The organism is Gellertiella hungarica (assembly GCF_014197145.1).
Classification (GTDB): domain Bacteria; phylum Pseudomonadota; class Alphaproteobacteria; order Rhizobiales; family Rhizobiaceae; genus Gellertiella; species Gellertiella hungarica.
Genome location: NZ_JACIEZ010000003.1, coordinates 54,948 through 112,618 on the forward strand (window position 1 = coordinate 54,948; position 57,671 = coordinate 112,618).

At 64.2% G+C, this 57,671-nt stretch carries 47 protein-coding genes and 1 riboswitch (2 of these 48 cut by a window edge); of the genes, 29 read left to right on the plus strand and 18 right to left on the minus strand.

Going from position 1 to position 57,671, the window contains the following annotated elements:
• Positions 1-375, minus strand: partial view of an LTA synthase family protein gene (locus GGR23_RS08795; protein WP_382340186.1) — the start only. It extends 1,506 nt beyond the left edge of the window; 375 of the gene's 1,881 nt are visible here — the first part of the coding sequence; it begins with the start codon at positions 373-375; its stop codon lies beyond the left edge, outside the window.
• Between the two features lie 214 nt (positions 376-589).
• Between GGR23_RS08795 and GGR23_RS08800 the strand changes: the two genes are divergently transcribed.
• The 4 genes from GGR23_RS08800 to GGR23_RS08815 all read left to right on the plus strand — a co-directional run bounded on the left by GGR23_RS08800 (position 590) and on the right by GGR23_RS08815 (position 7,111).
• A complete protein-coding gene (locus tag GGR23_RS08800) occupies positions 590-2,272 on the plus strand; it encodes an NAD+ synthase (RefSeq protein ID WP_183365848.1) in 1,683 nt (560 codons plus the stop codon).
• 226 nt (positions 2,273-2,498) lie between these two features.
• Complete coding sequence (locus tag GGR23_RS08805; protein WP_183365849.1) at positions 2,499-4,004, plus strand: diguanylate cyclase domain-containing protein; 1,506 nt, start codon at positions 2,499-2,501, stop codon at positions 4,002-4,004.
• A gap of 27 nt (positions 4,005-4,031) precedes the next feature.
• Positions 4,032-4,230, plus strand: a riboswitch (cobalamin riboswitch).
• A gap of 45 nt (positions 4,231-4,275) precedes the next feature.
• Positions 4,276-4,965 (plus strand): 5,6-dimethylbenzimidazole synthase, encoded by a 690-nt coding sequence (bluB, locus tag GGR23_RS08810; protein WP_183365850.1) that lies wholly within the window; start codon positions 4,276-4,278, stop codon positions 4,963-4,965.
• Positions 4,966-5,251: 286 nt separating this feature from the next.
• Positions 5,252-7,111 (plus strand): methyl-accepting chemotaxis protein, encoded by a 1,860-nt coding sequence (locus GGR23_RS08815; RefSeq protein ID WP_183365851.1) that lies wholly within the window; start codon positions 5,252-5,254, stop codon positions 7,109-7,111.
• 80 nt (positions 7,112-7,191) lie between these two features.
• Here the strand turns inward: GGR23_RS08815 and GGR23_RS08820 are convergent, their stop codons facing one another.
• Together GGR23_RS08820 and GGR23_RS08825 are read right to left on the minus strand one after the other, a co-directional pair.
• Entirely contained in the window at positions 7,192-8,079 is an 888-nt protein-coding gene (locus GGR23_RS08820) for a hypothetical protein (RefSeq protein WP_183365852.1), read from the minus strand.
• Positions 8,080-8,335: 256 nt separating this feature from the next.
• A complete protein-coding gene (locus GGR23_RS08825; protein WP_183365853.1) occupies positions 8,336-10,660 on the minus strand; it encodes an NADP-dependent malic enzyme in 2,325 nt (774 codons plus the stop codon).
• A gap of 224 nt (positions 10,661-10,884) precedes the next feature.
• Between GGR23_RS08825 and GGR23_RS08830 the strand changes: the two genes are divergently transcribed.
• The 6 genes from GGR23_RS08830 (at position 10,885) to GGR23_RS08855 (ending at position 17,172) form a co-directional block, all read left to right on the plus strand.
• On the plus strand, positions 10,885-11,697 hold the full coding sequence (locus GGR23_RS08830) for a UDP-2,3-diacylglucosamine diphosphatase (RefSeq protein ID WP_343066641.1): 813 nt from the start codon (positions 10,885-10,887) through the stop codon (positions 11,695-11,697).
• A gap of 148 nt (positions 11,698-11,845) precedes the next feature.
• Positions 11,846-13,042, plus strand: coding sequence for an MFS transporter (locus GGR23_RS08835; protein ID WP_183365855.1), 1,197 nt, complete (start codon positions 11,846-11,848; stop codon positions 13,040-13,042).
• A gap of 163 nt (positions 13,043-13,205) precedes the next feature.
• Positions 13,206-14,303 (plus strand): ABC transporter permease, encoded by a 1,098-nt coding sequence (locus GGR23_RS08840; protein ID WP_183366361.1) that lies wholly within the window; start codon positions 13,206-13,208, stop codon positions 14,301-14,303.
• A 3-nt stretch (positions 14,304-14,306) separates the two neighbouring features.
• Positions 14,307-15,110, plus strand: coding sequence for an ABC transporter ATP-binding protein (locus GGR23_RS08845; RefSeq protein ID WP_183365856.1), 804 nt, complete (start codon positions 14,307-14,309; stop codon positions 15,108-15,110).
• A 71-nt stretch (positions 15,111-15,181) separates the two neighbouring features.
• On the plus strand, positions 15,182-16,552 hold the full coding sequence (locus GGR23_RS08850) for an MlaD family protein (RefSeq protein ID WP_183365857.1): 1,371 nt from the start codon (positions 15,182-15,184) through the stop codon (positions 16,550-16,552).
• Positions 16,553-16,560: 8 nt separating this feature from the next.
• A complete protein-coding gene (locus GGR23_RS08855; protein WP_183366362.1) occupies positions 16,561-17,172 on the plus strand; it encodes an ABC-type transport auxiliary lipoprotein family protein in 612 nt (203 codons plus the stop codon).
• Between the two features lie 143 nt (positions 17,173-17,315).
• Here GGR23_RS08855 and GGR23_RS08860 read toward each other — a convergent pair whose 3' ends face one another.
• The gene (locus GGR23_RS08860; RefSeq protein WP_183365858.1) at positions 17,316-24,035 is read right to left on the minus strand and encodes an apolipoprotein A-IV repeat region-like domain-containing protein; all 6,720 of its coding nucleotides are present in this window, start codon (positions 24,033-24,035) and stop codon (positions 17,316-17,318) included.
• A gap of 441 nt (positions 24,036-24,476) precedes the next feature.
• On the opposite strand from GGR23_RS08860, the gene GGR23_RS08865 reads away from it, so the two are divergent.
• Both GGR23_RS08865 and GGR23_RS08870 read left to right on the plus strand, forming a co-directional pair.
• The gene (locus tag GGR23_RS08865) at positions 24,477-24,845 is read left to right on the plus strand and encodes an Hpt domain-containing protein (protein ID WP_183365859.1); all 369 of its coding nucleotides are present in this window, start codon (positions 24,477-24,479) and stop codon (positions 24,843-24,845) included.
• A gap of 188 nt (positions 24,846-25,033) precedes the next feature.
• Positions 25,034-25,354 (plus strand): 2Fe-2S iron-sulfur cluster-binding protein, encoded by a 321-nt coding sequence (locus tag GGR23_RS08870; protein ID WP_183365860.1) that lies wholly within the window; start codon positions 25,034-25,036, stop codon positions 25,352-25,354.
• A gap of 332 nt (positions 25,355-25,686) precedes the next feature.
• Here GGR23_RS08870 and GGR23_RS08875 read toward each other — a convergent pair whose 3' ends face one another.
• Positions 25,687-26,310 carry a DUF922 domain-containing Zn-dependent protease gene (locus GGR23_RS08875; RefSeq protein ID WP_183365861.1) on the minus strand — a complete coding sequence of 208 codons (624 nt, stop codon included), beginning with the start codon at positions 26,308-26,310 and terminating at the stop codon, positions 25,687-25,689.
• Between the two features lie 108 nt (positions 26,311-26,418).
• On the opposite strand from GGR23_RS08875, the gene folP reads away from it, so the two are divergent.
• From folP to folK, 3 genes are read left to right on the plus strand one after another with little or no spacing between them, the layout of a single operon-like run.
• The gene (gene folP / locus GGR23_RS08880) at positions 26,419-27,285 is read left to right on the plus strand and encodes a dihydropteroate synthase (protein WP_246365242.1); all 867 of its coding nucleotides are present in this window, start codon (positions 26,419-26,421) and stop codon (positions 27,283-27,285) included.
• Positions 27,282-27,650, plus strand: a complete 369-nt coding sequence (gene folB, locus GGR23_RS08885) for a dihydroneopterin aldolase (RefSeq protein WP_183365862.1) — start codon at positions 27,282-27,284, stop codon at positions 27,648-27,650. Before folP ends, folB begins: the two co-directional genes overlap by 4 nt.
• Complete coding sequence (folK, locus tag GGR23_RS08890) at positions 27,640-28,161, plus strand: 2-amino-4-hydroxy-6-hydroxymethyldihydropteridine diphosphokinase (RefSeq protein ID WP_183365863.1); 522 nt, start codon at positions 27,640-27,642, stop codon at positions 28,159-28,161. The genes folB and folK overlap by 11 nt, the downstream gene beginning before the upstream one ends.
• A 72-nt stretch (positions 28,162-28,233) precedes the next feature.
• Here folK and GGR23_RS08895 read toward each other — a convergent pair whose 3' ends face one another.
• The 5 genes from GGR23_RS08895 to GGR23_RS08915 all read right to left on the minus strand — a co-directional run bounded on the left by GGR23_RS08895 (position 28,234) and on the right by GGR23_RS08915 (position 32,433).
• Positions 28,234-28,785: a hypothetical protein gene (locus GGR23_RS08895; protein ID WP_183365864.1), complete on the minus strand. Its 552-nt coding sequence runs from the start codon at positions 28,783-28,785 to the stop codon at positions 28,234-28,236.
• Positions 28,786-28,900: 115 nt separating this feature from the next.
• Positions 28,901-29,971, minus strand: coding sequence for a YcjF family protein (locus tag GGR23_RS08900; RefSeq protein ID WP_183365865.1), 1,071 nt, complete (start codon positions 29,969-29,971; stop codon positions 28,901-28,903).
• Positions 29,968-31,434 (minus strand): YcjX family GTP-binding protein, encoded by a 1,467-nt coding sequence (locus GGR23_RS08905; protein WP_183366364.1) that lies wholly within the window; start codon positions 31,432-31,434, stop codon positions 29,968-29,970. The genes GGR23_RS08900 and GGR23_RS08905 overlap by 4 nt, the downstream gene beginning before the upstream one ends.
• A 1-nt stretch (position 31,435) precedes the next feature.
• The gene (locus tag GGR23_RS08910; RefSeq protein WP_183365866.1) at positions 31,436-31,849 is read right to left on the minus strand and encodes a VOC family protein; all 414 of its coding nucleotides are present in this window, start codon (positions 31,847-31,849) and stop codon (positions 31,436-31,438) included.
• Between the two features lie 89 nt (positions 31,850-31,938).
• Positions 31,939-32,433, minus strand: coding sequence for a SixA phosphatase family protein (locus GGR23_RS08915; RefSeq protein WP_246365163.1), 495 nt, complete (start codon positions 32,431-32,433; stop codon positions 31,939-31,941).
• Positions 32,434-32,708: 275 nt separating this feature from the next.
• Between GGR23_RS08915 and dksA the strand changes: the two genes are divergently transcribed.
• Positions 32,709-33,128 carry an RNA polymerase-binding protein DksA gene (dksA, locus tag GGR23_RS08920; protein WP_183365868.1) on the plus strand — a complete coding sequence of 140 codons (420 nt, stop codon included), beginning with the start codon at positions 32,709-32,711 and terminating at the stop codon, positions 33,126-33,128.
• A gap of 183 nt (positions 33,129-33,311) precedes the next feature.
• Here dksA and GGR23_RS08925 read toward each other — a convergent pair whose 3' ends face one another.
• Entirely contained in the window at positions 33,312-34,265 is a 954-nt protein-coding gene (locus GGR23_RS08925; RefSeq protein ID WP_183365869.1) for a flagellar biosynthetic protein FliO, read from the minus strand.
• A 419-nt stretch (positions 34,266-34,684) separates the two neighbouring features.
• Here GGR23_RS08925 and cckA point away from each other — a divergent pair, with 419 nt between their 5' ends.
• The gene (cckA, locus tag GGR23_RS08930) at positions 34,685-37,288 is read left to right on the plus strand and encodes a cell cycle histidine kinase CckA (protein WP_183365870.1); all 2,604 of its coding nucleotides are present in this window, start codon (positions 34,685-34,687) and stop codon (positions 37,286-37,288) included.
• A gap of 82 nt (positions 37,289-37,370) precedes the next feature.
• On the opposite strand, the gene GGR23_RS08935 is transcribed toward cckA, so the two are convergent.
• The gene (locus GGR23_RS08935) at positions 37,371-38,297 is read right to left on the minus strand and encodes a pseudouridine-5'-phosphate glycosidase (protein ID WP_183365871.1); all 927 of its coding nucleotides are present in this window, start codon (positions 38,295-38,297) and stop codon (positions 37,371-37,373) included.
• A 52-nt stretch (positions 38,298-38,349) separates the two neighbouring features.
• A complete protein-coding gene (locus tag GGR23_RS08940; RefSeq protein WP_183365872.1) occupies positions 38,350-39,294 on the minus strand; it encodes a carbohydrate kinase family protein in 945 nt (314 codons plus the stop codon).
• 244 nt (positions 39,295-39,538) lie between these two features.
• Between GGR23_RS08940 and recA the strand changes: the two genes are divergently transcribed.
• Positions 39,539-40,627, plus strand: coding sequence for a recombinase RecA (gene recA / locus GGR23_RS08945; protein ID WP_183365873.1), 1,089 nt, complete (start codon positions 39,539-39,541; stop codon positions 40,625-40,627).
• Positions 40,628-40,782: 155 nt separating this feature from the next.
• Positions 40,783-43,440: an alanine--tRNA ligase gene (gene alaS, locus GGR23_RS08950; protein WP_183365874.1), complete on the plus strand. Its 2,658-nt coding sequence runs from the start codon at positions 40,783-40,785 to the stop codon at positions 43,438-43,440.
• Between the two features lie 70 nt (positions 43,441-43,510).
• On the opposite strand, the gene GGR23_RS08955 is transcribed toward alaS, so the two are convergent.
• A complete protein-coding gene (locus GGR23_RS08955; RefSeq protein WP_183365875.1) occupies positions 43,511-45,187 on the minus strand; it encodes a SulP family inorganic anion transporter in 1,677 nt (558 codons plus the stop codon).
• Positions 45,188-45,364: 177 nt separating this feature from the next.
• On the opposite strand from GGR23_RS08955, the gene GGR23_RS08960 reads away from it, so the two are divergent.
• Together GGR23_RS08960 and GGR23_RS08965 are read left to right on the plus strand one after the other, a co-directional pair.
• The gene (locus tag GGR23_RS08960; RefSeq protein WP_183365876.1) at positions 45,365-46,219 is read left to right on the plus strand and encodes an AraC family transcriptional regulator; all 855 of its coding nucleotides are present in this window, start codon (positions 45,365-45,367) and stop codon (positions 46,217-46,219) included.
• Between the two features lies 1 nt (position 46,220).
• Positions 46,221-46,832 carry a GyrI-like domain-containing protein gene (locus tag GGR23_RS08965; RefSeq protein WP_183365877.1) on the plus strand — a complete coding sequence of 204 codons (612 nt, stop codon included), beginning with the start codon at positions 46,221-46,223 and terminating at the stop codon, positions 46,830-46,832.
• Here the strand turns inward: GGR23_RS08965 and GGR23_RS08970 are convergent, their stop codons facing one another.
• Both GGR23_RS08970 and GGR23_RS08975 read right to left on the minus strand, forming a co-directional pair.
• Entirely contained in the window at positions 46,833-47,462 is a 630-nt protein-coding gene (locus GGR23_RS08970) for a glutathione S-transferase family protein (protein WP_183365878.1), read from the minus strand.
• A gap of 106 nt (positions 47,463-47,568) precedes the next feature.
• On the minus strand, positions 47,569-48,783 hold the full coding sequence (locus GGR23_RS08975) for an NADP-dependent isocitrate dehydrogenase (protein WP_183365879.1): 1,215 nt from the start codon (positions 48,781-48,783) through the stop codon (positions 47,569-47,571).
• Between the two features lie 267 nt (positions 48,784-49,050).
• Between GGR23_RS08975 and GGR23_RS08980 the strand changes: the two genes are divergently transcribed.
• From GGR23_RS08980 to murI, 5 genes are all read left to right on the plus strand, one after another.
• Positions 49,051-49,581 carry a hypothetical protein gene (locus GGR23_RS08980; protein ID WP_343066644.1) on the plus strand — a complete coding sequence of 177 codons (531 nt, stop codon included), beginning with the start codon at positions 49,051-49,053 and terminating at the stop codon, positions 49,579-49,581.
• A 25-nt stretch (positions 49,582-49,606) separates the two neighbouring features.
• Positions 49,607-50,170, plus strand: a complete 564-nt coding sequence (locus tag GGR23_RS08985) for a hypothetical protein (protein ID WP_183365880.1) — start codon at positions 49,607-49,609, stop codon at positions 50,168-50,170.
• A gap of 87 nt (positions 50,171-50,257) precedes the next feature.
• A complete protein-coding gene (locus tag GGR23_RS08990) occupies positions 50,258-51,373 on the plus strand; it encodes a 2OG-Fe(II) oxygenase (protein WP_183365881.1) in 1,116 nt (371 codons plus the stop codon).
• A gap of 77 nt (positions 51,374-51,450) precedes the next feature.
• Entirely contained in the window at positions 51,451-52,281 is an 831-nt protein-coding gene (locus GGR23_RS08995) for an RNA methyltransferase (protein WP_183365882.1), read from the plus strand.
• Positions 52,271-53,068 carry a glutamate racemase gene (murI, locus tag GGR23_RS09000; protein WP_183365883.1) on the plus strand — a complete coding sequence of 266 codons (798 nt, stop codon included), beginning with the start codon at positions 52,271-52,273 and terminating at the stop codon, positions 53,066-53,068. The genes GGR23_RS08995 and murI overlap by 11 nt, the downstream gene beginning before the upstream one ends.
• 12 nt (positions 53,069-53,080) lie before the next feature.
• Here the strand turns inward: murI and GGR23_RS09005 are convergent, their stop codons facing one another.
• Positions 53,081-53,599 carry a hypothetical protein gene (locus tag GGR23_RS09005; protein ID WP_183365884.1) on the minus strand — a complete coding sequence of 173 codons (519 nt, stop codon included), beginning with the start codon at positions 53,597-53,599 and terminating at the stop codon, positions 53,081-53,083.
• Positions 53,600-53,793: 194 nt separating this feature from the next.
• On the opposite strand from GGR23_RS09005, the gene GGR23_RS09010 reads away from it, so the two are divergent.
• A complete protein-coding gene (locus tag GGR23_RS09010) occupies positions 53,794-55,305 on the plus strand; it encodes a helicase HerA domain-containing protein (protein ID WP_183365885.1) in 1,512 nt (503 codons plus the stop codon).
• A 193-nt stretch (positions 55,306-55,498) separates the two neighbouring features.
• Here the strand turns inward: GGR23_RS09010 and GGR23_RS09015 are convergent, their stop codons facing one another.
• Positions 55,499-56,488: a TerC family protein gene (locus tag GGR23_RS09015; RefSeq protein WP_183365886.1), complete on the minus strand. Its 990-nt coding sequence runs from the start codon at positions 56,486-56,488 to the stop codon at positions 55,499-55,501.
• 342 nt (positions 56,489-56,830) lie between these two features.
• Between GGR23_RS09015 and rpsD the strand changes: the two genes are divergently transcribed.
• Together rpsD and GGR23_RS09025 are read left to right on the plus strand one after the other, a co-directional pair.
• Entirely contained in the window at positions 56,831-57,448 is a 618-nt protein-coding gene (gene rpsD / locus GGR23_RS09020) for a 30S ribosomal protein S4 (RefSeq protein ID WP_183365887.1), read from the plus strand.
• A gap of 186 nt (positions 57,449-57,634) precedes the next feature.
• Positions 57,635-57,671: the start of a glycosyltransferase family 39 protein gene (locus GGR23_RS09025; protein WP_183365888.1), read on the plus strand. 1,451 nt of this gene lie beyond the right edge of the window; 37 of the gene's 1,488 nt are visible here — the first part of the coding sequence; it begins with the start codon at positions 57,635-57,637; the stop codon falls past the right edge of the window.

Below are 57,671 nucleotides of genomic sequence, written 5' to 3' on the forward strand. Positions count from 1 at the left end.
CATCGCCGGCATCAGTTCCATGATCTGGCGGCCGAAGGCAAGGTCGGTGGGGTAGAGCGGGTCAGAGAGATAGAGGCGCTTCTGCCCGGAAATGAAGGCCGGGATGATGAAGACCGGTGCCGCTACCAGCATGGACAGGAACCAGCGCCCGAAGAGCGCGTCGAGCATCAGCAGCACGAGCATGACCACGCCGACGGTGGTCCAGCCGGGTCGTGCGGTGGAGAGGAAGAAATCGGGAATATCGGTGTAGTCCGAGCGCGAAACCAGCTCGACCGTCAGCACGATGAGAAAGGCAAGCGCAAGATAGGAGACGCCGCGCAGCACGCGGGCATACAGGCGCGAGTAATCCTCGTCGCTGGCATGCAGCCACGGCAGGGTCTTGAGCGAAAGGGCCTTGGGCTCGGTATACAAAGACGGGATCTCCCGGACCTGTCAGAAAACGTTCATGTCACTGTCACATATCCGTTATGAATGACAGATGAACCGTCATTCATGGTGAACCTGTCCCCGGGAAACTCGTGATCCTTCCCCTTCCAAAAACCGCCTGCGGCGCATTGCAGGCACCGATCCCTCGCGCTACATCAAGCCCATGACCCAGGCACCCGACATCACCGATACCATCCGCATCGCCATCGGCCAGTTCAACCCGACCGTCGGCGACATCAAGGGCAACATTGCAAAGGCGCGGGATGCCCGCGCCGACGCGGCGCGGCAGGGCGCCGATCTCCTGCTGCTCACGGAACTCTTCGTCTCCGGCTATCCGCCGGAGGATCTGGTGCTGAAGCCCGCCTTCCTGCATGCCTGCCGCGCGGCCATCGACGCCTTTGCCGCGGAAACCGCCGATGGCGGTCCCGGCGTCGTCATCGGCTTTCCCCGGCAGGACGAGACCGGGCGCTACAATTCGGTGGCGGTGCTGGATGGCGGCCGGGTGATCGCCATCCGCGACAAGGTTGATCTGCCCAACTATGGCGAATTCGACGAGAAGCGTGTGTTTCATGCCGGCGCCATGCCGGGTCCCGTCAATTTCCGCGGCGTGCGGCTGGGAATTCCGGTCTGCGAGGATATCTGGGGCGAGCTCGGCGTCTGCGAAACGCTTGCGGAAAGCGGCGCGGAAATCTTCCTCGTGCCGAACGGGTCTCCCTATTACCGCAACAAGATGGATGTGCGCTACCAGGTGGCGCTGAAGCATGTGATCGAGCACGGGCTGCCGATTGTCTATGCCAACCAGCTCGGCGGCCAGGACGAGCTCGTCTTCGACGGTGCGAGCTTCGCCTTCAACCCCGACAAGAGCCAGGCTTTCCAGATGAGCCAGTTCGAGGAGGCGCTTTCCGTGACCACGTGGAAGCGCGAGGCGGGCAGCTGGTACTGCCGGGATGGCGGCGTGACGCATCTTCCCGACATTCAGGAGGCGGATTACCGCGCCTGCATGCTGGGCTTCCGCGACTACGTGAACAAGAACGGCTTCCGCAACGTGGTGCTCGGCCTTTCCGGCGGCATCGACTCCGCGCTTTGTGCGGCGCTTGCCGTCGATGCGCTGGGCGAGGAGCGGGTGCGCTGCGTGATGCTGCCCTATCGCTACACCTCGAGCGACTCGCTGAAGGACGCCGAGGCCTGTGCCCGGGCGCTTGGCTGCCGCTACGAGGTCGTGCCGATCGAAGAGCCGGTGGCGGGCTTTCTGTCCGCCCTCTCGGATGTCTTCGAGGGCACGGAGGAAGGCATTACCGAGGAGAACCTGCAGAGCCGCGCACGCGGCACCATCCTCATGGCGATCTCCAACAAGTTCGGCTCCATGGTGGTCACGACCGGCAACAAGTCGGAGATGTCCGTCGGCTATTGCACGCTCTATGGCGACATGAACGGGGGCTTCAACCCCATCAAGGATCTCTACAAGATGCAGGTCTACGGGCTTTCCGCCTGGCGGAACACGCACATGCCGCCGGGCGCGCTTGGCCCGGCAGGCGAGGTGATCCCGCAGAACATCCTCGACAAGGCGCCTTCGGCCGAGCTTCGTCCCAACCAGACGGACCAGGATTCGCTGCCGCCCTATCCCGTGCTCGACGACATCCTGGAATGCCTGGTCGAGAGCGAGATGTCGGTGGAGGAGATCGTCGCCAGGGGGCATGATACCGCCACCGTCCACCGCGTCGAACACCTGCTCTATCTTGCGGAATACAAGCGGCGGCAATCGGCTCCCGGCGTGAAGATCACCCGCAAGAACTTCGGGCGGGATCGCCGCTATCCCATTACGAACCGGTTCCGCGACCGCGGATGAGACCCCGTGTAGGGGAATCTTAAGGCGCTTATTCGTAGATTGTTATTAAGCACGGCAATTGCCGGCCGGCCGTATCCTTTCCGGGACGGTCTGCCGGCGAACGGGCGGACGGACAGGGACCGTCCGCAACCGCGCAGGCGACAATCGGCGGGGGCGATGACGGACGGCAGGGATGTCCGGCTTTTTACAAACCCGCTCGGCTTTCGGGGAGCCGGGAAAGACGGGGATGCTGACCACTCAGCCTTATCAGGGGACGCCGGGGACCGGCACGAAACGGGTGACGTGGAGCATCTACGCCGCCTGCGCCATCATCTTTCTGATCTTCGCCGCCAGCGTTCTGCTGATCCTCGGCTATTCCGTTCACCAGGCAAACCGCTTCGGCCTCGCAACCGAGCGCAAGCTGATCCAGCGCGAGTTGCAGCGCGAGATCGAGGAGGCGGCCCGCTACCAGTCGACCATCTCCTTCTGGGATGTCACGGTGGCGGAAACCCGCGCGGACCGCTTCGACGAGGCGTTCGTCACAAGGAACCTTCAGCAGGGCCTGTGGAACGATTACGGCTTCTCCTGGATCGTCTTTGCCCGGGCCGATCACCGGGTCCGGCTTTCCGTCAATGGCGGGCGGGTCAAGCCGCCGGAAAGCGCCTCCGGCCTCCTCGCCCGCATCGATGACCTGATCGACGAGGCCGAGCACAATTACGAGAAGGTCCTCGCACCCGTCGATGACGGCTATCGCGTGCTCATGCCGCCGAGCGACCGGGAAGTGCTGCGCGCACAGGTGCCGGAGATTCACGCCGCCGACATCCGCCTGATCGACGGACGGATGAGCATCGTGGTCGTCCAGGCCGTGGTGCCGCAGAGCCTCGACATCCCCGCGCGGTTCCGCGAGCCGACCTTCATGGTGACGGTCAAGCCGATCTCGGACCGGATGCTGGGCCTGATGAACGAGCGGCTGGCGATCTCGGGCCTGCGCTTCACACCCATCGATCACGTGGAGGAAATGGGTGCGGCATCGCTGCCAATCAGCAAGGCTTCGCCGGACGGTCTCTATGTGGTGACATGGCAACCGAACGCGCCGGGTCCCTACATTCTCGATGCCGCCCTGCCGCGGGCGCTGGTGCTGGCCCTGCTGGCGGCCTTCTCCATGGGCTTCGTCGCCTATCGCTTCAACCTGCTCGTGGGCGCGTTGCAGAAGAGCGAGCAGAAGAACCGCTTTCTTGCCAAGCATGACGGCCTCACCGGCCTTGCCAACCGCATGGCGGTGGACGAGCATCTCCAGCGGCTGGCGACCCGCAAGGGGCAGGGCTTCGCGGTGATGGCGCTCGACCTCGACAAGTTCAAGGCGGTCAACGATCGCTTCGGCCATGCCGCCGGCGATGCGGTGCTGCGGGAAATTGCGGGCCGTTTCCGTGCCCGCATCGGCGAAAGGGGCATGGTGGCGCGGCTGGGGGGCGACGAATTTCTCGTCCTCATCGATGCAGTACAGGGGGCGGAGGATAGCCTGGCGCTGGCCAATGCCCTCGTCATCGACGCGCAACTGCCCGTGGAATTCGAAGGCCTGCCCCTTGCCGTCGGCTGCAGTGCCGGCGTGGCACTCTTCCCCGACCATGGCGGCAATGCCCGCAGCATCCTGCAGGCGGCCGACATCGCCCTCTACGCCGCCAAGAACGGCGGGCGGAACCGGGCCGTTCTGGCAAGCCTGCGCGGCATCCTGCAGGGAGCGGCCGTTTCCTGAAACCTCTTGCCAAATCGGCTCCCGCGCGGGATAAGCAACCATTCAGGTGCCGCCGGTTCTCCGGCGGATAATCGGGAATCCGGTGCAAGTCCGGAACGTGCCCAACGCTGTGAGGCGGACGCCTGCCTGCATATGGTCGAACGACCACGCCACTGGGAAACCGGGAAGGCGCGCCGGCAAGCGGTTGATGCCCAGTCAGAAGACCGGCCTGATGCCATAGCCCCGGCTGCATGGACAGCAGCAGGGGAGCCGCATTGTTGGGGATCGAACGATGCTTGCCCAAAGACCGAGTCCGCTCGTCCATGCCGAACCGTTTCTGCCTTCCGACCGGGAGGCCGTCTACCGCGCCATCGAGACGCGCCGCGATGTGCGTGACCAGTTCCTGCCCGATCCGATACCCGAGCCGGTGATCGCGCGCCTGCTGAAGGCGGCGCATGCTGCCCCTTCGGTCGGGTTCATGCAGCCCTGGAACTTCCTCCTCGTCCGCAGCGAGGATAAGAGGCGCGCCGTCTGGGAAGCCTTCAACCGCGCAAACGAGGAAGCGGTGACGATGTTCGAGGGCGAGCGTCGGGAGCGTTACCGCTCGCTGAAGCTCGAGGGGATCCTCAAGGCGCCACTGAGCATCTGCGTCACCTGCGATCCGACGAGGGGCGGGAAGGTGGTGCTGGGGCGAACCCACAATCCGCGCATGGATGTCTATTCCACCGTCTGCGCCGTGCAGAATCTCTGGCTCGCCGCGCGGGCCGAAGGGATCGGCATCGGGTGGGTCAGCATCTTCCACGACAGCGACATCCGCCCGATCTTCGGCATCCCGGACCATGTGGAGATCGTCGCCTGGCTTTGCGCCGGCTATGTCAACGAGCTCTACGCCGAGCCGGAGCTTTCCGTGAAGGGCTGGCGCCAGCGCCTGCCGCTCGAGGAGCTGGTCTTCGAGGAGAGCTGGGGCGAACGGAAGCCTTGAGCAGAAACAGGGCTGCCGGAAGGGCAGGATGGCCCCGGCGGCAGCCCCCGCATGGTTAACGAAAGCTTGCCAACTCGACCGTCAGTTGTAGCAGGATGAAACTTGCATTCTATAGTTAACGCTTGGTGGAATATTTATACCTGAATTCATTCTTGATTAAACTCATGTTAAAAATTGTCAGTGAAAAGTAACAGGACTGAACGGCGTTTCGCCGGCGCATGATGCTCGTCAGCCCGCCTGTCGGCGCTTCCTTCCCCCTATGCCTCCCGTCTCAAAGGATGTTCGAATGATCCTCGATCATGTTCGGCTGGGTAAAGCCGTGCCTGCCGCCATCATTGGCCTCGTACTCGTCAGCACCGGAATTCTTGCAGGTTCCGACTATATGTCCGCCCAGCAGCTGCGGCGCAGCATGACCATCGCCGAAGAGCAGGAGAGGGCGCAGGATCTGGCGCGGCTCATCACCGATCTCCAGCTCAGGATCGAACTCGACATCGTCAGCACGCAGGAATCGCTGACCGATATTTCTGCCACGAGGGGCATGGACGGGCTCGACGACGGCTTTGCCCTTGCGGCCGGGTCTGCCAAGAGCCTGCATGAAAAGGTGGACAAGCTGAAGGCGCTCTCCCAGGAGGCCGGGCTGAACCAGATGGTACCGGTTCTCGACAGCCTTTCCGAACGCTTCGACCGCTTCCATCAGACCGGCATCGAGATGGCGAAGGCCTACATGTCCGGCGGACCCGAGGCCGGCAACCCGCTGATGGGGCAGTTCGACAAGGTGTGTGACGATCTTCAGGCGGAGATCGACGCGACGGGCAAGATCGTCGGCGCCTATGTCGACCGGCTCGAGGAGGCCGCAAGCGTCAACACCGCCGCGCTGGAAGCCGAAGCCGCGGCTCTGTTCCGCCTGATGTGCGGACTGGCAGCGCTGATGCTCTGCTGCGGAATCGGCCTCAGCATCTTCGTGTCGCGGCGGCTCATGCGTCCGCTGGTCAAGGCGACGGAGGCGATGAACGCTCTTGCCGAGGGCCATGTGGATCGCAACCTCGATGGCCTGGAGCGTGGCGACGAAATCGGCGATCTCGCCCGCGCCTATCGCGGCTTTCAGGAAAACCTTCTCGCCAAGCGCCGGGCCGAACGGGAAGAGGCGGAACTCCGCGAGGCTGCCCGGGCAACCCGGCTGGCCGCGGAGGCGGAGCGCAGCGCCGATCTCGCCCGCACGAAAGCGGTGGTGGACAGCCTCGGCAGCGCGCTCGGCAGCCTTGCCGCCGGGCAGCTCGGCATCCGCATCTCCTCCCCCTTCGAAGGCGACTACGACCGGCTGCGGGTGAACTTCAACCAGTCCGCCGAGCGTCTGCAGCTGGCGATCCAGGGCATCATCACCGTGGCGCACGACATCCAGAACGACAGTTCGGTGATGCGGACCTCGGCCAGCCAGCTCGCCAACCGCACCGAGCAGCAGGCGGCCGCGCTGGAAGAGACGGCCTCGGCCCTCAACCAGATCACCTCCACCGTTCGCGATACCGCCAGCCGCGCGGAAAATGCCGGCCACAAGGTGGAGCAGGCCCACCGGCAGGCTCATGAAAGCGATGCCGTGGTGCAGAAGGCGATTGCCGCCATGGGCCACATCGAGGAAAGCGCGCGGCAGATCAGCCAGATCATCGGCGTGATCGACGAAATCGCCTTCCAGACCAATCTCCTGGCGCTGAATGCCGGCGTCGAGGCGGCGCGTGCCGGTGAAGCGGGCAAGGGTTTTGCGGTCGTGGCCCAGGAGATGCGCGAGCTCGCCCAGCGCTCCGCAAATGCGGCAAAGGAAATCAAGAACCTCATCCAGCGCTCCGAGCAGGCTGTCGGCTCCGGCGTCAGCCTCGTCAACGAGACCGGCGACATCCTCCGGATCATCCAGACGCAGGTGAGCGCCATCCATGAGGATATCGTGGCGATCATCCACTCCGCGCGCGAACAGGCCACCGGCCTCCACGAGATCAATGCGGCCATGACGCAGATGGACGAATTCACCCAGCACAATGCGGGAATGGTGGTGGATTCCAATCACACCGTCCAGCGTCTCGCGGAAGGGGCCGGCACCCTCTACCATCAGGTGAGCCAGTTCCGGGTGGACAAGAGCGGCTACGCCCGCGCGGCGTAACGGCTGCCGGCAACCTGACCGACAACAATGGAAAAGCCGCCGAAAGGCGGCTTTCTCGCGTGGGGCAGCCGGCGGGAGGGCTACTGGATCGACGTCGCCTGTTCGGGCTTCGTCAGATCGATGCCATCGTCCTTTTCCGCGAGGAAGGAGGGGCCGATCTTGCGGACCTTCGGGTCGTCGGGATTGTAGTCGCGATCCGGCAAGGCCGCTGCCGGCTGTTCCGGTGCCGGAACCGGCTGTGTCTTCAGCGTGTCGATCGAGCCCCTGCTTTCGATGAGGTCCTGGCCTTCCAGCTTCGGAAGCGTGACGGACGCCATCTTGCCGTCTTCGATTTCCGGCGTGTCGCCCGGGCGGATCTCGATCATGCCATAGGGGTCCGGAGTGCCGTAGTCGGCTTCCGCATTGTCGCCAAGGATGGTGGCGAGGTCCTGGCGCGTCGCGCCGCCCTCGGCAGAGGCTGCCTTGTCCTGCGTCTCCATGGATACGGGTTCCACGAAAGACGCCTGGCGGCTGCCGCTGCCGATGATTTCCACATCGCGCTGGCTGCCCTGGATATCGCATCCGGCCCGGCGCATTTCCCGAAGGATGGCAGGCAGCATGCCCGTTCCGTCGTCGACTGCCTGGCTCAGCACCGGCTGAAGCTCCTGGAACTGCTGCTTGCGCGCACGCACATCGGCCAGCTCTTCCCCGAGTGCCGAGCAGATCTGCTCGTTTTCGTCGCCGAGGACGATGACGCTGTTGCTGGGACACTGCAGCCGGCGCATGTCGCGCCGGATGGCGATTTCGGCCCGGTTGAGGCGAAACAGCGATTCCGACTTGTAATGCGCGGATGTGCTGGATCCGATGATCTCAGGCATCTGGTTCAGCCGTGCGGCCAGCCGGTCGCAGAGGCTTGCGCTTTCTGCATTGCCGCCGGCCAGCGCCAGCGACGGCAGGACGATGAGAGCGGTCAACAGCGATCTGGGCACGGCGGGTCCTCCATGCAGGCATGGTGTAAGAGGTTGAGCTTCCAAGCGGAATAGCTAAGCGAGGCCTTCGTAAAATACCGAAGGGCACCAAAAGGTTCCGGTCCTGGAGATCGAGGCCACAATGCCGCTGCTCAGAGATGGATGCAAATCCTCTCTGATGTTTACCTTAACGGGCAGGCACGCCGTCCACAGGCTGCCTTACTGAACGTAAGGGCCTGTGGCGCCAACAAGGTAACGTAACGTGAGGTTGTCCCGCTCAGGCGGGGTGAGAGGCTTCCACGACGGCCAGAGCCGCCATGTTGACCACACCGCGCGAGGTCACGGAGGGGGCGAGGATATGGGCGGGAAGCGCGGTGCCGAGGAGGATGGGGCCCACATGCAGGCCGTCCGTCATCGCGCGCACGACGCCCATGGTGATGTTTGCCGCGTCGAGATTGGGGAACACCAGCAGGTTCGCCTCTCCCGACAGGGTGGTGGCCGGCATCACCTTCTGGCGGAGCATCTCGGAAATCGCGGATTCGCCGTGCATTTCCCCGTCAACCTCGAGCTCCGGCGCCTGCTCGCGCACGAGCTGCAACGCCTCGCGCATCTTGCGCGCGCTCTCGGAATCGCGGGAGCCGAAATTGGAGTGGGAGACCAGCGCCGCCTTCGGCGTGATCCCGAAGCGGCGCACGGCTGCGGCGGCGAGCACCGTCATCGAGGCGATCTCCTGCGCGCTCGGCTGGAAGGTGACGTAGGTGTCGGTCATGAAGGTCGCGCCACGCTGGGAGACGAGCAGGCTGAGGCCCGCGAAATCCAGCACGCCCTCGCGCTTGCCGATGATCTGGCGCACGTCGCGCAGGTGTTTCTCGTAGCGCCCTTCGAGGCCGCAGATCAGGGCGTCCGCTTCGCCGCGGCGAACGGCGAGCGCGCCGATAACCGTGGTGTTGGTGCGCACGATGGTGCGCGCTGCTTCCGGGATGACCCCGCGCCTTCCGACGAGGGCAAGATAATCGTCCACATAGTCACGATAGCGGGGATCGCCCTGCGGGTTCACCACCTCGAAATCGACATTCGGGCGAATGCGCAGGCCGTAGCGCTTCAGGCGGCTTTCGAGGATTTCCGGACGGCCGATGAGGATCGGCGTCGCGATCTTTTCCTCGAGCAGAACCTGTGCCGCGCGCAGCACGCGCTCGTCTTCGCCTTCGGAGAAGATGACCCGCTTCTTCTCCGCCACCTTTGCGGCCGTGAAGATCGGCTTCATCACGAAGCCCGAGCGGAAGACGAAGCGGTTCAGCTTGTCGAGATAGGCGTCGAAATCGGTGATCGGGCGGGCGGCCACGCCGCTTTCCGCGGCGGCGCGCGCCACGGCCGGCGCGATGCGCAGGATGAGCCGCGGATCGAAGGGCGAGGGGATCAGGTAATCCGGTCCGAAGACCGGCGTTTCGCCCGAGAGCGCCCTTGCGGCCACTTCCGAAACTTCCTCGCGGGCGAGCGCGGCAATCGCACGCACCGCGGCCATCTTCATCTCCTCGTTGATGGTGCTGGCGCCGCAATCGAGCGCCCCGCGGAAGATGTAGGGGAAGCAGAGTACGTTGTTGACCTGATTGGGAAAATCGGAACGGCCGGTGCAGATCATCGCGTCCGGACGCGCCTCGCGCGCAAGCGCCGGCATGATTTCCGGAACCGGGTTGGCAAGCGCCATGATCAGCGGCTTCTCCGCCATGCGGGCCAGCAGCTCGGGCTTCAGCACCCCGGCGGCGGAAAGGCCGAGGAACACGTCGGCACCGTCGATTGTCTCGTTGAGCGAGCGCTTGTCGGTCTCCTGCGCGTAGATGGCCTTCCATTCGTCCATCAGCTCGGTGCGGCCCTTGTAGACGAGGCCTTCGATGTCGTGGACCCAGATGTTTTCCCGCTTCACCCCCAGCAGGCAGAGGAGGTTGAGACAGGCGAGCGCCGCCGCGCCGGCACCGGAGGCGACGATCTTGACGCTCGACAGCGACTTGCCGGAGAGCTCCATGGCATTCAGCACGGCGGCTGCCACGATGATGGCTGTGCCGTGCTGGTCGTCGTGGAAGACCGGGATGTTCATCCTCGCGCGGAGCTGACGCTCCACCTCGAAGCATTCCGGCGCCTTGATGTCCTCGAGATTGATGCCGCCGAAGGTGGGCTCCAGCGCGGAGACGGTGCTGACCATCTCCTCGACCGTCGGCGCATCGATCTCGATGTCGAAGACGTCGATGCCGGCGAACTTCTTGAAGAGCACCGCCTTGCCTTCCATGACGGGCTTGGAGGCGAGGGGGCCGATATTACCCAGCCCGAGAACGGCGGTGCCGTTCGAGATGACGGCGACGAGATTGCCGCGGGCGGTGTAGTCGGCAGCCTGTTCGGGATTGTCGCGGATGGCGAGGCAGGGAGCGGCAACGCCCGGCGAATAGGCAAGAGCGAGGTCGCGCTGGTTTCCGAGAGGCTTGGTGGCCTGGATCTCCAGCTTACCGGGGCCGGGATAGCGGTGATAGAAGAGCGCCTGTTCGTCGAGATCGGCCCGTGCGGCCGCCTCGTTCAGTTTACCGCCGATCTTGTCGTTGCCCCCGGACGCCATTGAACGATTCTCCATCTTCGTGCCGCAAACAGAATGTCCGGAATAGGACAGGAAAGCCGGCGGAAACAAGGCCCGATACGGAAAATGGCGTTCGTTTCGCCTCAGACTTTCGCGAATGATGCCGCTTTTCGCACCTCGCTCTCTCCACAGCACCTGTCACAAGGCTGAAACAGGAGTCTGTTTTTAACGGGTTACCCGATCTTTCCATGAAGAGAGAGCCGCCCGTGACCGAGGATCTCGAAACCCGCCGCTTCCGCACCCTGTTCATCTCCGACGTTCATCTGGGATCGAAGGCCGCGAAAACGGCCTTCCTCCTGGATTTCCTGCGCCATCACGACGCCGGGACGATCTTCCTCGTCGGCGACATCGTCGATGGCTGGCGGCTCAAGCGCAGCTGGTACTGGCCCCAGGAATGCAATGACGTGGTGCAGAAGCTGCTGCGCAAGGCGCGCAAGGGCACGCGGATCGTTTACATCCCCGGCAATCACGACGAGTTCCTGCGCTCCTTTCCCGGCCGCCATTTCGGCGGCATCGAGGTTGCCGACCGGGCCTTCCACGAAACGGCCGACGGCCGCAGATATCTCGTCATGCATGGCGACGAGTTCGACGTCGTGGTGCGCAATGCCCGCATGGTCGCCTATCTCGGCGACTGGGCCTATGACATCGCCATGCACATCAACCAGGCGCTCGCCGCCATCCGCCGGCTGTGCGGCCTGCCTTACTGGTCCTTTTCCGCATGGGCGAAGCAGCAGGTGAAAAGCGCCGTGAACTTCATCGGCGAGTTCCAGACGGTGCTTGCCGACGAGGCGCGGCGCAACGATGCCCATGGGGTGATCTGCGGGCACATCCACCATGCCATCATGACCGACATCGACGGCATCCACTATGTCAACACCGGTGACTGGGTGGAAAGCTGCACCGCCATCGCAGAGCATGAGGACGGGCGCTTGGAGCTGATCACCTGGAGCCAGGTTCTGGATGCGGCCCGTCCGCCGGAGAAGCCCCTTCTCAGGATCGCTCCGCCCGCGGCTGCGTGAGCTGCCCGACTTACCCGATTTTTCGGGTAGCAGCCGCAACGAAAGGCCGCGCTTTTCAACCGATCGAGAATTGAAGCTTTTTCCCGGCCTGCTAATGTACGGCGAATCACGGCGCATTCCTCCCGTTCCGCGCCGCATCAGGCCCGTCATGTCCGCTCATACCCTTCATCCAGAGGCGCCGCCGCCCTGGTATCGCACGCGCAGTTCGCTCGTCTTCTGTTCTCCGATGATCGTCAACGGCATGGCGTTGCCGTTCTTTTCCGTCTACCTGAAAAGCCTCGGCTTTTCGGATTACGAGATCGGCGTGATCCAGGGCGTGCCCCTGATCGTGCGCGTGCTCGTGATGCCGGTTGCAGCGATGATCGCGGACCGGCTGCCGGACCGCGCCTGGGTGCTGATCGCTTCGGCGCTGCTGTCGCTGGCAACGGCGCTGGGGCTGTTCGGTGCCGCGGGCTTCCTGCCGGTCCTTCTTCTCTACACGCTTCAGGGGGCCGTCTATTCGCCCTATGTGCCGGTTGCCGAGTCGCTCTTCCTGACCGGCGTGCGCCGCTGGGGCTACGATTACGGCAGCATGCGTCTCTGGGGTTCGGTGGCCTTCATCTTCAGCACGCTCGCAGGCGGCTATGCCATCCAGGCCTGGGGCGGCGGCGTCGTGCTCTACGGCATGGTCTTCGGCTTCTTCCTGATGGTGATGATGGGGCTCGCCGCGCCGCGCACCGGGCGGTCCGAACGGCCGAAATCCGATGTGCGGCCGGCGCCGCGCACCCTGCGGCGCATCGATCTGCAGCTTGCGATGATCGGGGTTTCCGTGGTGCAGTCGAGCCACGCCATCCTCTATACCTTCGCCTCCATCCACTGGATCCAGCTCGGCTTTACCGGCTCCAGCATCGCCTTCCTCTGGGCGACGGGGGTGCTGGCGGAAATCCTCACCTTCGTCTTCTCCAAGAGGCTCTACGTCCGCTTTTCCGCATGGACGCTGATGGGGATCGGCGCTTCTGCCGCGCTGGTGCGATGGGTGCTCTTTCCGCTGCCGGAGGATTATGTCTCCTTCCTGTTCCTGCAGAGCATGCACGCGCTTACCTTCGGCTTCTGCCATATCGGTATCCAGCGCCTGATCGTGGAGACCGTGGGTGGCGAGCAGGAAGCCTCCGCCCAGGGGACGTACTACTTCTACAATGGCTCGTTCCTTGCGGTCGTGACCTTCGTCTCCGGCTATCTCAACGTGGCCTTCGGGGTGCATGCCTACACGATCATGGCCTTCGTGGTGCTCGCGGGCGTCGCCATTGCCGCCTTCGGCCGGGCTCGCCGACCGGCAGCGGCGGGCATTCCGGCAACAGGCGGATGAAGAGCATCGATTATTTCCGGGCCTACCGTGAAATAGCAGGACGCTACGGACATTAACCTATGGTAAACCCTCAAGCTGTGATTCAGCGTCAAGAGTAATCCGCAAGGTGAACAGTACCGCCTTACCCGCCGCCTCCTTGACCACCCAGCCCCTCGACGGGGGCATGGGCGAGCGGATCGTCCTGTCCGGCGCATGGCGCAACACCAGCCTGCCGCCCGTTCTCGGCGCGGTGGACGAGCTCGGCCAGAGAGCGGGCGGCCAGCGCCTCGAACTCGATTTCACCGACGTCGACCAGATCGACACCAGCGGCGCATGGGTGCTGAAACAGATGATGGTTTCGGCCGCCGACCGCGGCTGCGAAGTCCGCACCCGCGGCATGACGCCGGCCATGAAGGAGCTGATCGGCGCGCTGCCGGACCGGCTCGAGGCTGTCCGCGCCAGCGCCGGTGCCAAACGGACCCTCTTCCAGCGCCTCTTCGAGCCGATCGGCCGGACGGTCTACGATTTCTGGGAAGACAGCATCTCCGCCATGAACATCCTCGGCGCGGCGGTGCGGGGGGCCCAGCTCAAGTTCGGGCGGCACAGCGGGCTTTCTCCGGCAGCCGTCGTCAACCAGATGGACAACATGGGCGTGCGCGCCGTGCCCATCATCATGCTGATGTCCTTCCTCATCGGCGCCATCATCGCCCAGCAGGGCGCATTCCAGCTGCGTTACTTCGGTGCCGAGATCTTCGTCGTCGATCTCGTCGGCATCCTGCAGCTGCGCGAGGTGGGCGTGCTTCTGACCGCGATCATGATCGCCGGCCGCTCGGGCAGCGCCATCACCGCCGAAATCGGTTCGATGAAGATGCGCGAGGAGGTGGATGCGCTGCTGGTCATGGGTCTCAACCCGGTCGGCGTGCTGATCTTTCCGCGTCTTGCTGCGCTTGCCGTGGTGCTGCCGCTGCTGACGATCGTGGCGAATTTTGCCGCCCTTTTCGGCGCCGCGGTGGTGGCCTTCACCTATTCCGGCATCACCTTCGAGGTCTTCCTGACGCGTCTTCACCAGGCGGTGGCCTTCTCGACCATCATCGCCGGCATGGTCAAGGCGCCCTTCATGGCGCTCGTGATCGGCGTGGTGGCGGCGGTGGAAGGGCTCAAGGTCGGCGGCAGCGCCGAAAGCCTTGGAAAGCAGGTAACCGCATCGGTCGTGAAGTCCATCTTCGTCGTCATCCTCATGGACGGGCTTTTCGCCATGTTCTACGCTTCGATAGGGTTCTGACGGATGGACATGCAGAAGGGCACCCCGCAGGATCACGAGATAGTTCTCTCCGTAGAGGACCTCACGGTCGGGTTCGGATCGAAAGTCATCCTCGACCAGCTCAGCCTGGACGTTCGGCGCGGGGAGATCCTCGGCTTCGTCGGCGCGTCCGGCACGGGCAAGTCGGTGCTGATGCGGACGGTGCTGCGCCTTCTTCCCCGGCGCTCCGGCACGATCCGCATTCTCGGCCAGGATTATGACCAGCTCTCGGAAGCGGAGCGGACGGCACTGGACATGCGGCTCGGGGTGCTTTTTCAGCATGGCGCCCTATTTTCCTCCCTGACCGTGAAGGAAAACATCCAGCTGCCCATGCGCGAATATCTCGACCTGCCGCAGAAACTGATGGACGAGCTTGCGCATCTGAAGATCGCGCTGACCGGCCTTGCGCCCGATGCGGCGGACAAGTACCCCTCCGAGCTTTCCGGCGGCATGATCAAGCGCGCGGCGCTTGCGCGCGCACTGGCGCTCGATCCGGATCTCGTCTTCCTCGACGAGCCGACCTCCGGTCTCGACCCCATCGGGGCGGCGGAATTCGACGAACTCATCGCCCAGCTCAGGGATACTCTGGGTCTCACGGTCTACATGGTCACCCACGACCTCGACAGCCTGTTTTCCGTCTGTGACCGTATTGCCGTGCTCGGCAAGAAGCGGGTATTGGTGGAAGGCACGGTCGAGGACATGCTGGCCTTCGACGATCCCTGGGTGCAATCCTATTTTCGCGGCAAGCGGGCCCGCTCCATCGTGAGGACCGAAGATGCCCGGCCATGACATGCTGATGATGGAAAACGGAACGTCCGCGCGTTCTTCCCGCGCCGCTCCCGGAAAGTGTTGATCGATCCATGGAAACCAAAGCCAATTACGCCATTGTCGGACTGTTTGCGGTGATCGTCATCGCAGCGGCCTTCGGCTTCATCTACTGGATGGCGCAGTACGGGCGCGGCGGCCCCATGGACGAGCTGGTCATCCGCATTCCCGGCTCTGCCAACGGCCTGTCGGTCGGTTCGCCGGTGCGCTTCAACGGCATCTCCATCGGCACGGTGCGCAGCCTCGCCATCGATGCGGAGGATCCGCAGTTTTCCGTCGCCTTCACCGAAGTGAGTGCCGATGCGCCGATCTATCGATCGACCAAGGCCATTCTCGAAATCCAGGGCCTGACGGGCGCCGCCTATATCGAGCTTTCCGGCGGCAGCACCGGCGAGGAGAACCTGCTGAAGGAAGCCCGCAAGAAGGGCGAGCGCGCGGTGCTGCTCGCGGATCAGTCGAGCGTGACCAACCTGCTCGCCACCGCGGACAAGATCCTCGGTCGGGCTGACAAGGCAATCGGCGATATCCAGGGGTTCGTGGCGGACTCGCGCGAGCCGCTGACCAATACGGTGCGCAATGCGGAGACCTTCTCGAAGGCCCTGAGCGACAATGCCGATGGCGTGGATGAATTCCTCGAAAGCGTCGGCACGCTGTCGAAGACGGTCACGAGCGTATCGGGCCGGCTGGACGCGACGCTGAAGGCCGCCGAAGATCTCGTGAAGGCGGTCGACGCCAAGAAGATAGACACGATCCTTGCCAATGCGGAGAAGGTCTCGAACGACCTCGCCTCTGCCTCCGGCGAGATCGAAACGACGGTCAAGAAGGTTCAGGAGACGGCCGACAGCTTCAAGCGTTTCGGCGACGGGGCCAACGAGACGCTTGCACGGGTCGACAAGCTGGTTGCCTCCATCGATCCTGCCAAGACAGGCAAGGCCGTGGACGACGTGTCCGCTGCCGCCGCCGATGCCCGCAAGGCCATCGCTTCCATCCGCGGCGTTACCGACGATGTGGAACGCCGCCGCCAGGAGATCGACCAGATGGTCTCCGACATCACCAGCATGGCCAAGAAGCTCAACGCGGCATCGAACCGGGTGGACGGCATTCTGGCAAAGGTGGACGGCCTGGTCAGCTCGGATGACGGGCAATCGCTCTTTGCCGAGGCGCGCAAGACGGTGATCTCCTTCCGGGAGGTGGCGGAAAACCTCAATGCCCGCATCGGGCCGATTGCCGACAATCTCTCCCGCTTCTCCAATTCCGGCTTGCGGGACGTGCAAACCCTGGTGGACGAAACGCGCCGCACGGTGCAGGATCTCAACCAGACGATTACAAACTTCGACCGTAACCCGCAAAGGCTGATCTTTGGCGGGGAGACGGTGAAACAGTATGACGGGCGTATCAGGCGGTGAGGACCATGATGTTTGCAAACGCGAGCGGGGGCGCTTCGATCTTGGCCGCCCGCAGGGGGATGGTTCTTGCCCTTGCTGCAGTTCTTCTTGCCAGCTGCGGCACGGGACCCGCGCCGGATACCTATGATCTCTCGGCGCTGACGCCGCAGGTGACGGCACCCGCGCGCAAGCGGCAGGTGCTGGTGACGGAGCCGACTGCCGTCAAGGCGCTCGACAGCGACCAGATCGTGGTGCGTCTGGGCGGATCGGAGATCCAGTATCTCTCCAAGGCCCAGTGGGCCGACCGCCTTCCGCGCCTCGTCCAGGCCCGTCTGGTTCAGGCGCTCGAAAACACGGGCAAGCTTGCCGGCGTCGGCAAGCCGGGGCAGGGGCTGGCGATCGACGACCAGATCGTCTCCGATATCCGGGCCTTCGAAATCGTCACCGGCGGCTCTTCGGTTGCCCGGGTGGAGATTTCCGTAAAGCTCCTCAACGACCGCAACGGCACGATCCGGGCGCAGAAGAGCTTCAGCGCGGAAGCGCCTGCCGGCAGCGGCAACCCCTCCTTCGTGAAGGCCCTCGACCGTGCCTTTGCCAGCGTGACCGATGACATCGTTGCCTGGGTGCTCACGTCTCTCTGACGGGGCGATCCTTTATTCCCGGACCATCATGACGGCACCTCTCGGGGTGCCGTTCCCGTTTCCGGAGGGCACTTCGCTTCGGACATCAACGAAAAAGGGCGGCGCAGAAGCGCCGCCCTTTTTGGTTTCCGAGGCTTTTCCGGTCAGTTGAACCGGCCGGAGGCGTGGGCAAGCATGGTGTAGACCTTGCCGGTATCCGAGGTCAGGTAGGACTGGGTGATCGTCTTGTCCCGGTCGGTGCGGGCGACATCCCCCAGAAGCTTCTCGAAATCGGCGATGTAGCGGTCGACGGCCTGGCGGAATTCCGGCTCGCGCTCGTATTTCCGCTTGATGTCGTCGAAGGTCTGCTGGCCCTTCAGCGTGTAGAGGCGGCGCGTGAAGACATCGCGCTCGCCGCGCTGATAGCGGCGCCAGAGATCCACCGAGGCATCGTGATCGATGGCGCGGGCGATATCGACGGAGAGCGAGTTCAGCGATTCCACCATGTGCCGCGGGTTGCGGGTATCGTTGGCGCGGGGCTGGGCAGGGCTTTCCATGACCGGCCGGCTTGCCGGGATGGGACTGCGCGGGGCAGGGGCGGGTGCGACATCCTCCGGCTCCTCGCGCGAAGCGCCGCGCAGGAGATCGCTGATCCAGCCGCCGCCTTCGGACCGGTTTTCCGGCCGGGCCTCGATGCGGGGCTCGGGACGGGTTTCGATCCGGGTTTCGCGGATTTCCGGACGCGGCTGCTCGGGTGCGGCCTCGCGGCGGAATTCCTGACGCGGGGGCTCGCGCACCGGCTCACGGCGCGGCGGTTCCGGCATGCGGGCCGGCGGTGCCGCCCGTTCGATCGGAAGCGTGCCCCGGAGATCCGCGTCGTCGTCCTGCAGCACCGGGGTGCTCGGCCGGGCGACAGGCTGCGCCGCGGCCATGGCCCGCATCGACTGGTCGGACACTTCGAACTGGCGCGTGGACTTGCCGACGATCTGCGAGATGTCCTGCAGGGCCTTTATCTGCTCGGAGACGGCGCGGCGCATGGCGGCCGCGCTTTCCTTTGCCTCTTCCGGCAGGTCGAAGGCACCACGCTTCAGCTCGTTGCGGGTCATGTCGAGTTCCTTGCGGATCTCGTTTGCCGAGCGACGGATTTCTTCCGTTGCACCGTCGAAGCGGGAAACGGCATCTTCTACTGCCTGGCGCAGTGCCTCGCGCATGGCATTGGCCGCAGAGCCGGACTTCTTCGCCGAAGCATCGGCCACCTGGTCGATTTCCGCCAGCGAAGCGGTGAGGCTGGAGAGCATCCGCTCCGACAGGTTTGCGGCGCGCTTCTCGGCTTCGCCGAAAGCGCCTTCGAGCAGCTGGTTGGCATTCTGTGCGGCCGAGGCGACGGTGTTGCGCAGGGCTTCCGCAGCGGTTGCCGAACGCTTCTCGGTCTCGCCAAGCAGGCGGTTGACGTCGGTGAACGACTTTTCCAGCGACTGGCTGGCTTCCTCGCCCGCCTTGGACATGGTTTCGCGCAGGGTCTCGGCGACCTGCTGGGTCTTCTTCTCGGCCTCGGTCAGCACGCGGCCGACATCGGCGAAGGACGACTGGAAGCCCTGCCGCAGGCTGCCGGCAACCTGCTGCGAGCGCTGCTCGGCGCGGTCGAAGGCTCCGTCCACCATCTCTCCGAGCGAGCGCATGGTGCCTGCGATTTCGTCGGAACGGCGCACGAGGCCGATCGCAAGCTGGCGAAGTGCCTCCTCGCGGTCCTCCAGCGTGCTGCTGAGGTTGGTCTGCGCGGCCGAGAGCAGGTCGGATGCCTGGCCGAGAACCTTGGAGTGATCCGAGAAGCGGGCGACGATGTTCGATACCTGCGCCAGCGTATCGGCGGAGATGCCGGAAAGCTTGTCGACCTTGCCTTCGAGGAAGCGCGTGGAGGCGGTAACCCGTTCTGCCGCGCGCTCTGCGGATTCCGCAAAGCGGCTGGCGGTCTGGTCCATGGCCTCGTTGACGCCGCGAAGATCTTCGCTGGCGCGACCGACGGTGGCGGCAATGCCGGTGTTGCTCTGCGAGAGCCGGTCGATGAGGCTGTTGACGTTCTCCGACAGGGTGTTCTCGACGACGCTGAGGTTTGCGGCGGTGCTTTCCGCGCGCTGGACCATGGCATCCATGAGGGCTGCGTTTTCCTGCCGCAGGCGTTCCGCGCTGGTGCGGGCTGCCATGCTGATCTGGTCGGCCGCCTCGCGGCCCGTGGCCGCAAAGGTATCGACCGCAGGCATGAGCTTCTCGTCCACGAGCTGGCTGAGCTCCTGCGCGCGGCCCGACAGCATCGAGTTGAGCTCGCGGGTCCGCTCGTCGAGCGCGCTGCGCACGGCGCTGCCGCGGGCTTCCAGCGCCTTGTCCACCTGGGACAGGGTGCCGTCGATCTCGCGGGCCTGGGTTTCCAGGCTGGTCTTGATCGCTTCGTTGCGGGCCTGCAGGGCGCGCTCCACGTCCGACAGGGTCTCGGTGAGCTCCTGGCGGGTGTTGCCGAGGCTGTCGCGGATTGCGGTGCCCTGGGTGGTCAGTGTCTGTTCGGCACCGGCCAGAACTTCGGTGATCGCCTGGACCTGGCTGCTGACAAGCCCTTCGGCCTCGCTGACCTTGTTGACGATGGCGTTGCCGGCGGCGGAGAAGGTCTGCGCGACGGCGGCGGCCTGGGCGGCAAGACGGTTCTGGGATTCGGTCACGCGGCTGACGATGCGCTCGGAGCGCTCTTCCACCGACTGGGTGAACTCCAGGTTCTTCTGGCCGACCTTTTCGAGGAAGCTGTCGCTGGCGCGGTCGAGCATCTCTGCCGTGCGGCTGACTTCCGCCTCCAGATTGCCGGCGGCATCGGTGACGGCACCGCGAAGGGTGATGGCGAGGCCGGCGGCCTTTTCCTCGATCGTCCGGTTGACGTTGTCGAGGCCGACCGAGAGCGCACCGTCGATCTGCTGCAGGCGCTGGTCGATGGTGGTGGTGCGGGTGTCCATGGTTTCGGCAATTGTCGCGGCCCGGGTGTCGAGCACGTCGGCGAGGCGGCCGGTGGCCTCGGTGCTGACGCGGTCGAGATCCTGAACCCGCTCGGTGAGCGTGTCGCCGAAGGTGCGGGCGGCTTCGTCCATACGCAGGGTGACGCCGGTGACGCCGTCGCGGATGCGATCCTCGACCGCATTGAGGCCGGTTTCGACCCGTGCCCCGGTATCGATCATGCGGGCGGCAAGGACGTCGACCGTGTGCTCGACCTGCTGGGCGGCAGCGGTCGCGGCGGTGTTGACCTCGTTTGCCGCGCTGCTCAGCTGGCTGGCGATCATGCCGGCGGTGCCGCGCAGGCGGGTTTCCATGTCGCGCGACGAGCTTTCGATCGCCTGGCGGAGGGCCGTGCCCTGATCTTCGAGCGACAGTTCCAGCATGCTGGTGCTGGTGGCGACGGTCGTGCCGAGTGCCATGGTCTGCTCGGAGAGAACGCTTTCCATCTGGCTGCGGGCCGTGCGGAGCGTTTCGTCCAGGTTGGCATGGCCGCTTTCGAGCGTCGACCGGATTTGCTCGTGGGTCGTGGTGAGCGAGCCGTGCAGCTTTTCGTAGCCCTCGGTGATCGAGCCGTGGATCTGCTCGTAGCCGGTGCTGAGGGAGGTTTCGATCTGCACCGCCCCGGTCAGCACGGTGGTGCTGAGTTCGGACGAGGTGCGCTCGAGCGAATCCGTCAGGCGGCTGACGCCGGAATTCAGCGTCTGTTCGAGCTGGAGCGCGCTTGTCGACAGCGAGCCGTCGATCTGGCCGACCGTGCTGGACACCGTGTCCTCGATGCGGCGGGCGCCGACGAGAATGGTGTTTTCCAGGCGCGAGGCGGAGCCTTCGAGCACGTTCTGCAGGCGCTGCTGGTTGTCGTCATAGGCCTGGCGCAGGGCTTCGGCCTTGCGGTCGAGCGCTTCGGTGAGCTTGGTCTCCGCATCCGCCACGCCATCGAGGGCGGTGGCCACCTGGGTTTCCAGCGAAAGCCCGAGGGTGAGGGTGCCTTCCGAAAGCGTATCGGCGAGTTCCTGGGCCTTCTTGTCCAGCGTCTTCGCCAGATCGCCGCGGCTGGCCTCGACCGCATCGGCAAGGCGCTCGGACCGGACGGAGATGGTGTTCTCGATCCGGGCGCGGCCCTGTTCGAGCACCAGCGCGAAATCGTCCGCGCGGCGGCCGAGCGTCTCGTTGATCGCGGACTGCGTGGTTTCCGCCATGTCGGAGAGCGTCGCCGTCTGTGCGGCCAGCGTTTCCGTCAGGCGTTCGTTGCCGCCGGCGAAGATATCGCTGAGGCCGGACATGCGGGCGTCCAGCGTATCGCCGATCTCGGCGGTATTGGTGGCGATGGCATTGGAAAGCTCGGCACCCCGTTCGCGCATCAGCGCATCGATGCGGCTTTCGGCGGAAACCAGCGTGCTTGCAATGCCGGAGCTGCCGGTATCCAGCGCCTGCGTGATGGCCTGGCCGCGCTCGCGCAGCAGTCCATCGAGGCGGATTTCGGCGGACGCCAGATTTTCATCGAGCCGATCGGCATTGCCGGACATCTTCTCGACGAGCGCACTGCTGCGGTCGCGCATGACGGTGTCGATGCGGGCTTCGGCAGCGGTGAGGGCGCCGGAGATCTCGGCAGTGCGGTCCGCAAGCGCCGTGGTGATCTCCTCGGAACGGTGATCCAGCACGGACTTGAATTCGCGGGTGCGGTTTTCCAGCGCGTCGCTCATCTCGGTCATGCGGTTGGAGAGCGAGGTGCTCATCTCCTCCGTGCTCGAGGCGATGGCCGTGGTGATCTCTTCCGAACGGGCGCCCAGCGCCGCCGTCAGCTCCATGGTCCGGTAGTCCAGCTCGGTCGTCAGTTCCGAAGTCTTCTCGGTCAGCACCGAGGTGATTTCGGTCGTCTTGTTGCTGAGCGCGGAGGTGATTTCCTCCGAGCGTGCACCGAGGGCTGCCGTCAGCTCCATGGTGCGGAAGTCGAGCTCGCTGGTGAGTTCCGACGTCTTCTCGGCAAGCGTCGAGGTGATCTCGTTCGTCTTGCTGTTGAGCGTGACGGTGAACTCCTCGGCGCGGGCGCCAAGCTGCGAGGCGATCTCGCCGGTACGTTCCGCGAGGTTGCTGTTGATGCTCTGTGCCGTTTCGCTGAGGACTGTGGTGATCTCGTTGCTGCGACGCTCGAGCGTGCCGGTGATTTCGCGCACGCGGCTGTCGATGGCGTTCTCGATCACCTCCTGGCCGGTGCCCAGCGCCGTGGCAAGGGCGAAGGACTGGTCGTTCAGCGAGCTGCCGAGGCGGTCGATGCTGGTGGAGAGGATGCTGTCGAGCGATTCCGCGCCGCCGGAGAGGGTCTCGTTGATGCGGGCGAGGCTTTCCATGAGCTTGGTGTCGAGCGAACCGGACTTCTGCTCGAAGGCCTCGGAGAATTCCGCGAAGCGCTCGTCGAAGACGGTCGAAAGCTGGCTGGTGGTCGCCTGCATGCGCTCCACGAAGAAGCCCGAGCGGATATCGAGGTCCATCACGGCCTCGTCGGCGGTCAGCTGCAGGTTCTGGCGGAAGGTCGCGCTCTTGTCGTCCAGGCTTGCATTGAGCTTGGACAGCACGTCGTCCAGCGTGCCGGCGATCGAGGTCTGGCCGCTGGTCAGGCTCTCGTTGATCTCGCGGGTGCGGGCGATCAGCGTTTCGTTCAGCTGGTTGGCACGCTCGTTGAGCGCGGCGTTCAGGCGCTCCGTGTTGGCATCCAGCGTGGAGGCGCGGGTTTCGAACTGGCTGAGCAGTTCCGTACCGCGGGTTGCGATGGTCTGGCTGAGCGCTTCAAGGCGCGTGTCGAACTCTCGGGCAAGCGCAAAACCGGAGGAATCGAGGGCGTCCACCATGGCGGTGGCCTTGCCGGTCAGCAGCGAGCTGATGGTCTGGGCGGCCGTATCGGACTTCTCGAGAAGGGCGGCGGCGCGCGTGTCGATCATCTGGGCGAAGGCTTCGCCGGAGGTCGCGAGACGGACGGCGATCTCCTCGGTCGCGAGGGACATCTCTTCCTTGAGCTGCTCGTTGGCGCCGATGATGGAGGAGCGGATGCGCTCCACATGGCTGGTGATCGCCTCGCGTTCGGAGCCGAGCTCCTGCACGAGCGAGCGCACGCGCATTTCATTGTCGGCATAGCTGCGCTCGAGCGCGTTGACCTCGGAATGGACGAGGGCCTCGAGTTCGGTCGCCCGGGCGATCGTGCGCTCGATGCCTTCGTTCATCGCGGTCACTTCGCGGCGAACGGCCTGGCCGACATTCATGATGCGGTCGGAGGCAATGGTTTCCGGCTCCACGAGACGCAGCGCCAGCTCGGCCATGGAGCGGGCCGCATTTCGCATGTCCTGGGCACGGGCGATCATCACCGAATAGGCGAAGAACATCATGACCGGCAGCACGACCGCCAGCAGCATGAGAATGAGACGGGGGAGGCCGAAGACATCCGATACGGTGGAGATCTGCCAGAGCTGCTCGCCGTAGATCGTCTGCGCAACGCCGACAACGATGACGGCCCAGAGGATCGACATCAGGGCGGCGTTGCGCATGGCGGCCTTCATGGAGGCGCCTTCCAGATTGAGCAGCATGACCGATGGCGACCTGCGGCCGTCATTGGCCGGCGGCTGCGACTGGCCCTTCGGCCCTTCCGGCATGGCGGCGCGACCGCCTTCGGCTCCGGGCCTGCGCGCACCCTGTTCGGGACCGGACTTCGGACGCTGCTTCATGTTGTCAGCCACATTTGCCTCCCGGACATCGGGCCGTGCTCCAGCGCGCGGCCTGCCCTTGTCATCGAATTTTGGTTGCAGGGCGTCCTCGAGGGCCTGATAGGCCTTGTCTCCCAAGGGATCTCCGCCTCTTCCGTTCGCCATGCGCACTGCCTCGTATGTTTTTGGAAGTGTCCTGCAGATCCGCCTGCGGCTGAGCGCGTCGCGATTTCCGAAAGGCACTCCATACCTGACTAGCCTCTTCCCGCCTCGGGCACTGGGGGCGTCGCCGCTTGACACCATCGGCCCGTCTGCTCGGCAAGGAATGGGGCATCGTCGCCTTTATCCAGCTTTACAATGCTTTAGTGCCACATCCCGATGCGTGGCACAATGAACCCGGCCCGTTTCGACCCGTCATCCGGGCGGTTTGTTAACATATTTTAAAGCTTGATGGACGGCGTAAACCCTTTTGTTGCGGGGCTTTAAAGCTTGTTAACCATAATCGGCGATTTCCGCCATGATTGTGCCGGCTTTTAACCGGATGGCGTCCCGATGCGGCACAGGATGTCGCATCATTACAAAAACAACAGGGAAAGACACTCCACCATGGCAGCGCTGAATATCGCGTTCGAGGCCCCCGACAACTCCCGCGGACCGACCCCGTCCTCAACCCGCCCGATCGATCTCGTCCACCTTGCCAAGCAGACCATGGGCGACAAGGCACTGGAGATCGAGGTTCTGCAGATCTTTGCCCGCCAGGCCCGGGCCTGCCTTGCCGAACTGACCGATGCCGGACTGCATGAGGTGCGCGCGGCTGCTCACAAGCTGAAGGGTGCAGCCTCCGCGGTCGGCGCCCACGAGATCGCAACCATTGCCGGACGGCTGGAAGAGGCGCCTGCCGATTCCGCGCTGGTCGCACAGGCCGGCGCCGCGATCGTGAAGGCCGAGAACTTCATTCTCAAGCTGTGCCGTTGAGGCACAGGACCAGCGGCAGCCAATGCCGTTTCGGGACAGATGGCAAAGGGCGGTACTGCCTCAGGTAGTGCCGCCCTTTCTGCGTGCATGCGTAACCGCTCGCCGCCACCCTTTGCCGGCGGTTGACTGTGCACCGGTTTTGGGGGAAGACATCGCTCCCGCATTGCATCAGGTTTCGGATTGACATCATGACCAGACTGACCATCGTCGCCTTCGACGGTACGCGCCATGAACTGGATGCCGCCAACGGCTCCACCGTCATGGAAAACGCCGTTCGCAACTCCGTGCCCGGCATCGAGGCCGAGTGTGGCGGGGCCTGCGCCTGTGCGACCTGTCATGTCTATGTCGACGATGCCTGGTCCGAAAAGGTCGGTCCGCCGGCCGCGATGGAAGAGGACATGCTGGATTTCGCCTTCGATGTCCGCCCCACCTCGCGCCTTTCCTGCCAGATCAAGGTTTCGGATGCGCTGGACGGCCTCGTCGTTCACGTTCCCGAGCGCCAGGGCTGACCGGTTGCGCGGCTGAGGTCCGTCATGCGGACTTCATGAAACCGTGGCAGCCTCGGGCAGGCAAAAAAATGCCTCGCTCGGGCTTGCGTCCGGCGAGGCCAGATGGGTGCATCACCTGCAGCGCGAGGGAGGAGAACGCCTGCGGCTCTGAGACGCACCAGGAGAACAGGGGAACCTTCGGGTGAACCAAACTCATGGCTATTCTTATAACTTATAATTGCAGGGCGCGAAATCGCGAGAAATGACCGGTCATTCGCGGGAATTGCATCCAGCTTCGCACAAGCTTCGTGATGCAGCGCGCCATCGGTTCGTCACGGCTAACCGGATGAAATCTAACGCGGTTGCTTTGCCATCCGGGCCTTCAGGAGCCGAATCATCCGATTCTCGAAATTCGCGGCCTCGATTCGGTCGAAGCGAGCCTGGTCCCTGTCGTGGATCTCCACCTGGTCGGCGGATATGCGGGCGACGGTCTGCTGAAGGCTGGCGCAGGTCTTGTCCGAAGGCAGGGCGAGAAGGGCGCGTTCCATGTCGCGGGCGTGGGTGCGGGCAATTTCCGCATGCCTTTCCTCGTGACGGCGAATGTCGCTCGCCAGCGTGTCCCAGAGCAGGGCGAGGTTCTTCGCAGCCGTGGCCCGGTGCTTCCAGCGCGGCAGCATGATCTTCGTGGTCACCGTAACCCTGGCATTGCCGACGCGGCAACGGCCGCCGGACTGGACATAGGTGACATCGCCGCCGAAGCGGATGCGCGTGGCGCCCGGATGTCTCGAACCCGTGGACGACAGCATCGGCCCGCGCCGCTCGAGTTCCTTGTCGAGTTCCGCTGCCGTGCGCCCGCCGATGGTGAAGTAGGAGATCGACTTGTGGACGATGGTTTCTCCCCGGGCGCCGGTCCCAAAAGCGGCAAGGCAAAGGAATGCAGACAGGAAAAGGCGCGACCGCCGGGCGGCAAATGGCATTTTTTTGAAAGTCCGTGAGGTTGAACTGCGCCGAACCTTGCGGCATAGCCACGGGAAGCGCAAGCGCTGGAAGTGCCAATTTTCCCGGAAGGAGAAAAGCCCGTGAATTTGCCCGCCCACCGTCAATGGCATCTGGCAGGGGGCCGCGTTCTCGATCTCGAGGACGGGGTGCTGATGGCGATCGTCAATGTCACGCCCGATTCCTTTTCGGACGGCGGACGCCACTCGGGCACCGACGCTGCGGTCGCCCATGCGCTGGCCTGCGTCGAGGAGGGGGCGCACATCCTCGACATCGGCGGGGAGTCCTCACGGCCTGGCGCGACCGAGGTAACGGCGGCCGAGGAGCAGGACCGGGTTCTGCCCGTGATCGAGGCTCTGGTGCGGCAGACGGATGCCATCATCTCCATCGACACCTACCGGGCCGAAACGGCGCAACTCGCCATCGCCGCGGGCGCGCACATCATCAACGACGTGCACGGCGCGCAGCGCGAGCCGGACATCGCCGCCGTTGCCGCCAGGACGGGCGCGGGCCTGTGCCTGATGCATACGGGGCGCGGGCGGGAGAAGCTGCCCGATCTCGTGGCCGATCAGCGGCACTTCCTCTCCCGCTCGCTGGAGATCGCCGCCTCTGCCGGCGTTGCCCGCGAGGCAATCGTGCTCGATCCCGGGTTCGGCTTTGCCAAGGATGCCGCCGAGGACCTGGAGCTGATGGTGCGCTTTGCCGAGCTGCACGTCTTCGGCTATCCGCTGCTTGCCGGCACGTCGCGCAAGCGCTTCATCGGCGGCATGACGGGGCGAACCGTCGCGGCCGAGCGGGATGTGGGCACCGCGGCAACCACGGTCTATCTGCGCCAGCAGGGCGCCTCGATTTTCCGGGTTCACAATGTCGCAAACAACCGGGACGCGCTCGCCGTGGCGAATGCTATCCTGAAGGACGAAAAACGCCTTTCCAGCAAACCGGATCTCCAGCCATGAGCGAGACGTACCGCATTGAAATGAAGAACTGCGCCTTCTTCGCCCGCCATGGCGTGCTTTCGGAGGAGGAGGTTCTCGGCCAGCGCTTCTTTGTCGATGCGGCGCTGGACGTGGACCGGGGGCAGGCGCTCGAGATCGACAGCATCGAGGATACGGTGCATTACGGCGAGGCCTTCCAGGTCATCGAGGCGGTGGTGATGGGCAAGCGCAAGCTTCTGATCGAATCGCTGGCCCTCGACATCGCCAAGGCGCTGTGTGCCCGTTTCCCGCAGATCCGCCTGGCGGCAATCACGGTTCGCAAGCCGTCCGCCCCCATCCCCGGCGTGCTGGACCATGTGCAGGTGACGGTGACCCATGCCGCTTGAACCCGTGACTTCAACCGCGACGCTCGGCCTTGGCGGAAACATCGGCGATCCCGTCCATGCCATGGCCGAGGCCCTGCGCCAGCTGGACGGCCGGCCGGATTGCCGGGTGCTGGCGGTCTCTGCCGTCTATCGCACCCCGCCATGGGGCAAGACCGATCAGGCGGACTTCTTCAATGCCTGCGCGGCCGTGGAGACGATCCTGCCGCCGGAGGCGCTGCTGGACGCCTGTCTGGACATCGAACGGGAAATGAAGCGCGTCCGGACCGAACGCTGGGGGCCGCGCACCATCGATATCGACGTCCTCACCTATGGCGACGTCGTGCAGTCCGGCGGGCGGCTCGAACTGCCGCATCCCCGCATGACGGAACGCGGTTTCGTCCTGAAGCCGCTCGCGGACATTGACGCCGGGCTCGTTGTCGCAGGAAAGGCCGTGCGCGAGTGGCTTGGCGCCGCCGATACGGCCGGCATCGAGGATGCCGGGCTCGAAAGCGGCTGGTGGCGGATGCGCTGACCGGGACGTGTGCAGCCAAGACATGCGAAAGGCGGCCAATGGCCGCCTTTTTTCGTTCCGTCTGCCGTCGGCTTACTTGATCGCGCCGACCTTGATGTCGTCCAGCTGGCGGTTGAGCTTCATGCCGATGACGGGAATCATCTTGTCCTCGACCTTGACCGAGATGGTGACGTTCATGGAGTTGTCGTCTTCCAGCCGGGCAATCATGGCGCCGTTCAGCTTCGAACGGTTGATGCCGAGCACCACGTTGTCCTTGTTGACGCGGCCGGAGATGATGTCGAGACCCTTGCCCGAGGCGCCGTCCAGGAACTTGCCCTTGTAGCTGGAGCCTGCTTCGGACAGCACGGCCGACATGGGCTGGCTGAACAGGCCGACGCGGCAGGTGCCGTCGAGCTTCAGCCCGGTCTTGCCGTCCACGCCGGGTTCACCGATCAGGTTGCAGGAGAATTTCGTGCCCTTGTACTTCCCGGCCACGATCTCGCCCGGACCCTTCCAGGAGCCGGCGACCTGTTCGAAGAAGGCGCGATCCCGCTGCGCGGCATCGGCTGCCGGAACGGAGAGGGCGGCGATGCCGGTGATGGCGGCCGCAAGGCCGGCGAAGACGGGAAAACGACGCGTGTGCATGGGCATTCCTTGGACGAGCTACAGGCAAGACGTGCGTCGATATATGCTTGATATTGGTTAATGCTTGGTTGACCCGGACCCGGAATGCTTGGCGTTCCGGCTTTTTGCAACCCTGCTATCGGCCGCCCGCCGCGCCATCGCCGGAGAGCGAGGCGGGGTTCAGATCGTTGATGAAATCGCCGATCCCGGGACGTTTGCGCGCCTTGAAGGCGAGGGGACGGCAGTAGTCCATGGCCGCAATGCCGATCCGCGCCGTCATCAGCCCGTTGATCACACCCTCGCCGAATCTCGCCGACAGGCGCGATGCCACGCCGTGGCCGAGAACCTGCTGCACGAGGCTGTCGCCGACCGCAATGGTACCTGTTACCGCCAGATGGGCCAGCACGTCCCGTACGAGACGGAACATGCCGAGGCTGCCCGGGCGGCAGCCGTAAAGCGCCGCAATCCTGCGGATCAGCCTGATGGCCTCGAAGATGACATAGGCGAGATCCACCACGGCGCGCGGGCTGACCGCGGTAACCACGGAAACGCGCTTGGCCGAATCGAGCACGATCCTCCTTGCCTCCGCATCCAGCGGGCCGAGAAGCTCCACCTCCGCCAGCGCAATCAGGTGCGGTCCGTCGATGATGTCGTCCCGCGTGGCGGCAAGAAGCGCACGTCCCTTTGCGGTCTCGGCGCGGCTTGCAAAGAGCGCATCGAGCCTGGCGATGACGGCCCGTGCCGGATCGGCCTTTCGCTCGCGGGAGGCGGCCTCGCCATCCGCCTTCAGCGCCTGGACCGATTCCAGCCGATAGATGCCTGCAATCTCCCGGATCACGATCGCTGCCAGTGCGGTGGCCAGCACGGCCACCACGGCCAGCGAGGCATAGCCGAGCCAGGTGGAACGGTCGAAAAGGGCGCGCACCAGATCGTCGATCCACAGGCCGATCGCCAGCGACAGAAGCAGGCCGAAGGCGGTGGCGGCAATGCTGCCAAGGGAAAAACGGCGCGGTGCGGGCGTGACCGTCACCGGAGCGCTTGCCGCGCCGAGGAAGGGATCCTCCTCCTCGGGCGTCAGCTCGACCGGGCCGGAGAAGCTCTGCGGCTTGCGTGCGGCGCGTGGAGGCTCCTCCGTCCGCCTGCCGGCAGACGGCGCGCCCAGGTCGAAGGCGCCGGGCTTGCGCGTTGCGTCATCCCGTTCGGTCATGCGAGGTAATCTCCCAGCAGATACTGAAGTGCGCGATCGAGCCTGATATGCGGCACCGAGAGCTTGAGACCGCCGGCCGTGGTATCGAGTTCCGGCGGGCGGAACCGGACGACTTCCACCGGGTGCCGTCCGGATCGTGATTCATCGACCTGAAAAAGTGACTCCGGATTCTCCGGCAAGTCTCCGGGAAATATGGCGGTTTGCCTGATGCCGTCGAATGTCTCGCCACCGATCCGCTCGCCCGCCATGGGCGTGCCGGCAATCACGGGGAGGCGCTCGCCGTGACGCTCCACATAGGCCTCCCGGGTGGCCCGGACCGAGGCCAGCGCCATGACGTCGAAGCCGGCGCCGCTGAGCCCCACGCCGGAAAGGGCGCGCTCGGTGATCCGGCGGGTGATCGCCTCCAGCCGGTCATGGCCTTCGTGGTGAAGGTGATCCGCCTTGGTTGCGGCCACCAGAACGCGATCGATGCGGCTTCCCGTCAGGGCGGTGATCAGGCCGCTTCGCCCGAGGCGGAAACAGGCGAGAACTTCGGCCAGCGCCCGCTCGAGATCCTCGACCGCTTCCGGGCCGCGATTGATCGCCTGCAGCGCGTCGACGAGGACCACCTGCCGGTCCAGACGGGCAAAATGCTCGCGGAAGAAGGGCTTCACCACATTGGCCTTGTAGGCCTCGAAACGGCGTTCCATCGTGGCATGAAGCGTGTCGCGCCCGGCAGGTCGATCCGGCAGATCGGGCAGCGGCGCGAAGGTCAGTGCCGGCGATCCCTCGAGATCGCCGGGCATCAGGAAGCGGCCGGGCGGCAGGGTGGAAAGCGAGCGCTCGTCATCCCGGCAGGCGCGCAGATAGCGCGCAAAGGCATCGGAGAGCCTGCGGATTTCCGGCTCGCCCGCGGGCGCGGTGCTGACCATGGCGGAGGCCAGAGAAAGCCATTCCCCCGACAGCGCCGCGCGGCTTCCGCTGCGGGCGAGTTCCACCGTGTTGCGGCTGAAGGTGCGGTAGTCCTGCCCGAGCAAGGGCAGGTCGAGGAGCCATTCCCCGGGATAATCGACGATATCGATGGAAAGCTGGCCGGGGAACAGCAGCCGGTTCCAGCCGCTGGCGCTCTGGAACTTGACGGTCAGGCGAAGCTCCGAGATCTGCCGCGTGGAGTCCGGCCAGATGCGTTCCTGAAGAAGGTCGCGGATGTGATCCTCGTACTGGAACCGGGGCACGGTATCGTCGGGCTGGGCATCGAGGCCGACGGAGGCAATCCGCCCGGACCGCATCGGTTCGAAAAGCGGCAGCCGCCCTCCGTTCAGGAGGTTGTGCACCAGCGAGGTGATGAAGACGGTCTTCCCGGCCCGGGACAGGCCTGTCACGCCCAGTCTGACGGTGGGATTGAACAGGTTGGCGGCCTTCCCGGTGAGGTGATCGAAGGCAATCAGCGCCTCGTCGGCGAAAGAGGTGATGCCCGAAGCCATATCACGCGCCATCGTCGAGGCCGTCGGCGGCGGTGGCCGGCGGAAACTGGAGTTCCACGCGGTTGCCGGCCGGATCGATGAGGAAAATCTGCACCTGTCCCATCGCCGGCAGGGTCTTCCGCTCGAAGGGAACGCCCATGCTGCGCAGCCGGGCGGCGACCGCCGAAGGATCGACGGCATCGAAAGCAAAGTGATCGACCGGCCCTCGCTGCACCGTCGGGCGGTTCTCGCCCGGGCGCGCCTCGTAAAGATGAACGACGGGAAGCTGACCGGCATAGAGCCAGTATCCCGGGGAGGGGAAGGGCGGTCTTTCTCCTTCGCGAAGACCCAGGACATGGCAATAGAAGTCCCGAAGGCTGTCGAGAAGGGGCTGCTCTGCCCGGATGTTGACGTGGTTGAGGCCCTGGATTGTCATGACGATCTGCGTTCCTGCTGCCGGATGGTCCTAGCTCCCATCCAGCCCTGATATAGGCGTTGAAACACCGGACCGGAAGGCTGTCGGGCTCAGCTGCGCAGAAAGGCGGTCAAGGCCCAGCCTTCTTCGGCAATGTCGCCCACATGGGTAAGGACGGCAAAGCCCGCCGTCGGATACCCGTCCGGAACGGCTTCCGCCGCCGTGCGCATTCCGGCCAGCGTCTCGAGAATCTCTTCCATCGCCGGGTTGTGGCCGATCAGCAGGATGCTGGCATGCCCCCGGTGCTGCGACAGCCGGTCGAAGTAGGCCGCGGGAGGTGCATTGTAGAGGTCGTCGCAATAGACGATGTCGGGCGGGTGGCCGAATGCCGAAAGAAAGGCATCCGCCGTCTCGCGGCAGCGCTGCGCCGTCGAGCAAAGCACGAGCTCCGGCCGGAAACCGGCATCGGCCGCCCGGCGCGACACGGCCAGCGCCTCGGCCTGGCCCTGCCCGTCGAGCCGGCGGTCGAAATCGGTCTGGCCGGGCATGGCCCATCCGGATTGAGCGTGGCGCATCAGGAAGATGCGCGAAGGCGGAGGCGGCATGAAGGGCATCCGGCAGTCCCGAGGTGTAACGTTTCGCGATCAGGTAACGGCCTTCCGCCAGGTTCGTCAACCGAAACCATGGTGGCAGAGAGCGGCTGAGGGACGCTCTTCAGTATTCGGTCATATTTTTGATATAAAATAGAAAAACGGGGTTCAAACAGCCGTGTCATTGGGTTCACAACCAAAAAATGCGGCGGGGATGAGGAAGGCTTGAACGTTAAGGGATTGTTGCGATATACACCCCGGCACACGAGATGTTCTTCAGGAGAATCGCGTTGAGTGAGAAGATCGATCTTAGTACCTATGTGCTCTCGGAATCCGACGAGTTCATGAACCCGTCCCAGAAGGCCTATTTCAAGGCCAAGCTTCTGGCCTGGAAAAACGACATCCTGCGCGAGGCCCGCGAAACACTCGACCATCTGGCCGAGGAGAGCGCGAACCATCCGGATCTCGCCGACCGCGCTTCCTCCGAAACCGACCGCGCGATCGAGCTTCGTGCTCGTGACCGCCAGCGCAAGCTGATCTCCAAGATCGACGCGGCGCTGCAGAGGATCGAGGACGGCACCTACGGCTACTGCGAGGAAACCGGCGAGCCGATCGGCCTGAAGCGCCTTGATGCCCGTCCGATCGCCACGCTGTCGATCGAGGCCCAGGAACGCCACGAGCGCCGCGAGAAAGTTTACCGGGACGAATAAGTCCGAATGATGTCGCCGCCAAAAGCGGCGGTTTTTGTTTGTGGACCTTTCATTCATGAGGGGCGCGGGAAACCGCGCCCTTCGTCGTTTCCACGCCGGTTTCTTCCGCAACAGGAAACCCGCCTGCGAAGGCGGGTCCCGAATCGGCGCGGAAGCGGGCAGATGGGCCGCTGGGCCCGGCTTTCACCCTTCGTTGTTGCGGCCCGTATCGCCGAAGATCCGGGCAAGGCCGGCCTGCATCGTGCTGCGCTGCGGGTCGGGCGACGCGCCGGTGATGCGGGGGAGGTTCGGGTCGCGCCGTGGCGCCTCGGACGGCTGACCGCGGGCCTGCCGCTTTGCCGCCTCCAGACGTTCCTCCATTTCCCGTGCGAGAATGTCGTCGAAGTCCTCGTTCGCCGGCGAGGAGGGCGGTGAGCTGCGTGGCGCCGGTGCCTGCGTGCGCCGGCGCGCCGCCTCGAGTTCGCGCGCGAGTGCGGCCTCTTCCGCAGAAGACTGCTCTTCCCGGGCCGACGGCGGGATCGGGCGGATGCCGCGCGACAGGGTGACGGGGCGAATGGTGCCGGGCGGCGGTTCACCGGGGCTCTGTTCATAGGATGGCTGGCTTACCCGCGGCTTCAGGTACTGACCGCTTGCCATGCGCTCGTCGTCCAGCTCGTCATCCCATTCCTGATAGCCGAGCGGCGCTGCGCGATCGGGCGCGCGCGCTGCCTCCGTGCGGGGCTGCACGGCGGGGCGACGGGGCGGGGCCGGGGGCTCGTATGCCTCTTCCTCCTGGAAGTCGTAGCCGTACTCCTCCTCGGGCTCCGCCGCCTCGTAGGGGGCGTCGATGCCCGTTTCGATCACCACATCCGTCGGTCCCCCGACGAGCACCAGATGCTCCACATTGTCCCGCCGGATGAGAATGGCACGGCGGCGAGGGTCGACCTGTATCGTCTCGATCACCCGGATCCGGTCGCGGCGGCCGCGGGAGCCGCCGAGGAAACTCGCGCCCCTGAAGGAGGGGACCGCTCCGAAAATGCCGCCCGGAAAGCGGCGCCGCAGAACGAGCACCAGTGCAAAGAAGCCGGCCATGGCCAGCCCCACAAGGACAATGGCGATCAGGAACTTCAAACCCAGCGAATCCGATACTGTATCCATGCAATCGTCTCCCGGCGTCATGCCGAGCCCGGCACGTGGGGCCGGGCATTATGTTTATCTCAAATCAATAGGACGGCTCTGGCCGCGATGCAGAGCGTTAACGGAATCAAACGCCTTTTTTTGACTCGAGACAAGCGCAGGGCGGCGATTGTCCAAGCATTCCTCGGTGCGTGCGCCGGATTTGGCGCATCCGGACACGGAAGGCCGGCGCGTTGCGCTAATCGCCTGTCCTAACTTGGGGAATTGCGCCGCCGATCTTGTCTATCCCCTTCACCGTGACGCAAATTGATACTATTGATTCGGCACATCGGGACATCAAGGAAAGAGGCGGGCGCACGCTGCCTGATCGACGCCTGGGGCCGTTGGCTGAGGTGATTGGCCCCGTCGGTTGTACTCATCGCCGCGGGCGTGGGGGATGAATGGACACTGTTAAGCCGGCCAAGGGTGACAACAAGGCGCTGGTGGACCGGAGCACGGCTCGCGGCGCCACCTGGCGGATCCTGCTTCTGGCCATCATTCTGCTCGGCTCCTCCGTGGCCTTTGTCCTCTTCCGCGAGTCGCTGACCAACGAGCTGGTGCTTGGCCTTCTCGGCGTGCTGGCCATGGCCGGCATCTTCTTCATCGTGTCCGCCATCATCGGGTTCGTCGAGATCATGCCGCCGGCCAGCCGCGTGACGGTAGACCGGGGCTATCTCGACAGCCACCCCGACGGCTTCCTGATCACCGATCCGAAGGGACACATCCTCTACGCCAATGCCGCCTACGGCGCGCTGACCGGCGCGACCCGCGCCAAGGACGTGCAGTCGCTGGAAATGCTGCTTTCCCGCACGAAAGAGTCCGGCGAGGCGCTCTACCGCCTGTCGAACCGTCTCCAGTCGGGCAAGAACGGGCACGAGGAATTCCGCCTTCTGAAGCCGCTCGGCCAGCCGATGGGCAGTTCCGGTGCCCACTGGTACCGGCTGAAGGCGCGCATACTGCCGTCGCCGCTCAAGGGCCAGCCCGCCAATCGGGTGTGGCAGATCACCGACATCACCGCCGAACGGGACGACCAGGAGCGCTTCTTCAAGGAGCTGCAGAACGCCATCGACTATCTCGATCATGCGCCTGCCGGCTTCTTCTCGGCAGGCCGCAAGGGCGAGATCATCTATCTCAATGCCACCCTTGCCGACTGGCTGGGCATCGACCTGACGAAGTTCACGCCCGGGGCGCTCTCCATCGCAGACCTCGTTGCGGGAGAGGGGCTGGCGCTGATCCAGTCCATCGAGGCCGATCCGGGTGTCCGCAAGACGGCGACCGTCGATCTCGATCTGCGCCGCACCAACGGGCAAAGCCTGCCGGTGCGCCTCGTCCACAGCGTCACCTTCGCGCGCGACGGTGCGCCGGGCGAAAGCCGGACCATCGTGCTCTCCCGCGGCAGCGATCGCCGGGACGACGATGCCTCGATTTCGGCGATGCGGTTCAACCGCTTCTTCAACAACACGCCGATGGCCATCGCCTCGGTTGACGGCCATGGCCGCATCCTGCGCACCAATGCGCCGTTCCTGCGCCTCTTCGCCGGTGTCGTGACGCGCGACGACGTGGAAAACGGGGTGCCCGTGGACATGATCGTGCCGCCGGCCGAGCGGCCGCTCATGGAGAATGCGCTTGCTGCCGCCAAGGACCGGCAGGGCGACATCGCCCCCATCGATCTACGGCATCCCAAGGACGAAACGCGCCACCTTCGCTACTACGTGAACGCCGTCATCGATCAGTCCGACGAGGCGCCGGAGGAATCGGCCATCGTCTATGCCGTCGAGGTGACCGAGCAGAAGGCGCTCGAAACCCAGATGGCGCAGACGCAGAAGATGAATGCGGTCGGCACGCTCGCGGGCGGCATCGCGCATGACTTCAACAACGTGCTGACAGCCATCCTGCTGTCGTCCGATCACCTGCTGCTGCAGGCGCGGCCGTCCGATGCGAGCTTTGCGGATCTGATGGAGATCAAGCGCAACGCAAACCGCGCCGCGGTGCTTGTGCGCCAGCTTCTCGCCTTCTCCCGCAAGCAGACGATGCGCCCTTCGGTGCTGGTGCTGACCGATGTGGTGGGCGACCTGCGCATGCTGGTCGACCGCCTGCTGTCCGGCACGAACGTGAAGCTGAAGGTGGACTACGGGCGTGATCTCTGGCCGGTCAAAACCGACCTTTCCCAGTTCGAGCAGGTGCTGATCAATCTCTGTGTAAACGCCCGAGACGCCATGCCGAAGGGCGGCGAGCTGACGATCCGGACCCGCAACTTCACCGGCGGCGACGTGGCGGCGCTGAATGTCCCCGACGTTCCGGCCGAAGACCACGTGGTGGTGGAAGTGACCGACACCGGCACCGGGATTGCGCCCGATATCATGGACAAGATCTTCGAGCCCTTCTTCACCACCAAGGAAGTGGGCAAGGGCACCGGCCTTGGCCTCGCCATGGTCTACGGTATCGTCAAGCAGTCCGGCGGTCATATCCAGGCGGAGTCGGAAGTGGGCAAGGGCACCACCTTCCGGATCTTCCTGCCGCGCTTCGTGCCCGAGGTGGCGCCGGAACCGGCACCGGCCAGGACGGGAAGCGAACAGGCTTCCGGCCCTTCCGCACCCGCTGCCCAGGCCGAACCCGTCGACCTCACCGGCAAATCCGCCGTCGTGCTGCTGGTGGAGGACGAGGAGGCCGTGCGCCGCGGCGGAAAGCGCATGCTGGAAACCCGAGGCTACACGGTTCACGAGGCGGGGTCCGGCATCGAGGCGCTGGACATCATGGACGAACTCGACGGCAAGGTGGACATCGTCGTGTCCGACGTGGTCATGCCGGAGATGGACGGGCCGACGCTGCTGACCGAACTCAGGAAGAAATATCCCGATCTCAAGTTCATCTTCGTTTCCGGCTACGCGGAAGATGCCTTTGCCCGCAACCTGCCGGCGGACGCGAAGTTCGGCTTCCTGCCGAAGCCGTTCTCGCTCAAGCAGCTGGCCGAAGCGGTTTACGAAATGCTCGACGGCAAGAACTGAAGCCCCGGGGCACAATCATGCTGCGGATATGGAAAAGGCGGCGAGTGGCCGCCTTTCTCATTTCCGGCGTCTGCGCCTGGCTTCAAAGGGCCATGGCGACCGCGATTTCAGCAGCGAGATGGGCATTGTTCTCGACCAGCGCGATGTTGGTGCGCAGCGAGCGGCCTTCGGTGATGTGATAGATCCGGTCGAGCAGGTAGGGGGTAACCGCCTTGCCGGTAATATCGTTGTCCTCGGCTTCGGCAAGCGCCTTGCCGATGTAGATCTCCATTTCCTCGCGCGGAATTTCGGCCGCTTCCGGCACCGGATTGGCGACAAGCATGCCGCCATCGATGCCGAGCTGGTCGCGCGTCTTCTGGAAGTTGGCGATGGCCGCCGGGCTGTTCAGCATCAGCGGCGTGGGCAGCCCGGAGCTGCGCGACCAGAAGGCGGGGAAATCGGGGCTGTCATAGGTAACGACCGGGACGCCGCGGGTCTCCAGCACTTCGAGGGTCTTGGGAATGTCGAGGATCGCCTTTGCGCCGGCGCATACCACGATGACGGGCGTGCGGGCGAGCTCCTCGAGGTCGGCGGAGATATCGAAGCTGAGTTCCGCGCCGCGATGGACGCCGCCGATGCCCCCAGTTGCGAACACCTTGATGCCTGCCCGTGCAGCCGCGATCATGGTCGCCGCGACGGTGGTGGCACCGGTGCGGCGTTCGGCAATCGCAAAGGCAAGATCCGCGCGGGAGACCTTCATGGCGCCCTTCGTCTGTGCAAGCTCGAGCAGCTCTTCCTTCTCCAGGCCGATGTGAAGCCGCCCGTGGATGACGGCGATCGTTGCGGGAACGGCGCCCTCCTGACGGATGATGGCTTCCACGCTTTCGGCCATGTGCAGGTTGCCCGGATAGGGCATGCCATGGGTGATGATGGTGGACTCCAGCGCCACGATGGGCGCGCCGCGCTGCTTGGCAGCGGCGACTTCACGGGAGAAGGAAACGGGCAGTGCCTGGGACATGGGTCTGGTCATGGGAAGCATTCCGGATGGGCGCCGGCGGATTGCGGCGCTGGGTTGAAGCTATTCAAGACAATATTTCCGCCCGGGGTACAAGGGGCAGCATTTCGGCAAGCCGCTCGGCCGAAAGATCGGGCGCGCAGGCCAGCGGCGAGGCAAGCGTGATGAGGGCCGCCGCCGTGCCCCAGCGGATCGCCTCGGCCAGCGGAAGGTGGTGCAGGCTGGCCGACAGCACGCCGGCGGCAAAGCTGTCTCCGGCGCCGGTGACGTCGGCAATGGAATCCGGCCGGGGAGGCGTGAGACCGACGGCAGCCCTTTCGTCGAAAAGCACGGCCTGCCTGCCTCCGCGCGTGACCGCGCCGGCTTTCAGGCCCGCCTTTCGCAGCAGGGCCGGCCAATCGGCAGCGTTATCAGGGCGCGCGCCGGCGATCACCTCGGCCTCTGCCTCGTTCAGGAACAGCCAGCTCATCGAAGGAAGCGCTGCCCGGTAGCGGCGCACCTTGGCGGGCGAGATGGCAATGCCGGCAACGGGAATGTTCCTCTCGGCCGCCATGGCCGCGATGGCGGCGAGCGTTTCTGCCGGCAGGTTCGCGTCGCAGACGACCATTCCGGCCTCTTCGAAACGGGCACGCAGCTGCAGCGTCGTCAGACGGCGCGGTGAGAAGAGCGCATAAAGCTCCATGTCCGCAAGGGCGATGACCAGATTGCCGTCCGCCTCGAGAATGGCCGTATAGCTCGGTGTGCGCCGGTCGAGATAGGTGAGGGGATGATCCTCGATGCCGGCCTCCGCAGCCGCTTCGCCAACGGCTGCGCCCTCGCGATCGCCGCCACGGGGCGACACCAGCGCCACCCGATGCCCGAGCCTCGAGAGATTGCGGGCCGCATTGAAGCCGCCGCCGCCCGGCTCCTCGAACCAGCTGCCGGGGTTGCTTGCGCCCGGCACCGTCTCGCCGCTGATCCTTCCGCGTCTGTCGATGTGGGCCCCGCCCAGCACCAGGATGGAAGACCCCATCACGTCCCCTTCGATTTGCTGCCGGCAAAAGGCGATTCGACCCCGCGCGGCATGGCCGGCTCCGCTTTTCCCGTCCGCTGCGGCTACCCTTCATCCCCTTGAAAACAAAAACAGAACAGATCAAGGTTCCGCTTTTTGAATCAAGACCTTGAAGGGGTCTTGAAAAATGAGAACAAAAAGAGTACATACAGGCGGTGGGAAGCTTCGTTGCCTGTGCAGCTTCAATAACCTAAAGGTGGATCATATGTCACAAAATTCTTTGCGGCTTGTAGAGGACAAAACGGTGGATAAAAGCAAGGCACTGGACGCGGCGCTCTCCCAGATCGAACGGGCGTTCGGCAAGGGATCGATCATGAAGCTCGGTTCCAACGAGAATGTGGTGGAGATCGATACCGTCTCGACGGGCTCTCTCAGCCTCGACATCGCGCTCGGAATCGGTGGCCTGCCGAAGGGCCGCATCATCGAGATCTATGGTCCGGAAAGCTCGGGCAAGACGACCCTGGCCCTGCAGACCATTGCCGAGGCCCAGAAGAAGGGCGGCATCTGCGCCTTCGTCGATGCCGAACACGCTCTCGATCCGGTCTATGCCCGCAAGCTTGGCGTCGATCTCCAGAACCTGCTGATCTCGCAGCCCGACACCGGCGAACAGGCGCTTGAAATCACCGACACGCTGGTGCGGTCCGGCGCGATCGACGTTCTGGTCGTCGACTCGGTCGCGGCCCTGACGCCGCGTGCGGAAATCGAGGGAGAGATGGGCGACAGCCTGCCGGGTCTCCAGGCCCGCCTGATGAGCCAGGCGCTGCGCAAGCTGACCGCCTCGATCTCGCGCTCCAACTGCATGGTCATCTTCATCAACCAGATCCGCATGAAGATCGGCGTGATGTTCGGCTCGCCGGAAACCACCACGGGCGGCAACGCGCTGAAGTTCTATGCCTCCGTGCGCCTCGACATCCGCCGCATCGGCTCCGTCAAGGAGCGCGACGAGGTGGTGGGCAACCAGACCCGCGTGAAGGTCGTCAAGAACAAGATGGCGCCTCCCTTCAAGCAGGTCGAGTTCGACATCATGTATGGGGAGGGCGTCTCCAAGACCGGCGAGCTTATCGATCTCGGCGTCAAGGCCGGCATCGTCGAGAAGTCGGGCGCCTGGTTCTCCTACAACAGCCAGCGCCTGGGGCAGGGCCGCGAGAATGCGAAGACCTTCCTGCGCGACAATCCGGATCTGGCCCGCGAGATCGAGACGGCGCTGCGCCAGAATGCCGGCCTGATCGCCGACCGCTTCCTGCAGAATGGCGGTCCCGAGGCCGACGATGGCGACGGTGCAGCCGACATGTAAGGCCTTTGCGAGGCAATTATTTTAGAAAAGCGGCCGCGGATCGATGGATCGGCGGCCGCTTTCGTTTGTCGTGCTGGACAGGGCAAAACGGGGGCGATAAAAGCCAATGGTTTTTATGGATGAACCGCCTTCGGGGCGGAAATGAAGGGCGTGCTATGAGCGGTGTGAATGATATCCGGTCGACCTTTCTCGACTACTTCAAAAGGAACGGGCACGAGATCGTCTCGTCGAGCCCGCTCGTGCCGCGCAACGATCCGACGCTGATGTTCACGAATGCAGGGATGGTGCAGTTCAAGAACGTCTTTACCGGTCTTGAATCCCGCCCCTATTCCACGGCGGCAACCGCGCAGAAATGCGTGCGCGCCGGCGGCAAGCACAACGACCTGGACAATGTCGGCTACACCGCCCGCCACCACACCTTCTTCGAGATGCTCGGCAACTTCTCCTTCGGCGATTACTTCAAGGAGCGGGCCATCGAGCTGGCCTGGAACCTGATCACCAAGGAATTCGGCATCGACGCCAAGCGTCTTCTGGTCACCGTCTATCACAATGACGACGAGGCCTTCGGGCTGTGGAAGAAGATCGCCGGCTTCTCCGACGACCGCATCATCCGCATCCCGACGTCCGACAATTTCTGGGCCATGGGCGATACCGGTCCCTGCGGCCCGTGCTCGGAAATCTTCTACGACCATGGCGGTCACATCTGGGGCGGTCCTCCCGGCTCGCCGGAAGAGGATGGCGACCGCTTCATCGAGATCTGGAACCTCGTCTTCATGCAGTACGAGCAGGTGACGAAGGAAGAGCGCGTCTCGCTGCCGCGCCCGTCGATCGATACGGGCATGGGGCTGGAGCGCATCGCGGCGCTGCTTCAGGGCAAGCACGACAACTATGACATCGACCTTTTCCGCGCGCTGATTGCCGCATCCGTCGAACACACGGGCGTGCCCGCCGAAGGCGAGCGCCGCGCCAGCCACCGCGTGATCGCCGATCACCTGCGTTCCTCCGCCTTCCTCATTGCCGACGGCGTTCTGCCGTCGAACGAAGGCCGTGGCTACGTGCTTCGCCGCATCATGCGCCGCGCCATGCGCCATGCGCAGCTTCTCGGCGCCCGCGATCCGCTGATGTGGAAGCTGCTGCCGACACTGGTGAACGAGATGGGCCGCGCCTATCCCGAGCTGCAGCGCGCCGAAGCGCTCATCTCGGAGACGCTGAAGCTCGAGGAAACCCGTTTCCGCAAGACGCTGGAGCGCGGCCTTTCGCTGCTTTCCGACGCCACAAGCACGCTTTCTAAGGGCGACAGCCTCGATGGCGAAACCGCCTTCAAGCTCTATGACACCTATGGCTTCCCGCTCGACCTCACGCAGGATGCGCTCCGCGCCCGCGGCATCGGCGTGGATCTCATGGGCTTCAACGACGCCATGCAGCGGCAGAAGGCCGAAGCCCGCGCCCATTGGGCCGGCTCCGGCGACAAGGCGAATGAAACGATCTGGTTCGAGCTGAAGGAAAAGCACGGCGCGACCGAATTCCTGGGCTATGACACCGAGCGCGCCGAAGGCGTTGTCCAGGCGCTGGTGCGCGATGGCAAGGCTGTCGATGCCGCTTCGGCCGGCGAGGCCGTTCAGGTCGTCGTCAACCAGACGCCGTTCTATGGCGAATCCGGCGGTCAGATGGGCGATACCGGCATCATCGAGACCGACACCGCAAAGATCAGGATCACCGATACGCAGAAGAAGGGCGAGGGCCTGTTCGTCCATGCGGGCGAGGTGGTCGAAGGTTCGGTCAAGACCGGCGATGCCGTCGTCCTGACCGTGGACCACGCGCGCCGCGGCGCGCTGCGTGCGAACCATTCCGCAACCCATCTCCTCCACGAGGCGATGCGCGAGGTGCTGGGCACCCACGTGGCGCAGAAGGGGTCGCTGGTTGCGCCGGAGCGCCTGCGCTTCGACGTCTCTCATCCCAAGCCGATGAGCGCGGACGAGCTCAAGGTTATCGAGGACATGGCGAACGAGATCATCGTTCAGAATTCGCCGGTCTCCACGCGCCTCATGAGTGTGGACGATGCGATTGCCGAAGGCGCCATGGCGCTGTTCGGCGAGAAGTATGGCGACGAGGTCCGCGTGGTATCGATGGGTACGGCGCTGCGCGGCGAAAAGGCCGGCAAGGCCTATTCGCTCGAGCTCTGCGGCGGCACCCATGTGGGCGCGACCGGGGAAATCGGTCTCGTGCGCATCCTGTCCGAAAGCGCCGTCGGTGCTGGCGTTCGCCGCGTCGAGGCGGTGACCGGGGATGCGGCCCGCGCCTATCTGGCGGAGCAGGACGAGCGCGTGAAGGCGCTGGCTTCCACGCTGAAGGTCCAGCCGGGCGATGTCGTCTCCCGCGTCGAAGCGCTGATGGACGAGCGCAAGAAACTGGAGCGGGAACTGGCCGAGGCCAAGCGCAAGCTCGCCATGGGTGGCGGTTCTGCCGGTGGCGATGCGCCGGAGGAAATCGGTGGCGTCAAGTTCCTCGGCAAGGTGATGACCGGCGTGGATGCCAAGGACCTGAAGCCGATGGCGGACGAGGGCAAGGCCAGCCTGGGCTCGGGCGTCGTGACCTTCATCGGCGTATCGCCGGATGGCAAGGCAAGCGCCGTCGTGGCCGTCACGGAAGATCTCACCGGTCGCTTCAGCGCGGTCGATCTGGTGCGCGTCGCGTCTGCGGCGCTCGGCGGAAAGGGCGGCGGCGGCCGTCCCGACATGGCGCAGGCCGGCGGTCCGGATGGTGCACAGGCCGATGCCGCCATCGCCGCCGTCAGGAACGCGCTCGCCGGCTGATCCTGATCAACGAGCCCTTGCGACAAGCCCTCCGCCGAAAGGCCGGAGGGCTTTTCCGTTTCGGCACGCCTCAGGCGGGCGATTCGCCTGCTGCGCGGCTCTGGGCATCGCCTTCGCGCGCGCGGGCGATCTCGTCGAGAGCCAACTCCAGAGAGGGCGAGAAGACCACGCGCGGTTCATGAACCTCGTGGTGCTCCAAGGTTTCGCGGACCGCGGCGGATGCACCGGAAACATAGACGCGGGTTCCCGTCCTGGCTGCCTTGCGCACCGCGCCTTCGATGAGGTTGGCGGCGGTGGAATCCATGAAGGGAACGCCCTGGCAATCCAGCACCACCTGGCGATAGCCGTTGGCGATGCGGTCCAGCAGCGGGCCTGCCTGCGGCGCTGCGCCGAAGAAGAGCACGCCCTCTATGCGGTAGACGAGCGTATCGCTGGCAGCCCCTTCCACGGGGTTCTCGGTTTCGTCCGCCTGGCCCGGTCGTTCTTCCACCTTCAGGGTCTTGCTCATCCTGTCGATGAACAGAATTGCCGAGACGGCGAGGCCGACGACGATGCCTTCGGTGAGGTCGCGGAAAACGACGAGCAGGAAGGTGACGAGGAGAACGATCGCATCCGCCCGGGAGGAGCGAAGAAGGGCCGCGAAGGCCGGCTTTTCGACCATGTTCCACGCAACGACGGCCAGAACGCCGGCAAGGCTCGCCAGGGGAATGTATCCGGCAAGCGGGGCCGCGATCAGCATGAAGGCGAGGAGAAAGGCGGCGTGCAGCATGCCGGAAACGGGGCTTGTGGCGCCTGAGCGCACGTTTGTCGCGGTGCGGGCGATCGTGCCGGTCACGCAGATGCCGCCGAAGAGCGCGGATCCGATATTTGCCACTCCTTGCGCGATCAGCTCCATGCTGGAGCGGTGGCGACGGCCCGTCATGCTGTCCGCGACGACGGCGGAGAGAAGGGATTCGATGGCGCCCAGCAGCGTGAAGGCGATGGCATCGGGCAGGACCGCGACGACCTTCTCCATGGTGAAGGCCGGAACCGCCGGCATGGGCAGGGTGCGGGGAATGCCGCCGAACTTGCTGGAAATCGTATCGACCGGCAGTGCCATGAGCTGCGTCAGCACTGCCATCAGCGCCACCGCAATGAGCAGCGCAGGCCAGGCGGGGCGGAACCTCCGGATGACGAGAATCACCGCAATCGTGGTCAGCGAGAGCAGGAGGGCAGCCGGATTGAGCGTTGCGATGCCGCGGGACAGCGCCATCAGCTTTTCGATGACGGGCCCCGGTTCGCCGCCCTCGATCCGGATCCCGGTGAGATCGCGGATCTGGCTTGCAAAGATGATGACGGCGATGCCGGCCGTGAAGCCGACGGTAACGGGGTAGGGGATCAACCGGATGAACCGGCCGAGCCTCAGCAAACCCGCAGCAATCAGGAACAGTCCCGAAAGCGCCGTGGCGATGAGGAGGCCATCAAGGCCCTCGCGGGCCACGGTCGCCGAGACGAGCACGATGAACGCGCCCGCCGGACCGCCGATCTGGTGACGGCTGCCGCCGAGAAGCGAAACGAGGAAGCCGCCGACAATGGCGGTGAAGAGCCCCCTGTCGGGTGTGACGCCGGAGGCGATGGCAATTGCCATGGAAAGCGGAAGAGCCACGATGGCGACGGTCAGCCCCGAGAGGGCATCGGCCTTGAGCCGGGAAAGGTCATAACCTTCCTGAAAAACGGTCACCAGTTTGGGTACCAGCCTGTCCATCATCCGGGTTCTCCTCGAGTGTCCTGGGGTCGTCATCCGATCCTGTGACAGCAAAGCTGCGCCGCCAGCATTGCCCGTAGCATTTCTGCCGATATCATGCCTTGCGTTTCGAAAGGTCCGCAGGATTTGTGAAGCCGCTTCGTGCTGAAAAGCGGGTATCGGAAGAAGACGGGAGAGCGAATGCACCAGACCTGTTCATGGGCACTCTACGAAGGCAGGCTGCGCCGTGTCACGGCCTATATCCACGATCACCTGGATGAGGATCTCGACATGGAACGGCTGGCGGAAATCGCCTGCCTGTCGCCCTATCACTGGCACCGCATCTACAGGGCGGTTCAGGGGGAGACGCTGGCCCAGACAGTGCGGCGGCTGCGCCTGCAGCGGGCGGCCAATGCGCTGGTATCCACCGCGGAACCCGTGATTGCCATCGCCAGGCAGAACGGTTATCCGAGCCTCGCCTCCTTCTCCCGAGTGTTCAAAACGAGCTACGGCCTTTCCCCCGCAGACTACCGCAAGCGGGGCGGGCATGTGGCCATCAAGACCGCCATCGGGCAGGGAGACATGCGGATGTATGACGTGGAATTCAGGACAATGGAACCGGTGAAGGCCATCGGAGTGGATCACCGGGGGCCTTACATCACCATCGGAAAGGCTTTCGAAACGCTCTGGGGTCTTCTCTGGGCCCGCAACCTCGCGGAGCCGGGGGCGAAGATGTATGGAGTCTATTATGACGATCCGGAGGGCGTGGCGCCGGACCAGCTGCGCTCGGCCGCCTGCGTCGCCACATCCAAGCCCGACATGGCTGTCGAGGCGCCGCTCAGGCCGATCGCGATTGCAGGCGGCCGCTATGCCGTCCTTACCCACAAGGGACCCTACAGCGAGTTGCACCTTGCCTACACCTGGCTCTACGGCCAATGGCTTCCCGCTGCCAACATCGAGGTGAGAAACGAGCCCGCCATCGAGATCTATCCCAATACACCGCAGGATACCGCTCCGCAGGACCTGATCACAGAAATCTGCATTCCGGTGGTGTGACATGAAGCACGACCTCAGGAAGGAGATGCCGCACTTTTTCGAAGCCCCGAAAGGGCGCTTCGAGGAAGTGACGCTTCCGCCGGCGCGCTATTTCGCCGTCGACGGCTTCGGAAATCCCAACACAAGCCCGGCCTACAGGGCTGCCGTCGAGGCGCTATACCGCGCGTCCTACAAGCTGAAGTTCCTGAGCAAGGCAGCCGGAGCGGATTATACCGTTCCGCCCCTCGAAGGCCTTTGGTGGGCGGAGGATCCTGCGGTCTTTGCGGCAAGGAACAAGGATCACTGGTCCTGGCAGATGCTGATCCTCATTCCGCCCTTCGTCGGGGAAGCGCTCGCGGAAAAGGCCGTGGCCGCCTGCGTGGCAGCCACGCCCGATGCCGAGGGTTGTCTCCGCACGGTGACGCTTGCGGAGGGAACCGTTATCCAGACCCTCCACGTGGGCAGCTATGACGACGAGACGCCTGTGCTCGACAAGCTTCACCACGAGGTGATGCCCGCCGGAAACTGGACATTCAACGGGCACCATCACGAGGTCTATCTCTCGGATCCCCGGCGTACGGCGCCGCAGCGTCTGAAGACCATCCTGCGCCAGCCGGTGAAGAAGGCGGGCTGATCAGCCGGCTGCCTTCATGGCCTCGCCTTCCTGCTCGCAAAGCGCATGGGTTCTGCGATAGGCCTCGCGGCTGCCGATCCTGCGGGCATAGTCCTCGAAGGCGGGGCGCTTCTCGATGGAGCCGAACATCAGGCCCCAGGCGACGGCGGAACCGACATAGACATCGGCTGCGGTAAAGCGGTTGCCGGCGATGAAATCATAGGCGGAGACGGCCTTTTCCAGCGTGTCCATCACCTGCTCGTAGGAGCCGTAACCGCTCATGCGCTGGTTCTGATCAGGGACGACGAAGCCCATGGCGCGGTTGGTCACGGCCTGCTCGAGAGGTCCTGCGGCAAAGAACATCCAGCGGTAATAATCGGCGCGCTCCTCGGGACGCGGGGCAAGACCGGTCTCGGGGAAGGTCTCTGCCATATAGGCGCAGATGGCGGCGCATTCGGTGATGATGCGGTCCCCGTGTTTCAGGGCGGGCACCTTGCCCATCGGGTTGATGGCCCGATAGTCGGCGGCCTTCATGGAAGGGCCGAAGGGCACGTTCACCACTTCATATGGCTGGCGCGATTCCTCCATCATCCAGCGCGCGATGCGGCCACGGGACATGGGATTGGTGTAAAGGGTCAGGCTGCCGGTCATGGTTCATCCTCCTCGCTCGGATATGGCACGATAGCGGGGGATTGGGGCAGGGCAACAAAAAACCCGGCCTGTGGCCGGGTTTTCGTCTCATGTCTTTTCAGGAGCCTCAGGCTGCCATGGCGGCCTTGAGGTTCTCGTCGATCTTGTCGAGGAAGGCGGTCGTCGAGAGCCAGGGCTGATCCGGGCCGATCAGCAGCGCCAGATCCTTGGTCATGAAACCGGACTCGACGGTCTGGATGCAGACCTTTTCCAGCGTTTCGCAGAAACGGGCGAGCTCCTTGTTGTCGTCCAGCTTGGCGCGGTGGGCGAGACCACGGGTCCAGGCGAAGATCGAGGCGATGGAGTTGGTCGAGGTTTCCTGGCCCTTCTGGTGCTGGCGGTAGTGGCGCGTCACGGTGCCGTGCGCGGCTTCTGCCTCCACGGTCTTGCCGTCGGGGGTCAGCAGCACGGAGGTCATCAGGCCGAGCGAGCCGAAGCCCTGCGCGACCGTATCGGACTGCACGTCGCCGTCATAGTTCTTGCAAGCCCAGATATAGCCGCCGGACCACTTCAGCGCGGAAGCGACCATGTCGTCGATCAGGCGGTGTTCGTAGGTGATGCCGATCTCGTCGAACTTGGCCTTGAATTCGGTCTGGTAGACTTCCTCGAAGATGTCCTTGAAGCGGCCGTCATAGGCCTTCAGGATGGTGTTCTTGGTGGACAGGTAGACCGGCCACTTGCGCATCAGGCCGTACATCATCGAGGCACGGGCGAATTCGCGGATCGATTCGTCGAGGTTGTACATGGCCAGCGCCACGCCGGCGCCGGGCGCCTTGTAGACTTCCTTCTCGATCGTCTGGCCGTCTTCGCCGACGAACTTGATGGTCAGCGTGCCCTTGCCCGGGAACTTGAAGTCGGTGGCCTTGTACTGGTCGCCGAAGGCGTGACGGCCGACGACGATGGGCTTCGTCCAGCCCGGGACCAGGCGCGGCACGTTCTTGCAGATGATCGGCTCGCGGAAGATCACGCCGCCGAGGATGTTGCGGATGGTGCCGTTCGGCGACTTCCACATTTCCTTCAGGTTGAACTCCTTCACGCGGGCTTCGTCCGGCGTGATGGTGGCGCACTTGATGCCGACGCCATGCTTCTTGATGGCGTTTGCAGCGTCCACGGTAACCTGGTCGTTGGTGGCGTCGCGATTTTCGACCGAGAGGTCGTAATACTCGATGTCGAGATCAAGGTAGGGGAGGATCAGCTTGTCCTTGATCAGCTGCCAGATGATGCGGGTCATCTCGTCGCCGTCGAGGTCGACGACCGGATTTGCCACCTTGATCTTGTTCATGAAACCATCCTCTAGAAATGTGGGGGATGCCTGACGAGGAATCCCCGAGGGAGTTGATGCGGGATGCCGCGCTATAGCATTCCCGGCAGGGATCGCAAAGGCACCAGAAAGTCGATGCTTGTCTTTTCGCCCCCAAAATTGGCCGGTTTGCGAAACGGGCGCGACCGGGCGGCCGCATTGTCCGCGTATCGTATAATGGTTATGTCTTGCTGAAAGGTGCAGAGGATGTCAGGCATTCGTCTCCTGCCGCCGAGAAAGGACAAATTCGTGCTGAAGAAAATTTCCCTGCTTCTCCTTCCCCTGATGCTTGCAGCCGCCGCACCCGCTGAGGCCGCGGACATGACCCAGCCGGTCAAGACCCTGATGAAGCTCGCCGAAGAGAACTGGCGGGCGGAGAATGCGGGTGCCAACGACTATTTCAGCGAAGACCTTCTCGGGACCATCTACAGCAAGTCCTTCGCCGATGCCTACCGGGCCGCATCGAAGTTTCCGGCCTTCGATCTGCCCGAGGGCGAAACCACCGGCAGCCCCTTCGATTACGACGTGATCGCCAACGGTCAGGACGGATGCCCCTTCGAGAACGTGCGCGTCGAGGACGACGGCGACGGTCAGGTGACGGCACTCTTCAACAATCGCGCCTGCATGGGCGATGATCCGGCCAACAAGGAAGACACCGTCGTCATCTTCCACGTCGAGGAAGAGGGCGGGAAGCCGGTGATCGACGACATCTACCAGGTCGAGAACGGAAATTCCGGCAAGGGCCTCAAGGAACAGATGCTGGAAATCGCGAAGCAGTAAACCGCACCGCCAAGGAGCCACAACCATGTTTTCCACGCGCCCGCTGCTGGCCGCAGCCGCCCTTTGTCTTCACGCGACCGTTGCATGCGCTGCCGACCCTCAGGACCCGGTAAAGGCGCTTTTCGGTCTCGTTGCCGGTAAAGCCGGTGCGGATTACTTCGCCGGGAAGCAGCTCGATCGTCTTTACAGCGAAAGCTTCGCCCTGACCTATCGCATCACCGAAAAGGTTTCCGAGATGTCGGAAGCGGAGATGATGCTGGATTTCGACCCGATCATCGGCGGGCAGGACAGCTGCGACGTGAAGGACATTGCCATTCGCGCCCTGCCTGCCGTGGGTGCTGGAGAGGACGGCTATGTGCCGGTCGAGGCCAGTTTCGACGCCATGAGCTGCTTCGAGGGCTCCGAGAAGGCACCCAAGACGAAGCGCACCTTCCGGGTGATCGAGGAAAAGGGCCAGTACGTCATCGACGACGTGCTGGATACCACGACCGACGACGCCGGAAAGGCCGTCACGCTCAAGGAGTTGCTGGTGGGCATTGCTGCCGGCGACATGAACCGCGTTGCGAAGCTGGGCGCCGGCACGCCGTGACCGGCGCATGATCCAACACATCGTCCCTTGCAGGGCCGGCGGAATTTGTTAGACTTGACTTATTTCTAATAGGTCTGGTTTTTGATCATGATGTTCAATCGCTTGTCCGTCGGTGACCCGGCACCCTGGCTGAAGCTGCGCACTCCCTCCAATCCCAGCTTCGCGTTCGATACGATAGCGGGGCGCTATATCGTCCTCGCCTTCTTTGGAACGGCCCGGCACGTTCACGCGCAGGCGACGGTCCTTGCCGTCCAGTCCCGGCCGGACATCTTCAACGATGATTTCGCCTCCTTCTTCGGCGTAACGAACGACGGCAGCGATCTGGCGGCAGGGCGGCTGAAGGAGAGCTATCCGGGCTACCGCTATTTTGTCGACGCGGATTTTCGCATGACCCGTGCCTTCGGGGCAGCGCCGACAAGCGAGGAAAGCCGGGATGTCTCCATGCGATGGATCGTGCTCGATCCCCTGCTGCGCGTGATGAGGATCATCCCCTTCCGGAAAGACCGTCCGGACGTGCAGGAACTTCTGGAATTCCTCGAGGGACTTCCCCCGGCAGAGCGCTTTACCGGCACGGACATGCACGCGCCGGTCATCATCCTCCCGAACGTGTTCGAAACGGAGTTCTGCCGCACCCTCGTCGAGCTCTATGACAAGCATGGGGGGCTGGAGAGCGGCTTCATGCGCGAAGTCAACGGCAAGACGGTGCATGTGGTCGATCACAACCACAAGCGCCGGCGCGACTACAACGTCGAGGATGCCGATATCATTGCCGGTGCGCAGTTCCGCATCAGGCGACGGGTGGTGCCCGAGATCCGCAAGGTTCACCAGTTCGAGGTAACCCGCATGGAGCGCTACATCGTCGCCTGCTACGCGGCGGAGGACCGGGCCCACTTCGGCGCCCACCGGGATAACACCACGTCCGGCACGGCCCATCGCCGCTTTGCCGTCTCCATCAATCTCAACGACGATTTCGATGGCGGCGAGGTGAGCTTCCCCGAGTTTGGCCCACGCAGCTTCCGCGCCCCTCCGGGCGGGGCCGTGGTCTTTTCCTGTTCTTTGCTGCACAAGGTGTCCCCAGTGACGCGCGGGAGGCGATATGCCTTTCTGCCCTTTCTCTACGACGAGGCGGCAGCCCGGATACGCGAGGCCAACAATGGGGCTCTCGGCGAGGGGGTGGAGGCTTACCGGATGACGGCGGGCTGATGCGGCCCGGCCTTTGCAAACGCGCCCGAATGTGCAAGGAGATGCGCCGATAGCAGGATTAACATCGGTCAAGGCGCATGTCAGGGACAAACAGCGAAAAGGAACGGATCGAGGAAGGTCCGGTCATCGTGCTGGTCGAGCCGCAGCTCGGCGAGAATATCGGGATGGTCGCACGGGCAATGGCAAATTTCGGCCTCGCCGAACTGCGCCTCGTCAATCCGCGGGACGGCTGGCCGAACGAGAAGGCCCGCTCTGCGGCATCGAAAGCCGACCATGTGATCGATGGCGTGCAGGTTTTCGAAACGCTCGAAGCCGCCATCGCCGACCTCAATTTCGTCTATGCCACCACCGCCCGCGAGCGCTACGGTTTCAAGCCGGTCCGGTCTCCGGTCACCGCCTGCACGACGCTGCGGCAGAAATTCAACGGCGGCGAAAGGACGGGCATCCTCTTCGGCCGGGAACGATGGGGCCTCTCCAACGAGGAAGTCGCCCTGGCGGACGAGATCGTCACCTTTCCGGTCAATCCTGCCTTTGCATCGCTCAACATCGCCCAGGCCGTGCTGCTGATGTCCTATGAATGGATGAAATCCGGCATGGACGATCTCAGCAAGACCCTTTTCCAGCCCGTGGAACAGCGGCCCGCGACCAAGGACGAGCTGTTCGGCCTGTTCGATCACGTCGAGGAGGCACTCGAAGCGCGCGGCTATTTCCATCCTGCCGCCAAAAAGCCGAAGATGGTGGACAATCTCCGCGCCGTGCTGTCGCGACGGGCCTTTACCTCGCAGGAAATCGGCGTCATCCGCGGCGTCGTGGCTTCGTTGGACCGGTTCGCGCGGCGCTATCCGCACGGGCAGCGCCCGGCGGAAGAGAGCGAAGGGCAGGGGGATCTGCAGGGACATGACCAATGAACTGAAGCCGGTTCTGATGTTCGACAGCGGCATCGGCGGTCTGACGGTGCTGCGCGAAGCCCGCGTGCTGATGCCCGAACGCGGTTTCATCTATGTGGCCGACGACGCGGGCTTTCCTTATGGCGGATGGGAGGAAGAGGCGCTGAAGGCGCGGATCCTTTCCCTCTTCGAGAAGCTGCTCAAGGACCACGATCCGGAAGTCTGCGTCATTGCCTGCAACACGGCCTTCACCCTTGCAGGCGCCGATCTTCGTGCCGCCTTTCCCCACATGACCTTCGTCGGAACCGTGCCGGCCATCAAGCCGGCCGCCGAACGAACGCGCTCGGGCCTCGTTTCGGTGCTGGCGACCCCCGGCACCGTCAAGCGCGCCTATACCCGCGACCTGATCCAGTCCTTTGCCTCCCGGTGCCATGTGCGGCTTGTGGGATCGCAGAACCTTGCCCGCATGGCGGAAGCCTATGTGCGCGGCGAGGGGGTAGCGGACGACGCGGTGCTGGAGGAGATCCGGGAATGCTTCATCGAGATGCCGGACGGGCGCAAGACCGATATCGTGGTGCTGGCCTGCACCCATTATCCCTTCATGGCGAACGTTTTCCGCAGGCTCGCTCCCTGGCCGGTCGACTGGATCGATCCCGCGGAAGCCATTGCCCGGCGCGCCCGCAGCCTGGTCCCTTCGGTTTCCGATGCCATGCATCCTGAGAACCAGGACTTTGCCCTTTTCACCTCCGGCAATCCCGATTTTCCCACCATCCGCCTGATGCAGGGCTTCGGCCTCACCGTGCGGTGACAGGCGGGGGCATCAAAGCTCCAGCACGCCCGTCAGCTTGGCAATGGCATCGTCGAAGATCGCCGCGATGCGATCATGCTCGGGTCCGACCCGGCTGAAGGCCTCGCTGAAGCGGCGGATGTGATCGGCATTCATGCTTAGGCTCTGATACTGGCTGTCGCCTTCACCGATATTCATGGCATCTTCGAAAATGCCCTTCGGGAGGAGCAGCCTGTCCGCACCGATATCCGGCCAGAAATAGGCGAGCTTCAGCCCGGAATTGTAGAATGCATTGCGCCACTCGGGGCGCGTTTCCGCCATCAGGATCAGCGCAAAGCACTGGATCATCGTCTCCTTGGCGATGGGCAGTTCCATTTCGTCGCGCAGCTCGATCTCGAGCGGGTCCTGGACGAGCATTTCCGCAAAGGCGTGAATGAGACCCAGTGCACGCGAGATGACCTGCCTTTCATCCCAGTCCGACGCTGCGGGCTTGCCGGTTTCCCGAACCGGCTCAGGTCTCCACTCTTCATGGGCAGAATCAAAAGCAAACATGGCTGGCCATCACTGAGAACGATTCGAACGGGCACTAAAAAAGAACTAACTAAATTTGCATCTGCTGTCGATGGGGCCGGCCGTAAAGCCTGTGAATGAACGCGCGATTTGCCGCGCAAAGCGGGCCGAAGCCTGCTAAACCCGGCGCTCCCGCTTGGGCGGAATCACGATGGACCTATTCCCGGGGTAGTGTGTTGAAGGTTGGTATCGACATGGGAACGCTGGCCGGCGGCGAAGCGGCCAAGCTCGATATCGAGGAGCTCCTGGCGACCCGCCTGCTGGTGCAGGGCAATTCCGGTTCGGGCAAGTCGCATCTCCTGCGACGCCTTCTGGAGCAATCGGCACCGTGGGTTCAGCAGTGCATCATCGATCCGGAAGGCGATTTCGTCACGCTGGCCGACAAGTTCGGCCATGTGGTGGTCGATGGCGAGCGCACCGAGGCCGAGCTTGCCGGCATTGCAAACCGCATCCGGCAGCACCGCGTTTCCTGCGTGCTCACGCTGGAGGGGCTCGAGATCGACCAGCAGATGCGGGCTGCGGCGGCCTTTCTGAACGGCATGTTCGATGCCGACCGCGAATTCTGGTATCCGGTCCTCGTCGTGGTCGACGAGGCGCAGATGTTTGCCCCCGCCGTGGCCGGCGAGGTGAGCGACGATGCCCGCAAGGCGTCGCTGGGCGCCATGACGAACCTCATGTGCCGTGGACGAAAGCGCGGACTTGCGGGGGTGATTGCGACCCAGCGCCTTGCGAAGCTCGCCAAGAACGTCGCTGCCGAGGCCTCGAACTTCCTGATGGGCCGCACCTTCCTCGATATCGACATGGCGCGCGCCGCCGACCTCCTCGGCATGGATCGCCGCCAGGCGGAAATGTTTCGCGACCTGAAGCGCGGCAGCTTCGTTGCGCTGGGTCCTGCCCTGTCGCGGCGTCCCCTGCCGGTGACGATCGGCGCGGTGGAGACATCTGCCCGTTCATCGAGCCCGAAGCTGATGCCGCTGCCGGATGCGCCTGTCGATGTGGAGGATCTGATCTTCACTCCCGACCCGGAGGAATTCAACCGGCCGATCGCCCGCCGTCCCGTACGCGAGCCGAAGCCGACGACGGACATACTGGCGGAGCTGTCCCGCGCGCCGGCTGCCGTTGCCGCGCCGCAGCCCGAGACGAGGCCGAACCTTCCGGAGATGGACCCGGGGGAGCGCGAGGAGCGCCTTTCGGCAGTGCTGGCGGAAATCCTCTCGGATCCGGAAGCGGCCTTCCGCTCCGATGCGGTGCTGTTCCAGGAGTTTCTGGTGCGCGTGCGCATGCGCCGCATTCCGGGCACCCCCATGACCCTGCCGGAATTCAGGCGACGGCTTGCGGTCACCCGCTCCGGCGTGAACGCCGAAATGGCGGAAACCGCAGAATGGCAGCAGGCGCTGGGTCTTTCGGGACAGGTGACGGACGATCTGCAGGGCGTGTTCCTGCTTCTGGCGCGCCATGCGCTGGAGAAATCGCCCTGTCCTTCGGATGCCGACATCGCGCGTGCCTACGGCACCCATTCCACGCGTCGGGCGCGTCGTTTCCTCAGCTACTTCGAGGAACAGGGACTGGTAGTCGTCCATACCGACTACTCCGGAAAGCGCATCGTCGCCTTCCCGGATCTCGAGGCCCAGACAGCCCCCGGAGACCCGAACGCCCCGCTGTCACAGCAGGGCGTTGCGGCGGAGTAGGCTGGCGCAGAGGAACGGCGCATCCGGTCCTCTCGGCTTTGGCGGTCGGTGCGACCGGTTGCCCGTCATGCCCGAACCGGACTCGGTCATCGTCCCGGGGCCAGGCTTGGAGTGGAGGTGGCGGATCCCCGGCCCATGGCCGAGGATCCTGTCCGCTCTTGCGGGATCGACTGGGAAGGTGGCCATAAGACCGTCATGCCCCCTCGATCGCCTTCTTGTCTTCGTTGCGCGTCGCCCAGAGCGAGCCCAGGATGCCGGCGGCCAGAATGCCGATCGTGATCGTCAGCGAGATCATCGGCGGGATCTTGGCGAGGCCCAGCATGTCCGCGATGAAGATCTTCGAGCCGATGAAGATCAGCACCACCGAAAGCGCGTACTTGAGGTAGACGAAGCGGTGGATCAGGGCAGCAAGCGCGAAGTAGAGGGCGCGCAGGCCGAGGATCGCGAAGATGTTCGAGGTGTAGACCACGAAGGGATCGGTGGTGATGGCGAAGACGGCCGGGATCGAATCGACAGCGAAGACCAGGTCTGCGAGCTCCACCATGACCAGCGCCAGCAGGAGCGGGGTCACGAAGGTCTTGAGCTTGCCCGTCTTCGGGTCCGGTTCGCGGACCACGAAGCGCTCGCCCCGCAGGGTATTCGTGATCGGCAGATATTTCCGCATCATCTTCAGCGCCGGATGCGTCTCCACATCATAGGCATGGTCGGCTGCAAAAAGCATCTTGATGCCGGTGAGGACGAGGAAGCCCGCAAAGAGATAGAGGACCCAGTGGTAGTTCTCGACGACAGCCGCGCCGGCGGCGATCATGATGCCGCGCAGGATGATGACGCCGAGAATGCCGTAGAGCAGCACCCTGTGCTGATAGGCACGCGGAATGGCGAATGTGCCGAAGATCATCGCGATGACGAAGATGTTGTCCATCGCGAGGCTTTTCTCGACCACGAAACCGGTCAGGTACTCCATCCCGGATTGTGCCCCGTTCTGGAACCAGACGAAGCCGCCAAAGGCGAGGCCGAGAGCGATATAGAAGGCAGAAAGTACGAAACTTTCCTTGATGCCGATTTCCTTGCTCTCCTTGTGAAGGAGGCCGAGATCGAGCACGAGAAGGAAAATCACGAGGGCGATGAAGGCAAGCCACATCCAAATTGCGGTGCCCAGAAAGTCTGTCCAAAGAAAATCCATGAAGGGTTTCCTTTGCCGGATGGATTGATGTTCACAGCTCCGACATCACGGGAATCCGGCACTCGCGTCAGAGGGGCCCGGTGCTGCGTGACCCGGAGATGGGTTGACGAAAATCAAACTTCAAGAGCGCTTCGCTGCCTGTGTTGACATTTTTTTGCCGAGGCCCTAAAGACCGCCCCAACGCCGGGCAGCAATGCCCGGTGTTTCATTTGACGTGTCCCGTGGATCGCCCGTTCGCCAATGGCGCGGTCCTGTCAGGTTCCGAGAGGAACCAGAGGAGGGCGCGTTTCCTGCAAGCCGCTCCTCCGGGGCCGGCATAACGACGAACACAAGGGAAATGCGATGAGCAAGCGCGAATCCGCAAAGTATAAAATTGACCGCCGTATGGGCGAAAACATCTGGGGCCGTCCGAAGTCCCCGGTCAACCGCCGCGAATACGGCCCCGGCCAGCACGGCCAGCGCCGCAAGGGCAAGCTCTCCGACTTCGGCGTGCAGCTGCGCGCCAAGCAGAAGCTGAAGGGCTACTACGGCAACCTGCGCGAGAAGCAGTTCCGCGCCATCTTCGCCGAAGCCGACCGCCGCAAGGGCGACACTTCCGAAAACCTGATCGGCCTGCTGGAATCGCGCCTGGACGCCATCGTCTACCGCGCCAAGTTCGTTCCGACCGTATTCGCTGCCCGCCAGTTCGTGAACCACGGCCACGTGACCGTGAACGGCGTCCGCGTGAACATCGGTTCCTACCGCTGCAAGGCCGGCGACGTGATCGAAGTGCGTCAGAAGTCCAAGCAGCTGGTAACCGTTCTGGAAGCCGTGCAGCTGACCGAGCGTGACGTTCCGGACTACATCGAAGTCGACCACAACAAGATGGTTGCGACCTTCGCGCGCGTTCCCTCGCTCTCCGACGTTCCGTACCCGGTCGTCATGGAGCCCCACCTGGTGGTGGAATTCTACTCGCGTTAATCCGCGCGGGAACATTTCTCTCGGAAGGCCGCCCTCGGGCGGCCTTTTGCGTTTGGCGTGACGAACGGGCGCATCGCTTTGCGTCTTGCCGGTCCCTGCGCGGAAATGATACCTCCGGTCGTGAAACCCAAGCGGACATCTGTTCCACCCGCCGGAGACGCAAGATCTCCGAAAACAAGAGACATCATGACCGATACCGCACTCTCGGCGCGTTCGCGCGTGC

Coding starts and splice junctions, on each gene's coding strand:
- GGR23_RS08800 (WP_183365848.1), top strand. CDS start 590: ATGACCCAGGCACCCGACATCACCGATACCATCCGCATCGCCATCGGC.
- GGR23_RS08805 (WP_183365849.1), top strand. CDS start 2,499: ATGCTGACCACTCAGCCTTATCAGGGGACGCCGGGGACCGGCACGAAA.
- bluB (WP_183365850.1), top strand. CDS start 4,276: ATGCTTGCCCAAAGACCGAGTCCGCTCGTCCATGCCGAACCGTTTCTG.
- GGR23_RS08815 (WP_183365851.1), top strand. CDS start 5,252: ATGATCCTCGATCATGTTCGGCTGGGTAAAGCCGTGCCTGCCGCCATC.
- GGR23_RS08825 (WP_183365853.1), bottom strand. CDS start 10,660: ATGGCGTCCGGGGGCAACGACAAGATCGGCGGTAAACTGAACGAGGCG.
- GGR23_RS08835 (WP_183365855.1), top strand. CDS start 11,846: ATGTCCGCTCATACCCTTCATCCAGAGGCGCCGCCGCCCTGGTATCGC.
- GGR23_RS08840 (WP_183366361.1), top strand. CDS start 13,206: ATGGGCGAGCGGATCGTCCTGTCCGGCGCATGGCGCAACACCAGCCTG.
- GGR23_RS08845 (WP_183365856.1), top strand. CDS start 14,307: ATGGACATGCAGAAGGGCACCCCGCAGGATCACGAGATAGTTCTCTCC.
- GGR23_RS08850 (WP_183365857.1), top strand. CDS start 15,182: ATGGAAACCAAAGCCAATTACGCCATTGTCGGACTGTTTGCGGTGATC.
- GGR23_RS08855 (WP_183366362.1), top strand. CDS start 16,561: ATGTTTGCAAACGCGAGCGGGGGCGCTTCGATCTTGGCCGCCCGCAGG.
- GGR23_RS08860 (WP_183365858.1), bottom strand. CDS start 24,035: ATGGCGAACGGAAGAGGCGGAGATCCCTTGGGAGACAAGGCCTATCAG.
- GGR23_RS08865 (WP_183365859.1), top strand. CDS start 24,477: ATGGCAGCGCTGAATATCGCGTTCGAGGCCCCCGACAACTCCCGCGGA.
- GGR23_RS08870 (WP_183365860.1), top strand. CDS start 25,034: ATGACCAGACTGACCATCGTCGCCTTCGACGGTACGCGCCATGAACTG.
- GGR23_RS08875 (WP_183365861.1), bottom strand. CDS start 26,310: ATGCCATTTGCCGCCCGGCGGTCGCGCCTTTTCCTGTCTGCATTCCTT.
- folB (WP_183365862.1), top strand. CDS start 27,282: ATGAGCGAGACGTACCGCATTGAAATGAAGAACTGCGCCTTCTTCGCC.
- folK (WP_183365863.1), top strand. CDS start 27,640: ATGCCGCTTGAACCCGTGACTTCAACCGCGACGCTCGGCCTTGGCGGA.
- GGR23_RS08895 (WP_183365864.1), bottom strand. CDS start 28,785: ATGCACACGCGTCGTTTTCCCGTCTTCGCCGGCCTTGCGGCCGCCATC.
- GGR23_RS08900 (WP_183365865.1), bottom strand. CDS start 29,971: ATGACCGAACGGGATGACGCAACGCGCAAGCCCGGCGCCTTCGACCTG.
- GGR23_RS08905 (WP_183366364.1), bottom strand. CDS start 31,434: ATGGCTTCGGGCATCACCTCTTTCGCCGACGAGGCGCTGATTGCCTTC.
- GGR23_RS08910 (WP_183365866.1), bottom strand. CDS start 31,849: ATGACAATCCAGGGCCTCAACCACGTCAACATCCGGGCAGAGCAGCCC.
- GGR23_RS08915 (WP_246365163.1), bottom strand. CDS start 32,433: ATGCCGCCTCCGCCTTCGCGCATCTTCCTGATGCGCCACGCTCAATCC.
- GGR23_RS08925 (WP_183365869.1), bottom strand. CDS start 34,265: ATGGATACAGTATCGGATTCGCTGGGTTTGAAGTTCCTGATCGCCATT.
- cckA (WP_183365870.1), top strand. CDS start 34,685: ATGGACACTGTTAAGCCGGCCAAGGGTGACAACAAGGCGCTGGTGGAC.
- GGR23_RS08935 (WP_183365871.1), bottom strand. CDS start 38,297: ATGACCAGACCCATGTCCCAGGCACTGCCCGTTTCCTTCTCCCGTGAA.
- GGR23_RS08940 (WP_183365872.1), bottom strand. CDS start 39,294: ATGGGGTCTTCCATCCTGGTGCTGGGCGGGGCCCACATCGACAGACGC.
- recA (WP_183365873.1), top strand. CDS start 39,539: ATGTCACAAAATTCTTTGCGGCTTGTAGAGGACAAAACGGTGGATAAA.
- alaS (WP_183365874.1), top strand. CDS start 40,783: ATGAGCGGTGTGAATGATATCCGGTCGACCTTTCTCGACTACTTCAAA.
- GGR23_RS08955 (WP_183365875.1), bottom strand. CDS start 45,187: ATGATGGACAGGCTGGTACCCAAACTGGTGACCGTTTTTCAGGAAGGT.
- GGR23_RS08960 (WP_183365876.1), top strand. CDS start 45,365: ATGCACCAGACCTGTTCATGGGCACTCTACGAAGGCAGGCTGCGCCGT.
- GGR23_RS08965 (WP_183365877.1), top strand. CDS start 46,221: ATGAAGCACGACCTCAGGAAGGAGATGCCGCACTTTTTCGAAGCCCCG.
- GGR23_RS08970 (WP_183365878.1), bottom strand. CDS start 47,462: ATGACCGGCAGCCTGACCCTTTACACCAATCCCATGTCCCGTGGCCGC.
- GGR23_RS08975 (WP_183365879.1), bottom strand. CDS start 48,783: ATGAACAAGATCAAGGTGGCAAATCCGGTCGTCGACCTCGACGGCGAC.
- GGR23_RS08985 (WP_183365880.1), top strand. CDS start 49,607: ATGTTTTCCACGCGCCCGCTGCTGGCCGCAGCCGCCCTTTGTCTTCAC.
- GGR23_RS08990 (WP_183365881.1), top strand. CDS start 50,258: ATGATGTTCAATCGCTTGTCCGTCGGTGACCCGGCACCCTGGCTGAAG.
- GGR23_RS08995 (WP_183365882.1), top strand. CDS start 51,451: ATGTCAGGGACAAACAGCGAAAAGGAACGGATCGAGGAAGGTCCGGTC.
- murI (WP_183365883.1), top strand. CDS start 52,271: ATGACCAATGAACTGAAGCCGGTTCTGATGTTCGACAGCGGCATCGGC.
- GGR23_RS09005 (WP_183365884.1), bottom strand. CDS start 53,599: ATGTTTGCTTTTGATTCTGCCCATGAAGAGTGGAGACCTGAGCCGGTT.
- GGR23_RS09015 (WP_183365886.1), bottom strand. CDS start 56,488: ATGGATTTTCTTTGGACAGACTTTCTGGGCACCGCAATTTGGATGTGG.
- rpsD (WP_183365887.1), top strand. CDS start 56,831: ATGAGCAAGCGCGAATCCGCAAAGTATAAAATTGACCGCCGTATGGGC.